Origin of the sequence: Rhizobium sp. GCM10022189 (assembly GCF_042656325.1) — a bacterium.
In the GTDB taxonomy this organism is placed as follows: domain Bacteria; phylum Pseudomonadota; class Alphaproteobacteria; order Rhizobiales; family Rhizobiaceae; genus Rhizobium.
In genome coordinates this window covers 440776-497852 of record NZ_JBHSOR010000049.1, presented here as the reverse complement: position 1 = coordinate 497852, position 57077 = coordinate 440776, and the positions used below count along the sequence as shown (strand labels likewise).

The following is a 57077-nucleotide window of genomic DNA, read 5'->3' as shown; positions in this document are numbered from 1 at the left end:
ACATGCTCGATTTCGCCATCAAGGGCGATGCCTGGTTCTCCCTCGATACGCCCGCCGGCCGCGTCCTGACCAAGGACGGCCGTTTCACCATGCGCGAGACCGGCGAGCTTGTCTCCATCCGCGGCTATCCGGTTCTCGATGCGGGCGGCGCGCCGATCGTGCTCGACACCTCCGCCGGCGAACCGTCGGTCGGCACGGACGGCATCATCTATCAGAACGACCGCCAGGTCGGCTCGCTCGGCCTCTTCGAAGCCGATATCAGCAAGGGTTATCTGCGCTACGAAAACAGCGGCATCATGCCGACCGACCAGCCGCGCGCCGTCGTCGACCGCTTCGATATCGGCGTCGAGCAGGGCTATCTCGAAAATTCCAACGTCAACGCGATGCACGAGATGACGCAGCTGATCGAGGTAAACCGCGCCTTCGACAGCGTCTCCTCGCTGATGCGCGACAGCGAGGATTCGTTCAAGGAAGCGGTTCAGACGCTGGGCGGCAGCCGCTAGGCAAGGGTGTGAACCATGAACGCCACCCTGCTGGCCGAGGATGCGCTTTCACCGAAGCTGACGCATCTCGGCGACCTTGCGAAACGATACACTTCCCCGGAATATTCGGTCACGCACGGTGGCCGCGTGCACACGATCGCTGCCGGTCACTACACCGTGCGCGGCCTTTCCCGGCATGTGCGCCTCGGCGAATTCGTGGCGCACAAATCCGCGACCGGTGTCCATCTCGGCGAAGTCGTCAGGGTGGAACCGGATCTCGTCTATGTCTGCCCGATCGAACCGGGCGAGCCGATCGGCATCCATGATATCGTGATCCGCAAGGGAGCCTTCCGCATCTCGCCGTCGGACAGCTGGTGCGGCCGCACCATCAATTCCCTCTGCGAGCCGATCGACGGGCTAGGCCCGATCGCCGAAGGCCAGGACCGCCGGTCGATTTCGACCACCGCGCCGCCTTCGATGACACGCCAGCGCGTCGAAAACGGGTTCAAGACCGGCGTGCGCGCGATCGATATTTTCTCCCCGCTTTGCCTCGGCCAGCGTCTCGGCATTTTCGCCGGCTCCGGCGTCGGCAAGTCGACGCTGCTGTCGATGCTCGCCCGTGCCGACGCCTTCGACAAGGTGGTCATCGCGCTGGTCGGAGAACGCGGCCGCGAAGTGCGCGAATTCATCGAAGATACGCTCGGCAGCAATATGAGGAAGGCGATTGCCGTCGTTGCCACCAGCGACGAGAGCCCGATGCTGCGCAAGATGGCGCCGCTGACGGCGGTGACGATCGCCGAGCATTTCCGCGACAAGGGCGAAAACGTTCTCTTCATCGTCGACAGCGTCACGCGTTTCGCGCATGCGATTCGCGAAGTGGCGACCGCTTCCGGCGAGCCGCCGATCGCCCGCGGCTATCCGGCCTCCGTCTTCACCGAGCTGCCGCGTCTTCTGGAACGCGCCGGTCCCGGTCCGGAAGGCGCCGGCACCATCACCGCGATCATCTCCATCCTCGTCGATGGCGACAATCACAACGACCCGATCGCCGACTCCACGCGCGGCATTCTGGACGGTCACATCGTCCTGCAGCGCAGCCTGGCGGAGGAGGGGCGCTACCCGCCGATCGATCCGCTTGCATCCATTTCGCGTCTTGCCCGCAAGGCCTGGACCCCGGACCAGGAGAAGCTGGTTTCCCGCCTCAAGGTGCTCATCCACCGCTTCGAGGAAACCCGCGACCTGCGCTTGATCGGCGGCTATCGCCCAGGCGCCGATCCCGATCTCGACATGGCGGTCAAGCAGGTGCCGATCATCTATGACGTCCTGAAACAGTCTCCGGGAGACCGCGAATCGCTCGATGCCTTCGCCGATCTTGCCGGCGCTCTCAAGGCCGCCGCCGGCGTACCCACTCCGAGTGCGCCTATTCAAAGGAGGGCCTGAGCATGGCCGATTTCGAAGACGAACGGATTGCCGCGCTGAAAGAGCGCGACAAGGGCGTGCTGCTCGACCGCGCACTGACCTTTTTGGGGCTGGCGCTTGCCGGCGCTTCCGCCTTCTTCCCCTGGTATGTCTTCTTCAACGAGGACAAGTTCGGCATCAACGTCGCCGACAGCAATACCTCGCGCGAATTGCCGGACTGGCCGGCGCGCAACGTCTTCAGCGTTTCGCCGCTCGCCATGGTCAACAAGAACGACGAGGCCAAGAAAGTCCCGCCGATCGACAACATGACGACGGCAACCGTGTCCGAGCTCGGCAAGGAACGCAACGGCGACGCCTCGATGGAGGATCAGCCTTTCCCCGGCAAGGGCTCTTTCCGTCTGCTGCACGTGGCCAACGGCCGGGCGCTCATCGAGGATCCTTCGGGCATGTACGTCGTGCGCGTCGGCTCGATCCTGCCTGACGAAAGCCGTCTTGCCACTTTGGAACAGCGCGACGGCAAGTGGGTGATCGTCACGTCCAAGGGTGAGGTCTACCAGAACAACTAGTTCAGGCGAAACGACGAATCGCTGCGAGGTCCAGCCGGAAAACCGGCCGGGCGGCGGTTGGTCAGTGTGTGTAAGTAACCCCTGAGAATTGGCTGTAAAGCCAGCGTTTACCGTAAGTCCCACGCAAGATTACCGCCCTAGGTTCGGCCTAGTAAAAACGGAGAGTTCTCATGCAACCGATTCAACTGTTCGACTTGGCTTCAAAGCAGGCGGAATGGCTGACGATCCGTCAGGAGGTTGTTGCCGGCAACATCGCGAATGCAAACACGCCGAAGTTTCGTGCCAAGGACGTGACGCCTTTTCAGGCGGTGCTCGACCAGTCGGACGTGACCATGACGCGCACCAATCCGATGCATCTGAGCGGCAACGATTTCAGCACGAGCGGCAGCATCGACGTGAAGGATGCCGCGCTCGATCAGGAAATCGGCGTCCAGGAATCCGGCAACACCGTCGGTGTGGCCGAAGAACTCTCCAAGGCCGGCGAGATCAAGCGTCAGTACGACCTGAATACCTCGCTGGTCAGTTCCTTTCATCGAATGATGTTGATGACCGTAAGGAAGTAGACGCATGGATCCGCTTTCAGCAGCAATGAAAATCGCAGGTTCCGGGCTCGAATCGCAGTCGACACGTCTGCGCATCGTCTCGGAAAACATCGCCAACGCCCGTTCGACCGGCGACACGCCCGGTGCCGATCCCTATCGCCGCAAGACCATCACTTTCGGCCAGCAGCTTGATCGCGCCAGCGGCGTCGAGACCGTCAGCGTCAAGAAGATCGGTGTCGATGAAGGCGATTTCATCAAGGAATACGATCCGAGCAATCCTGCTGCGGACGACAAGGGCATCGTCAAGCTGCCGAACGTCAACATCCTGATCGAGATGGCCGACATGCGCGAAGCCAACCGCTCGTATGACGCCAATCTGCAGACGATCAGGCAGACCCGCGACCTCATTTCCTCGACGATCGATCTTCTCAAGAGCTCACAATAATGATCAGCAGCGTACAGAACGTCAGCAATCTTTCGATGACCCGCGCGCTCGGCGCCATCGACAGCGAAAATTCCGTCTCCTCCTCGACCGCGACCTCTTCGGCCGCATCGGGAGTATCGAACGGCCTGAGCTTCGCGTCCGTCATGGGCAACATGGCGACCGAGGCCGTCAACAGCCTGAAGGGCGCCGAAAACATGTCCTTCGCCGGCATCAAGGGCACGGCTTCCACGCGCGAAGTCGTCGATTCCATGCTGCAGGCCGAGCAGACGCTTCAGACTGCAATTGCCATTCGCGACAAGGTCGTCTCGGCCTTCCTCGAAGTCACAAAGATGCAGATGTAACTGATTTGAGGACGAACACATGAGAGCGCTCGCCATTGCAGCAACGGGCATGGATGCCCAGCAGACCAATCTGGAAGTCATCGCGAACAATATCGCCAACATCAATACGACGGGCTTCAAGCGTGCCCGTGCCGAGTTCACCGACCTTCTCTACCAGACCGAACGCGCCAAGGGCGTCGCCAACCGCGCCAACCAGGCCATCGTGCCGGAAGGCGCCAATATCGGTCTCGGTGTTCAGACTTCGGCAGTGCGAAACCTGCACCTGCAGGGCGAACTGACCCAGACCGGCAACGATCTCGACATCGCCATCGTCGGCAAGGGCTTTTTCCAGATCCAGTCGACCGACGGCACGACGCTCTACAGCCGCGCCGGCGCGCTCAACAAGAATGACCAGGGCCAGCTCGTCACCATCGACGGCTACGAGGTCATCCCCGGCATCACCATCCCGCAGGGCGCCACCGAACTCACGGTCAGCCGCTCCGGCGAAGTGACCGCCAAGCTGCCCGGCCAGACCGATCCGACCACGCTCGGCCAGATCACGCTTGCGGACTTCGTCAACGAAGCCGGCCTGAAGCCGATCGGCGACAACCTCTTCCAGGAAACGCCGGCATCCGGCGAGGCCGTCGTCGGCAATCCCGACGAGGATAACATGGGCTACCTCAAGCAGGGCTACCTGGAATCCTCCAACGTCGATCCGGTGAAGGAAATCACCGAGCTGATATCGGCCCAGCGCGCCTATGAAATGAACTCGAAGGTGATCACGACCGCTGATGAAATGGCATCCATCGTCAGCAAGAACCTGAAGTAAGAGGGAAGGGCCGAACATGATGTTTCGCCGGGCAGGATACATCCAGGGATGGGTGGCTGCGGCCACGATCGCAATTGCCGGCATGGTCGTGCCGGCAGCAGCGGATGCCGGCATGGGTTATGCCGTCGTCCCGACGACGATCATCTACCCCGGCGACACGATTACGAGCGCCCAGCTTCAGGAAGTCGAAGTCACCAACCCCAACCTGTCGGGAGATTACGCAAAGTCGGTCTCCCAGGTCGAGGGGCTGGTTTCCAAGCGCACGCTTCTGCCGGGCCGGACGATTTCGGTCTCGGCCCTGCGCGAACCCTATACGGTCACGCGCGGCTCCAACATCCGCCTGGTCTTCCAGCTCGGCCAGATGACCATCTCCGCGGCCGGCACGCCTCTCGAAGACGGCGCGACCGGCCAGTTGATCCGTGCACGCAATATGGATTCCGGCGTCATCGTCAGCGGCACCGTGCTCGCCGACGGTACGGTCCATGTGAGGGCAAAATGAAGTTCTTCTTTCGCATTCTGAGCCTGCTTGCGGTTCTGGCGATGAGCCTTGCCGATGTCGCGCCCGCCTGGGCGCTGACGTCCCGCATCAAGGATATCGCCTCGCTGCAGGCCGGCCGAGACAACCAGCTCATCGGTTACGGCCTCATCGTCGGTCTGCAGGGCACCGGTGACGGTTTCCGTGCGTCTCCGTTTACCGAGCAGTCCATGCGCGCCATGCTGCAGAACCTCGGTATTTCCACGCAGGGCGGCCAGTCGAATGCCAAGAATACGGCGGCCGTCATGGTCACCGCCAATCTGCCGCCCTTCGCAAGCCCCGGCAGCCGCATCGACGTGACGGTCAGCTCGCTCGGCGATGCGACCTCGCTGCGCGGCGGCACGCTGGTCATGACCTCCCTGTCGGGGGCCGACGGCCAGATCTACGCCGTCGCCCAGGGCGCGGTCATCGTCTCCGGCTTCCAGGCCCAGGGGGCGGCCGCAACCGTGACCGAGGGTGTGACGACCGCCGGCCGCGTGCCGGGTGGCGCCATCATCGAGCGCGAATTGCCGTCCCGCTTCAAGGATTCGGTCAATCTCGTCCTGCAGCTGCGCAACCCCGATTTCTCCACCGCGATCCGCATTGCCGATATCGTCAACGGCTACGCCAAGGCCCGCTTCGGCGGCCCGGTCGCGGAGGCCAAGGATTCGCAGGAAGTCGTCATCGAAAAGCCGCGCGAGGCCGATCTGACGCGCCTGATGGCCGATCTCGAAAATCTCGTCGTCGAGACCGATACGCCGGCCAAGGTCGTCATCAACGAACGCACCGGTACGATCGTCATCGGTTCGGATGTGCGCGTCTCGCCCGTCGCCGTCAGCTACGGTACACTGACCGTGCAGGTGACGGAAACGCCGCAGATCATTCAGCCCGAGCCCTTCTCGCGCGGTGAGACCGCCGTTCAGCCGCAGACGGATATCCAGGCGCAGAAGACGGGTGGACGGGTCGCGATCATCGACGGTCCCGACCTTCGCACCCTCGTTGCCGGTCTCAACAATATCGGCGTCAAACCGGATGGCATCATCGCCATTCTCCAGGGCATCAAGTCGGCAGGCGCCCTGCAAGCGGAGCTTGTGCTGCAATGATCAAGATCAAGAACCGGAACCCGATCGCTAAACTGCTGCGCCGGCTGGCTCTGCCGGCGGCAGGCCTCGTGCTGCTCTCCATTCCCGGCGCCTTCGCCCAGGAAGTGGCGCCGCTCGGCGACATCACGCCGACGGACGAGGTCAAGCAGTTCTGCACCAACATCGCCGATCCGGCGCGCGACCAGCGTTATCTCCTGCAGAAGCAGGAGCTTGAAAAGCTGCGCGCCGATATCGACAGCCGCATCGCCGAAATGGACAAGCGCAAGACCGAATACCAGGACTGGCTGAAGCGGCGCGACGATTTCCTCAAGCAGGCCGAGGCCGGCCTGACGGATATCTACAAGAAGATGAAGCCGGACGCCGCCGCCCTGCAGCTGCAGGACGTCAAGCCCGAACTGGCCGCCGCCGTCATCATGCGGCTCGGCGCGCGCCAGTCCAGCCTCATCCTGAACGAGATGGATTCCACCCAGGCGGCCAAAATCGCCGGCATCATCGCAAGTGCATCTGATCCCAATACCTCGAAGGATCCTTCATGAATAAGCGTTTACCGGCTGTGATCGCCGCCGTCGCCCTGCTTGCAGGCTGCCAGTCCACGGCAGTCAACGAGATCGGCCGCGCGCCTTCCATGAGCCCGATCGGCAGCGGTCTCGCCTACGGCCAAACGCCGCAGATGGCGCTCTATCCGAAGCAGCCGCGCGCCGTCGCACAAGGCTATTCGCTGTGGAGCGATTCGCAGGCCGCCCTCTTCAAGGATGCGCGCGCCTTGAATGTCGGCGACATCCTGACGGTCGACATCCAGATCAACGACAAGGGATCTTTCGACAACGAGACCAACCGCAGCCGCACCAATTCGAGCGGCATGAACTGGGATATCAACGCCCAGATCTTCGGCTGGACGCCGCAGTCGAAGACGGACCTGACCTACGGTTCCGACACGAGCACGGACGGCAAGGGCAAGATCGAGCGCACCGACAAGCTGAACCTTCTGGTCGCCGCCGTCGTCACCGGCATTCTCGAAAACGGCAACCTCGTCATCAGCGGCTCGCAGGAAGTCCGCCTGAACCAGGAACTGCGCATCCTCAACGTCGCCGGCATCGTGCGTCCGCAGGACGTCAATTCCGACAACCAGATCTCCTACGACAAGATCGCCGAGGCCCGCATCTCCTATGGTGGCCGCGGCCGTCTGATGGAAGTGCAGCAGCCGCCGCGCGGCCAGCAGGCCGTCGATCTCTTCTCGCCGCTCTGAGGCTCGATCACAATGGCAGAAACCGAAACAGGCGAAGGCAAGAAAAAGAAGTCGGGCGGCATGGTGATGACGATCGCCGGCCTTGCCGTGCTGACGCTCCTCGGCGCCGGCGGCGGCTGGGCGGTCGGCAACATGGTCGCCCCCAACATCCGCAGCGCCGTCGAGGCCGAGCAGGCGAAAGAGGCCGAGGCCAAGAAGAAGGCCGAGGGTGGCCTGCCGAAAATCGCCACCGAAGCCAACAATATCGTGGTGCTCGACCCGGTCACGTCGAACCTCGCCTACCCCTCGGAAAACTGGATCCGACTCGAGGTGGCGCTGATGTTCAACGGGCCGCCGGATGTCAAGGTCGCCGAGGATATTCACCAGGATATCCTCGCTTATGTCAGGACCATTTCCCTTCAGCAGATCGAAGGGCCGCGCGGCTTTCAATATCTCAAGGATGACATCCAGGAACGTGTTGACCTTCGCTCTCAAGGGCGCGTATCGAAGGTCATGTTCAGGACCTTTGTCATCGAATGATTCGATTCATAGTTTGCCTTGCCGCCATGATGGCGGTGCCGGAACTGGCGGTGGCCCAGCAGCTGCCGACTGATCTGTTGAATATCCCGGTCGACGGCTCGGTCGCCGCCTGGATCATCAGGACATTCGGCCTTCTGACCGTGCTTTCGGTCGCGCCGGGCATCCTCATCATGGTGACGAGTTTTCCTCGCTTCATCATCGCCTTCTCGATCCTGCGTTCGGGCATGGGCCTGTCCTCGACCCCCTCGAACATGATCCTTCTCTCGCTCTCGCTGTTCATGACCTTCTACGTGATGTCGCCGACCTTCGACCGGGCCTGGCAGGACGGCGTCCAGCCGCTGCTCGCCAACCAGATCGATGAGGCCACGGCCGTCCAGCGCATTGCCGAGCCGTTCCGCACCTTCATGTCGGCCAATACGCGCGACAAGGATCTTGCTCTTTTCGCGGATCTGGCGCGCGAGCGCGGCCAGAACATCCAGACGACCGAGCCGATCGACTACCGCATCCTGCTTCCCGCCTTCATGATCTCGGAGATCCGGCGCGGTTTCGAAATCGGCTTCCTCATCGTCCTGCCCTTCCTCGTCATCGACCTGATCGTCGCGACGATCACCATGGCCATGGGTATGATGATGCTGCCGCCGACCTCGATCTCGCTGCCGTTCAAGATCCTCTTCTTCGTGCTGATCGATGGCTGGAACCTTCTCGTCGGCAGCCTCGTGCGCTCCTTTAGCTGACGGCCCCGACGCAGCTTTAATTTTCACATGAACAAAACCCGCCGGATCGCTCCGGCGGGTTTTGTGCTTTCGGATGCGGCTGGGGCCGACTTAGCCGTTCGAGCCGAAAGGCTCGGTGCGCGGCGGCAGGGCCGGGACGTCGATATGGTCGGGGCCGAGACCCTGCTTGGCGCGTTCGGCCATCAGTTCGTAGGCATGTTCCAGATGGTGGCAGAAGCGCTCGGCATCGAAGAGCGGCGCGATGTAGCGCTTTTCCCGCAGATGCTGCTTGTAGCCGGCGACGCGTTCCGGGTTGAGGGCCAGCTCGACGGCCAGGTCCTCGTAGGCCTGCAGGTCGTCTGCGACGAGTTCGGGCAGGTCGATTGCTCTCAGCAGGCTTTCGCTGACGCGGGAGGCGAAGTTGGTCCCCTTCATCGTCAGGACCGGCAGGCCGCCCCAGAGCTGTTCCGAGGTGGTGGTATGGCCGTTGACGGGGAAAGTATCGATGCCGAGGTCGGCCGCCTGCTGGCGGCTGATGTGCTGTTCGTAGGGCGCACGCGGGCAGAAGATGATGCGCTTCGGCGAAATGCCGCCGGCCTGGAAGCGTTCCAGCAGATTTTCCTTGTTGCGGGGCGTGTTGGCCATCAGCCAGAGCACGCTGTCGGGTGCGCGCTTGAGAATCCTGCACCAGCTGTCGACCACCTGCGAGGTGATCTTACGGTTGCCGTTGAAGGATGCGAAGATGAAGGCATTTTCCGGCAGGCCGAGCTGATCGCGCGTGACCGGCTGCGGCTGCGGGCGGTTGGCCGGGTCGTTCGGCTGATAGCTTTCCGGCATGCGCAGGAATTTCTCGTGGTAGAAAGGCTTGGCCACGTCAGGCAACACCGAATGGTCGCCGATGACATAGTCGAGATCGATATTGAGCGTGCTGCCGGGAAAGCCGAGCCACGCGACATGGATCGGCGCCAGCGGCTGGTTGAAGGCGGTGGAACGGCTCCCCGACGTATGCCCCTTGAGGTCGACCATGATGTCGATATTTTCGGCGCGAACCGTCTTCAGGATCGCTTCGTCCGACAGGCCGTAGACATTGACGATCTTGCCCCAGCGGCTGCGGTCGGTCCTGTTGTTTTCCAGGTATTCGGGCAGCGTGTGGTCGAAAAGCGTGATCTCGAAACGGTTGCGGTCGTGGAGTTCGAGCACGCGCTGCAGGAGCTTCATCGTCGCGTGACCGTCCCAGAAGTCCGAGGACATGTAGCCGATGCGGATCTTGTCGGACCACGTGTGCGGCAGGCTGCGCCGGTAGGCAACGGCGGCCGGATCGAACGGCCTCGTGCCGATCGTCGCATAGCGGTTATAGTCCTCGTTGCCGCACCAATGCAGGTGATAGAAGGGGTTGTCCTTCCTGAGGATGTCGATGTCGTTCTTGGCGAGCGCGGCGTCGATCGGCGCCTGGTGCTTGTTCGCCTCGGCGAACTCGTTGAATTCCCGCAGGCAGACGAGATAGAGGAAACGGAAGGCGAGGTTGCCCGGATACCGCCGGAAGAGGTTGCGGGCGAGCGTCTGGTTCGTCTCGTCCAGCAGGTCGTCGTTCAGCAGCAGTGCGGCAAGGCGCGCGTGCTCCGGGTTCTGGCTCTCCGACAGGACCTTCTTGAAGGGGCGCAGCAGGTCGCGCCGCTGGCGGCGCAGATAGATCGAGGAGATGATGAAGGCAAGTTCCGGATCTTCCTGCGCCTTGCCGAGATTGCGCATCGCGATCAGGAGCGCCTCGTCATCGTTGCCGGACTCAAGATGGATCTTGGCGGCGGTCTTCAGGAACTCGTACGCGCCCTGTCCGGCGCAATCGGCAGCAAGGCAATAGGCCTTGGCGGCATCCGTCTTGAAGCCGAGTTGCAACAGGTTCTTGGCCAGGAGAGCGTAGGTCTTGGCGTCCTTCTGGGTATCGATGAGCTGGTTGAGCGTCGCCAGGGACTGTGTGTAGCGGCCGGCCTGATAGTCCCGGGATGCCGCCGAGAACGAAACTTTGCTGTTCAAAACCTAACTCCGTAAGGAAATGTTCCGGCATGAAATGGTGATCGACGGGACACGCACTCGGCCCACCCGCAGGACACGGGTTGCCCGACGATACTATCCCGGCTTCTGCCACACTGGCACTCGAAGCTTGCTTGAAACCGGTGCGGCCGAATGCCCGTTTTCCGGGAGAAGTCGAAGCGCCGAAAACGAATTCAGCCAACATTAACCATGCAATCGAAGCGGCCCGGCGGGGAGCCGCGTTTTTAAGAAGTTGGCAAGTATTGGCTGCGAGATTGCCCTGGACATGACGGGTTTGGGCCAAAAGACAAGGGCACCGAGTGGCATGAAGCTGGTCCGTCATCGCCGGTATTTATAGTCCGGTATGTCCTCCTTTTTTGTATCTAGTTTTCTAGGGGACACACTTATGACGAGCATTAACACGAACACTTCCGCCCAGGCAGCTCTCCAGACGCTGCGCAACGTCAACCAGAACCTGACGAGCACGCAGAATCACGTTTCGTCCGGTTATCGCGTTGCCAAGGCTTCCGACAACGCTGCTTACTGGTCGATCGCAACCACCATGCGTTCGGACAACAAGGCCCTCTCGGCTGTTTCCGACGCTCTCGGCATGGGCGCCGCCAAGGTTGACACCGCTTACACCGCGATGGACAGCGCCATCGACGTCGTCGGCGAAATCAAGGCAAAGATCGTCGCCGCAACTGAAAACGGCGTCGACAAGAAGAAGGTCCAGGAAGAAATCGACCAGCTGCAGGACCAGCTCGTCAGCATCGCTCAGTCGGCTTCCTTCTCCGGTGAAAACTGGGTTGCTGGCGCCAACAACACGACGAAGAGCGTTGTTTCCTCCTTCGTTCGCGACGGTTCGAACGGCGTTTCGGTCAAGACCACCGACTACGTTCTGAACAACACCTCGAGCGGCAACGTTCTGTTCGGCATGCTGACGACCGGCGCCATCGAAACCTCCACGGGTATCCTCGGCTCGAGCGTTGGTACGATCGGCTCGGTTTACAGCCTCGACATCACCTCCTTCACGCAGGCTGACCTCGGCCTCGCTCTGAGCGCCGTTGAAGGCGCCCTGAAGGCGATGACGTCTGCCGGTGCAAAGCTGGGTTCGATCTCGACCCGCATCACGATGCAGGACGACTTCGTCAGCGCTCTCTCCGACTCGATCGACTCCGGTGTCGGCCGCCTCGTCGATGCCAACATGGAAGAAGAATCCTCCAAGCTCTCTGCTCTCCAGACGCAGCAGCAGCTCGCGATCCAGTCTCTGTCGATCGCCAACTCTTCTTCGCAGAACATCCTGTCGCTCTTCCGCTAATAGCGGCGCAGCCACATTTCCGAAAGTCTCGAGGCCGGGTAACTCCCGGCCTCGAATGTTTTAATATTCAGTTAACGGAAACCTTTCTAAGTATCAGATATTTTTACGAAATTTCGTTTCTGAATTTAGCTTTCCTTAACCATCTTGCTGTTTTCTAAGCCCATCGAAACGGCGAGTTAACCCTAACGAAGATGGTTAACAGGCATGATGCTGATCGCTGTGGGCCGGCCAAAATCCGGAATGTCCCTTCCTATCATCTGCCAAAAGGGGCAAGCAAACTATGACGAGCATCAACACCAATAACGCTGCAATGGCAGCTCTCCAGACGCTGCGCAACGTTAACCAGGGCCTCCAGAAGACCCAGGACCACGTTTCGTCCGGCTACCGCGTCGGCAAGGCTGCTGACAACGCTGCTTACTGGTCGATCGCAACCACCATGCGTTCGGACAACAAGGCCCTCTCGGCTGTTTCCGACGCTCTCGGCCTCGGCGCCGCCAAGGTTGACACCGCCTACACCGCCATGGACAGCGCCATCGACGTCGTCGGCGAAATCAAGGCAAAGATCGTTGCCGCAACTGAAAACGGCGTCGACAAGAAGAAGGTCCAGGAAGAAATCGACCAGCTGCAGGACCAGCTGATGAGCATCGCTCAGTCGGCTTCCTTCTCCGGCGAAAACTGGGTTGCTGGCGCCAACGCCGTAACCAAGAGCGTTGTTTCCTCCTTCGTTCGCGACGGTTCGAACGGCGTTTCGGTCAAGATGACCGACTACGTTCTGAACAACACCTCGAGCGGCAACGTTCTGTTCGGCATGCTGACGACCGGCGCCATCGAAACCTCCACGGGTATCCTCGGCTCGAGCGTTGGTACGATCGGCTCGGTTTACAGCCTCGACATCACCTCCTTCACGCAGGCTGACCTCGGCCTCGCTCTGACCGCTGTCGAAAACGCCCTGAAGGCGATGACGTCTGCCGGTGCAAAGCTGGGTTCGATCTCCACCCGCATCCAGATGCAGGACGACTTCGTCAGCGCCCTGTCCGACTCGATCGACTCCGGTATCGGCCGCCTCGTCGATGCCAACATGGAAGAAGAATCCTCCAAGCTCTCTGCGCTCCAGACGCAGCAGCAGCTCGGCATCCAGTCTCTGTCGATCGCCAATTCCTCTTCGCAGAACATCCTGTCGCTCTTCCGCGGCTGATAGGATCGCGAAACATAACCCGCCGGATAACCGGCGGGTCACATGGAAATCGAGCCGCGCTTCGATGGAGCGCGGCTTTTTTTGATTTCTGTTAACGATTGATTAACCATATTGCTGTTTTCTGCGTCTCAACGAGACGGCGAGTTAACCAAATTTAAGAACGGGTTAACAGGCATGAAGGCTGATCGTCGTTCCCGGGCGCTATTCCCGAATGTCCCTTTATTTTAACGTCTGCCAACAAGGGGCAATCATTTCATGACCAGCATTTTGACGAACGTCGCGGCTATGGCCGCCCTCCAGACCCTCCGCGGTATCAGCAACAGTCTCCAGGACACTCAGAACCGCGTATCTTCCGGTTATCGCGTTGAAAAGGCGGCAGACAACGCAGCCTATTGGTCCATCGCAACGACCATGCGCTCGGACAACAAGGCCCTTTCTGCAGTTTCCGACGCTCTCGGCCTCGGCGCCGCAAAGGTCGATACGGCCTACACGGCCATGGACAACGCCATCGACGTGGTCAGCGAAATCAAGTCGAAGATCGTTGCCGCGACGGAAAAGGGCGTCGACAAGACCAAGATCCAGGAAGAAATCAGCCAGCTCCAGGCTCAGCTCATGAGCATCTCCCAGTCGGCTTCCTTCTCCGGCGAAAACTGGGTTGCCGGCAATTCGACCAAGAGCGTCGTTTCCACCTTCGTCCGCGACGGCAACGGCAACGTTTCGGTCAAGACGACCGACTATGTCCTCAACGCGGCCTCCAACGGCAACGTCCTGTTCGGCATGACCACGGCAGGCACCATCGATTCGAGCAGCGGCATCATCGGCTCCTCCAACGGCACGATCGGTTCGATCTACACCATGAACATCACCACCTTCGGTCAGACGGAAATCGCTATGGCACTGACGGCAATCGAAGCGGGCCTGGAGGCAATGACGAAGGCAGCCTCTCAGCTCGGCTCCATCTCCAACCGCATCGAGCTGCAGGAAAACTTCGTCGCGGCCCTCGGCGACTCGATCGACTCGGGTGTCGGCCGTCTCGTCGATGCCGACATGGAAGAGGAATCGAGCAGGCTCACGGCGCTGCAGACACAGCAACAGCTGGCGATCCAGTCGCTCTCGATTGCAAACTCCAGCGCTCAGAACGTCCTCACGCTCTTCCGCAGCTAAGGCGGCGGCTGAAGCTGGACCAAACCTTGTGCCGCCAGTTCGCGGCATCCTGGAAACCGCGCCGAAAAGGCGCGGTTTTTCTTTTATTTCAATGGTTTGCAGAGCAGCCGCCTCACTCGTTTCGATCCCCGATTCCGCTCTTGCGAAACTGGTTGATATCGGGTTAACGTTGCCGCAAGTTGATTTGTTTTGCGACGCACCGGCGCGGGAACCCGCCCGGGAGGCATGAAGCCAGTTCAGTCGCTGCCGGCAAAACCGGCCTGATCCCTTCACCTTTCCGAGACCATGTCGATGACCGTCAAGATTACCAACGCGGCCGCGGTGAGTGCGCTTGCAGTGCTGCGCAGCATCAACAAAGAATCGTCCGACGTACAGCAGCAGATTTCCACGGCCAAGCGCGTGGCAACTGCGGCCGACGATGCGACCTACTGGTCGATCGCGAGCGTGATGCGCGCCGACAGCACCAACCTCGGCACCATTGGCGATGCGCTCGGCCTCGGTGCCGCCAAGGTCGACGCGACCTATACGGCGATGAATTCCGCCATCGATCTCCTCGGCGATCTCAGAGCCAAGCTGGTTGCCGCCCGTGAGCCCGGCGCCGACAAGGACAAGATCAACGCCGAAATCACCGAATACAAGAACCAGCTGCAGACGATGGTCGAAGGCACGGCCTTCGCCGGCGAAAACTGGCTCCTGAACGGCGAGCCTGCCGCCCCTCCGCAGTGGCAGATCATCGGCAGCTTCGTGCGCGCCCCGACAGGCGAATATCAGGCGCAGACGATCGACTTTCCGTCGTCCCAGACCATCCTGATCGACAGGAACAATGCCAGCGGCGGCCTGTTCACCAAGGATGTCAACGGCAATCCCGACGGCACGCCGGTCCGCAACTACTATCTGCTGAACGTAAATTCCGGAACGCCGGCGACCGGCACGGAAATCTCCATCAGCAAGTCCACCACCGACTCGCAGCTGATGGATATGCTGACGGCCACGGACGCCATGCTCAAGCAGCTCACGAATTCGGCAGCGGGGATCGGTGTCATGAAGGCTCGTATCGACGATCAGATCGACTATACCGCGGATCTGTCCGACGCCGTCGACAAGAGCGTCGGCGCCCTCGTCGATACCGATATGGACGAGGCTTCGACCCGCCAGAAGGCGATCGAAACGCAGAAGCAGATGGCCGTCGAGGCGATTTCCATCCTCAATACATCCGCCAGCAAGATTCTCATCCTGCTCGAATAAGGGGCGAGCGCGGGGGCGGCACCATTCATCCTCGCGCAAGTTTGGGTTTCTAGTTTCCGGCATGAAGGCAGTGTCCGAATCCATGCCGGCGACAGGCCCCGAGCCTCTCCCGAACCGGAACGGCACGCCGGCAAGGTCGATGGTCATTTTTCAAGCGGGAGCATGCCGCGTGCTTCCCGAATACTGGACGGTTTTTTATGAGCATTATGCTTTCCCGGTATTTGAAGGATTTCGGTGAGCCGAGTCCCTCGGCGCCGATCATCGATGTAGATGATTTCGCCGCCGAAACCGCCTCCGTATTTGCGGAGCTGCCGCAGGAGCCCGAAATCGACATCGAGGCGGAACGGCGCGAGGCCCATTCCGAAGGTTTCGCGGCCGCAACCCTGGAATTGACCGAAAAATACGAACGCGAAGCCGAGGCCGCCGCCGCCGCGCATGCCCGCGAGATCGAAGAGCTGAAGCTCCGTTACGAGATCGAGGCCGCCGCCGTGATCGCTTCGCGCATCCGCGACATAGCCGAAGAGATCGCCACGCTCGTCAGCGAGGCGACCGCCACGGCAATCGCGCCGATCATGACCGAAGCGCTGGCAAGGAAGGCGACCGAAAATCTTGCCGTCCTGCTGCGCGAGGCAATCCTCGACGGTGCCGCGGCCCCGATCGTCGTGCGCGGCCCGGCCAAGCTTTTCGATATCCTCAAGGGCGAACTCGGAGAACATGCCGCATTGGTGCGCCATCACGAGGCCGATGATGTCGATCTTGCTGCCGAGATTGGCGAAACCGTACTCGTGACCCGTATTTCCGCCTGGGCGGCTAGCTTGAAGAAAGTTTCCGAATGAGCGACGGCGAAAATCATCATCACGGCAAGAACGAGATCGTCATCGTCAAGAAACATGGCGGCGGGGATCACGATGGCGCCCATGGCGGCGCCTGGAAGATCGCCTATGCCGACTTCATGACGGCAATGATGGCCTTCTTCCTCGTCATGTGGCTGGTCAACGCCGCCAACGAGGAAACCAAGGCCTCGATCGCGACCTATTTCAACCCGATCAAGCTCTCGGATGAAAAGCCGACCGAGAAGGGCTTGAAGAAGCCCGTAGACCAGGCCGAGGGCGAGCAGAACCAGGAAAAGTCGAAGGAGAAGGAAGAGAATCCGAACGAGGGCAAGTCCGCCGCCGACGGCGACGACCAGACCTCGACCTCCGGCGACAAGACCAATTATTCGGAAGCCGATTTCTTCGAGAATCCCTATTCGGTTCTCGCCGAGATCGCCCAGGAAGTCGGCCAGCAGGCAAATGTCAGCGCCAAGGGTGACGGCGGCGCGGCCGATTCCGGCCCGGCGACCGGTGCGGATGGCGGCGAGGCCTATCGCGATCCTTTCGATCCGGATTTCTGGACCAAGCAGGTCGAAGTGACGACCGCCGGCAAACCGCAGCAGCCCTCGCCGCTCGATTCGAAGGCTGAACCGAACGAGCTTGCCAAGGCGGAAAATTCCAAGCCGGCCACGCTGCTGAGCAAGGATGCCAATAGCGCGGCCGTGGCAGCCTCGGCAGAGAAACAGGCCGACAAGAAGCAGGACAAGCAGGCGGACAAGACCAAGGACGCCGACAAGACCGAAGAGGCGAAGCAGGCCGAGGAACAGCAGCAGGCCAAGGAACTGCAGCAGGAAATCGCCCAGCAGATTTCCGGTGTTGCCGGCAAGCTGGCCGAAGGCCTGACGGTGACGGCGTCCGAAGGCGGCCTGCTGGTGAGCATTTCCGACCAGAACGACGACTCCATGTTCAACATCGGTTCCGCCGTGCCGCGTCCGGAAATGGTCCTCGCGATGCAGAAGATCGGCGAAATCCTGAAGGAGCGGGGCGGAGCTGTCGCCATTCGCGGCCATACCGACGGGCGGCAGTTCAAGGGCGGTCTCAACGAGAACTGGCGCCTTTCGATGGACCGTGCGCAAAGCGCTTATTACATGCTCGTGCGCGGCGGTCTCGACGAGAAGCGTATTTCCCAGGTTTCCGGCTTTGCCGACCGCCGCCTGAAGCTGCCCGACGACCCCTATAACGCGTCAAACCGCCGGATCGAGATTCTCGTACAGGCAGATCAAGGATAGTCGCATGGCGCTGAGGCAGCATCGCTATTTCAGATATGCGCTCTTCGGCCTGGCGTTGATGTCGCCTGCCGTCGGTCACGCCGCAGACTCAGACGATCTCGCGCCGTACAAGATGCTGCGCTCCCTGCAGTTCGTTCAGGATTCGGTCGTAACGGGCGATCATTCCGCCGGCGAGATGCAGCGCTTCATGCTCGGCAAGATCGACGAGCGCCTGCGCACCGTCGATCCGTCCGTCTATGACGATGACCGCAATGTCGATGCCGCGCTGATTTACGTGATGAGCGGCGGCAATCCGCAGACGCTGGAATATCTCGTTTCCCACGACGTCAACGGCTACTTCGACAATCGCGTCACCGATGTGCTGCGGAAATATCTGAGCGGCAAGGGCCTGCTGGTCTCCAAGACGCTGGAAGAAACCGCCAGGGAATATGATGGCAAGAAGATCGGCCCCTATCTGGCGCTGATCGGCGGCAATGTGCTGATTGCCACCAGGCCGCTTGATGCGCTTGCCCTCTACGACCGGGCGCGGCTCAATGCGCCCGGCACCATCGTCGAGGAGGCGGCGTTGCGTCGCTCGGTTGCCATCTGCGTCGAAACCGGAGAGGTCGACAAGGGGCTTGCCTATTCGCAGCGCTACGTCCGCCGCTTCCTGCATTCGCCCTATGCCAGCCAGTTCGCCGATCTCTTCGTGAAGCTGATCGTCAGCCACAATCACGATGTCAATCCGCAGGCGGTCGTCGATATCCTCTCCTTCATGGATGCCCCGCGCCAGCGCGAGGTCTATCTGCGCGTGGCGCGCGCTGCCGCCATCGCCGGAAAGCCCGACCTCGCCCGCATGGCTGCCCAGCGCGTACAGTCGCTGGGCGAGGGGACGGACAATCCGTTTGGGCCGCTTGCCGATTTCTATAACGGCATGGCGAACGTGCCGACCGACGATATTGACCAGGCCGCCAAATATATCGCCAATATCTCGGGCGCCTCGCTCTCGCCGCAGGACCAGGCGCTGCAGGCAGCCGCACGATCCGTTGCCGAGCAGATATTGCGGGCTCCCGATCCGGCAAGCCTGACGCAAGGCTCAACCCCTAATAATCCTAATCAAGAAATTACTTCTGAACAGGCCGCAGCCGCCACGGCTGCGCAACCGGAAGGGGCGCCGGGCGCTGCTCCGGAACCTGTTGTCGAAGGCGCGGCTTCCGCTGGCTCGGGAGGCCAGGATGCCGACCCTTCATTCACCTCTTTCGTGACGACCAATCGATCCAAGCTCGACGAAATCGACGGTCTCCTGGCCCAAGAAGGCAAGTAAGATGATGATGGATATCAGCGTCTCGGGCGGAACGCCCGGCACGGATGCGTCTGCGTCCGTAAGATCCGGCCGGGGGGCCGGCAAAGGCGAGGCTTCGGATCAGAACGGCGGCTTCTCGGATGTCCTCTCCAAGGCCGGCAGCAACGACCAGAATGCGGATACCGTCGATACGTCCGGGCAGCAGGCCGGCCGCGACAGCGCGGACACGGTGGCGCGCAACCTGCGCAGCCGCAATCCGAAACCGCTGATCGATCTCAACGATGCATCGCTCAAGGGGCAGGCGAACGTGCAGGCCGGAACAATCGCGAATGCCGGCAAGACGCCTGCGAAATCCATCAGGGATCAGGAAAAGGATGCGACGATCTTTGGGCTCGGCAAGCCGGACACGTCCGATCAGGCGGCCGAGACCGCGGCCCAGGTGATGACCGGCAAGACCGCCAAGCCTGCCAAGGGCAACGTGCTTCCCGCCGCTACCGACACCGATCCGGCTGCCGATGCGGAAGCGGGCGACGGCGACATTACCGATGTCCTCGGCCTTCTGAAGAAGGAGCCGGGTGATGCCGCAGCGGTCCTTCAGGCATCCGTGCACCACGCCACGGCGAAGGCCGATGACACGACGGCCGGAAAGAAGGACGCGAAAGCCGAAGGGACAAATGGCGTCAAGGCCGATGCGCATGTGTCGGACGCGCTCGCCGCCGTCGCCCCGCATCACGACGACACGCGCATTCCCGGAACGGAGAATGTCGAAAGCGTCGAAGGCAAGACCTTCAGGCTCAGCCGTGCCGATGGCCGCGGCCAGTCGATTGACATGCAGATCGGCACCGAACAGCCGGGTTCGGAAAAAGCGGGCAAGACGAGCGTTGAAAATGTCTCCGTTCTGGAATCCCGCCGTTATCTCGGCCTGGTGCAGAACCAGAATTCCGCGACCGTGACCGCGGCCCTGTCGGGCGACAGCGAATGGGCGCGCGCCATGCAGCCGAGCTCGGCCCTGTCGAATGCCGCCGAATGGACGAGCACCGGCAAGGTGGTCAATACGCTCAAGATCCAGATGAGCCCGATCGACCTCGGCTTGGTCACGGCGACGATGCGCCTTTCCGGCGAGACGCTGAACGTCGATCTCAAGGTCGAGACGGGCACTGCCTATCGCCAGCTCAAGGAAGACCACGGCAAGATCCTCGAAGCGCTGCGCAGCCAGGGCTACGCGGTCGACAACGTGACCATCAGCATGGCTCCGGTGGAGCGAGCCGATACCGGCAGCCAGGCCAACAGCCAGGGGCAGGCTTCCCAGCAGCAGTCGCTTGCCCAGCAGGGCCAGGGGCAGGGCGGCGAGGCGCGCGAGCGCCAGAACCAGACAGCACAGCAGACGGACGGAGGCTTCAATGGTGCGGGCAGGAACGGTGTTGAGAACGCTTCTGCTGTCGACGCTGGCGGCAACCGCTCTGGCGGCGTTTACCTCTAGCGCATCGGCCTCCACCGGCGCCTGCGAGCGCGAGATCCAGTCCGCTGCGGCCAAATACGGGATCCCGGAAGGCATCCTCTATTCCGTCGGCCTGACGGAAACCGGGCGCAAGGGATCGCTCTATCCCTATGCCATGAATGTCGAGGGGAAGGCGTTGTTCCCGCCTTCCGAGCAGGCGGCGCTGCGGCAATTCGACACCGCCAGCAGAGGCGGTGCGAAGCTCATCGACATCGGATGTATGCAGATCAACCACTATTTCCACGGCGAAAACTTCAGCTCCGTGGAGGAAATGTTCGATCCTCACCGCAACGTGGAATATGCTGCGAAGTTCCTTCGCAACCTGCACGACCGTCATGAAACATGGACGATGGCGGTAGCCAGATACCACGCAGGACCGAACAACAATCCGGCGCAGAAGCAATATGTCTGCCGCGTCATCGCAAATCTGGTCGCCACCGGCTACGGCAAGTGGACTCCCAATGCGAGCAATTTCTGCGGAAATTAATTCAATTAATAATTGAATTCACCAATTATGACCGAACTGTGTCAAAGTGTGGCAAGAATCCGGCACGATTCCTGCTTGCAAGGCGTAATTAAGCGGTTGTTAACTTTTCCACGAAACTTTTGTGTGCATAACGCCGGAGACCTACTATATGTAGATCAAATCGGTACCCAATTCTTAATCAATTATTAATTTCTGCCATTAACTTTCCCGAGTTGCCGCTGATTCGCGCGATTCGTACCCATAGATCATCGATGTGCCACACTGATTCGGAGGCGGACGAATGATCGTAGTGGTTGATGAGCGTGAGCTCGTGAAGGATGGTTATACTTCTCTCTTTGGCCGTGAGGGCATTCCCTCGACCGGCTTTGATCCCAATGAATTCGGCGAATGGGTGCAGACGGCGGCTGATTCGGATATCGCGGCCGTCGAGGCATTCCTGATCGGCCAGGGGCAGCGCGCCATGGAATTGCCGCGTGCGATCAGGGATCGCTCGATGGCGCCCGTGATCGCGGTCAGCGACCAGCCGTCGCTCGAAAACACGCTTGCCCTTTTCGATTGCGGCGTGGACGACGTTGTACGCAAACCGGTGCATCCGCGTGAGATTCTCGCACGCGCCGCAGCCATCCGTCGTCGCCTGAAGGCGATCGCGAACTACACCGACATCGGCGCCATCCGCGTCTTCTCGGACGGGCGCGATCCGGAAATCAACGGCGAAGTCTTCGCCCTGCCGCGCCGCGAGCGCCGCATCCTCGAATACCTGATCGCCAATCGCGGCCGTCGTGTCACCAAGACCCAGATCTTCAATGCGATCTACGGCATCTTCGACGAGGAAGTCGAAGAAAACGTCGTCGAAAGCCACATTTCCAAGCTGCGCAAGAAACTGCGCAAGAAGCTCGGTGTCGATCCGGTCGATTCCAAGCGCTTCCTTGGCTATTGCATTGATTGGAATTGATTTTTCGGCGCGGGTCGTGCCGCGCGGGAAAGCCGGAATATTTCGGCCGGCGACCCGGCATGACAGACAGCTTCACGCAAGGCCCGCCAAATACTGTTGCACTTAACAGGCAAAACGAGGTTTTCAGATGAGCATTTTCGGCAGCATGAAGACGGCAGTATCGGGGATGAACGCGCAGGCAAACCGCCTCAGCACCGTCTCCGACAACATCGCGAACGTGAACACCACCGGTTACAAGGCTGTTTCGACCGCGTTCTCGTCGCTGGTTCTGCCTTCCACGTCCGGCAACTACAGCTCGGGTGGCGTGACCACGACGGTTCGCCAGGCTGTCTCCGATCAGGGCGACATTTCCTACACGACCTCCGGCTACGACCTCGCGATTTCCGGTGACGGCTTCTTCATCGTTCAGGGCGCCGACGGCGTTCCGGTTCTGACGCGCGCCGGCGACTTCACCAAGGACGACAATGGCAACCTCGTCAACTCCGCAGGTTTCACGCTCATGGGTTATCCCTGGGGGGCTTCCGCCCCGGCGGTCGTCGTCAACGGCTTCGACGGTCTTGTTCCGATCAACGTTCTCGGCGACCAGAAGCTGGAAGCGATTGCGACGTCGAGCGGCACCTGGACCGGCAACCTCAAGCCCGGTGCGACGGTCGTTACCGACCCCGATACGTGGCCGAGCGCAAACGCTGCGGTAGACCCCACGACGACGAACACCCAGAAGTATTCGATGGTCACCTACGACAAGCTCGGCAGCAAGGTGATGTACGACATCTACTTCACCAAGGTGCCGGCGCCGACGCCGACCGTTCCGGGCCAGGAATATCAGTGGGAAATGGCTGTGTTCCGCAACGCGGACAAGGCCACGACGGGCACCAGCTCCTTCCCGTACAGCTCCGGCCCGGTCGCGACCAAGACGATCTTCTTTGACGACAAGGGCAAGATGACCTCGACGGCCAATTCGACGATCACCGATCCGGCGACGGGCCTTACCATCGACCTCAATCTGGACCTCTCCCAGGTCGGCGACAATTTTTCCGGCACGGGTAACGTCGACGGCCAGGGCGCAAATTCGCCGGTCGACATCACCATCGACGCAGACGGTATCGTCTACTCCAAGTATGACGACGGCAGCACCAAGCCGGTCTTCCAGATTCCGCTCGCCAACGTGCCGAGCCCCGACCTGCTGACGCTGATGACCGGCAACGTCTACTCTGCCAACGGCAGGTCGGGCGTCACCGTCACCGGCTTCCCGCAGACCAGCGGCTTCGGCAAGATCCAGGCCGGTGCTCTCGAAGGCTCGAATGTCGATCTCGCCGGCGAACTGACGGAAATGATCGAATCCCAGCGCAGTTACACCGCCAACTCCAAGGTGTTCCAGACGGGTTCCGATCTCATGGACGTCCTCGTCAACCTCAAGCGTTAATCAGGGTAACGGGTAAGCCATGTCGCTCACTTCGGCACTTAATACCGCGCAGAGCATATTCAACAATACGGGCGCGCAGAGCAGCATCGTATCGAACAATATCTCGAATGCCGGCAACAAGGACTATGTGCGCCGGCAGGCGATGCTCACCACCTCGCTGGGTGGCGCCCAGGTGGTCAAGATCAGCCGCGCGCAGGAAGATGCGCTGCTGAAACAGTATCTCAAGGCGTCCTCGAAGGACAGCGCACAGCAGACCCTGCTGGGCGGCCTTGAGGACCTGAAGTCGATCATGGGCGGCAATGACAACGAAACGTCGCCGGAAGTGGCTCTGCGCACCTTCCGCGACAAGCTCGGCACTTTCCGCGCCACCCCTGGCGATCTGATCGCTGCCCAGGGCGCGATCACGGCGGCGCAGGACGTCGTAACCTCGCTGAACAATGCCTCCAAGGCGGTGCAGGAGCAGCGCGCCGACGCCGACAAGCAGATCAAGAACCAGGTCGATTCGCTGAACAGCCTGCTCAAGCAGTTCGAAACGGCCAACAATGCCGTCAAGAAGGCGACGGCCGGCAACGAGGACCCGTCGAGCGCTCTCGACGAGCGCGAAAAGGTCCTCAAGCAGATCAACCAGATCGTTGGCGTGTCGACGGTGACGCGCGATAACAACGACATGGTGCTCTATACGGCCGATGGCACGACCCTGTTCGAGACGATCCCGCGCGCGGTGAGTTTCGAGCCGACGCAGTCCTATGCCGCGGGCACGGTCGGCAACAAGGTCTATATCGACGGCGTTGCCGTCAATACGGGTTCGGGCGCCTCGACCAACGCGCAGGGCAGCCTGGCCTCGCTCCTGCAGATCCGCGACGATATTGCGCCGAAGTTCCAGAGCCAGCTCGACGAGGTCGCCCGCGGTCTTGTCAATCTTTACCAGGAGGACGGCAATCCCGGCCTCTTCGTCTGGACAGACCCGACGACCGGAGTCGCAGGGGGGGTCCCGCCGGCCGGAACGCTGATCAACGGCATTGCGGGAACGATCGCGGTCAATGACCGTGTCGTCACCTCCAAGGGCGGCGATCCCATGCGGCTGCGTGACGGCAACATAAACGCCTCGAGTACGGCGGCGAACCCGGACGGTTCGAGCGGTTATACCGCAGAACTCGACCGCCTCTACACGGCGATGGATTCCGGCATCCCGTTCGACGCATCGACTGGCCTCGACTCGAACATCAGCATTCTGACCTTTGCCACCAATTCCATCGGCTGGCTCGAGCAGAACCGCAGCGATGCGACCACGGCAGCGGAAAACACCCAGGCTGCCGCGGCGCGAACCGATGAAGCTTATTCCAATGAAACCGGCGTCAACCTCGACGAGGAACTGACGCTTCTTCTCGATATAGAGCAGTCCTACAAGGCGGCGACCAAGATTTTGAACGCCGTCGACGAGATGTTGAAAGCATTGCTGGATATTGCGAGTTAAGCCATGAAAAGCTCATTTATTTCAAGTTCGGCCATCCAGAACGCCATGCGGCTGACGATCCGCCAGGCGCAGAACCAGATGACGAAGGCGACGATGGAGGCGACGACAGGCGTCTATGCCGACATTGGTGTGTCGCTTGGTGGTTACGCGGCCAAAAGCATTGATTTTACACGTGAAGTCGACCGGATCAAATCGATCAAGCTGAGCAACGCTCTCGTCGATGCCCGCATGGAATCGGCGCAGACCGGTCTCGACAAGATGAAGAAGGCCGGCGACAGTTTCCTGTCCAAGCTGACCGCGCTGCAGAGCAGTCATGATCCGGGCAGCGTCACGGTTGCCATCCAGTCGGCGACCAGTGCGCTCTCGACCATGATGGATACGTCGAATTCCATGGTGAACGGCGAATATCTCTTCGCCGGCATCAACACGGATATTCAGCCGCTGACGGATAAGACGGCTGCGACGACGACTGAAATTACCAACAGGCTGAACGCCTACGCGCTGACGCTCGGCAAGCCGGTGAACGAGATCACCGGCGACGAGATGAAGACCTTCATCGAAACCGAGGTCGAGCCGATGTTCAGCGAAGCGGCCTGGACCGATCCGACGACCGGCTGGTCCAAGGCATCCAGCCAGAACATGACGAGCCGTATCAGCAATTCGGAAGTTGTCGAATCCTCGACCAGCGCCAATTCCGAAGGCATGCGTTACTTCGCTCTCGCAACGGTCATGACCTCTGCGCTCTTCGGTCAGAACCTTAGCACGGATGCGATGAGCAAGGTCTCGTCCATGGCGATCACCTACACGACCCGCGCGACCACCGGGATCGTGACCCAGGCGAGCCAGCTCGGCCTGTCGCAGGAGCGCGTGGAGAAGGCGAATGACGCCCTCGACGCTCAGGCCAACATCATGCAGACCAAGCTCGTCGATATCCAGGGCGTCGATCCCTACGAGGCCTCGACGCTCGTCAAGACTTTGGAAACACAGCTCGAAACCGCTTACACGATCGTATCGAAGATCCAGCAGCTGAGCCTCGTGAACTACCTTTGATGATCAAAGGCGCGCAATATAAAGAAGGATGCATGAATGTATCAGTTCTCTTATGCCGAGGTCATGCAAGACTCGGTTGCCGACGCGAAAGAGCGGGAATGGCAGGTTCTCGAACGTTCGATCGAACTGCTTTCGGCGGCGCGCGACAAGGAGAAGTACAGCCGGGAGGCTATTGAAGCTCTCTTCTATACGCGAAGGGTGTGGATCAGCTTCATCGAGGATTTGAAACATCCCGACAACCAGTTGGAAGTCGAGCTCAGGGCCAACCTCATCTCGATCGCGATCTGGATATTGAAGGAATGCGACAGAATTAGAAAACGTCAGTCGAATAACTACCAGGGCATTATCGACGTTACCACCATCATCAGGGATGGACTTAAATGAAAAGTACACTTCGCATTTCTCTGAAAGCCGGGGAAAGAATCTTCATCAACGGCGCCGTCCTGCGTGTCGACCGCAAGGTCGCGCTGGAATTCCTGAATGATGTGACGTTCCTTCTCGAAAACCACGTGCTGCAGCCGGAAGGTGCGACGACGCCGCTGCGCCAGCTCTACTTCATCGCCCAGATGATCCTCATCAATCCCGAGGGCAAGGAACATTCCACCGCGATGTTCCGCAAGTCGATCACGATGCTGCTCACCTGCTTCAAGAACGAGGAAATCCTCGCCGAGCTGAAGCGGATCGACGCACTCGTCTCGACCGGCCGCGCCTTCGATGCGCTGAAGGCGATCCGGGCTCTCTATCCGATCGAAGACAGTATTCTCAACAATCACGAGCTGCCGCCGACCATGGTTGAGCAGATTCGCAGGGAGATCGCACCATGGCGGTAGACGGAACTCAGGCAGTCGGTGCCGGCAGCAGCACGTATGGCTCCTCCAGCGCCGCCCAGCAGAAGGCGACGCTGAACTACGACAACTTCCTGCAGCTGCTCGTCGCGCAGATGCAAAACCAGGATCCGACCGATCCGATGGATGCCAGCGAGCAGATGTCGCAGCTCGCGAGCTTCTCGCAGGTCGAGCAGACCATCCAGACGAACCAGAAGCTCGACACGCTGCTGACGAGCTCCAGCCTGACCCAGGCAAGCAGCTATATCGGCAAGTACATGGAAAGCGCCGACGGCAGTACCAAGGGTATCGTCGAATCCGTCAAGGTTTATTCGGACGGCCTCATTGCAACGCTCGACGATGGCGGTAAGATTCTGATCCAGCCGGGCATCTCGCTGGCCGATTCGGCCCCGACCAACGGTTCGGGCGACGATAGCGGTTCGGACGAAACCGGTGACGACAGCGGCACCGACGAAACGGATGGCGTCTGACATCATTGCCTTCGGATGATGCCGCAAAATATCAGTCCGGCTAAGCCGGGCTGTCTGCTTTCAAGGCGATATGAGGTTGCCTGACGATGAATGAAGCTGATGCACTCGACCTGTTCCAGGCTGCGATCTGGACTGTTCTCGTTGCCGCGGGTCCCGCCGTCATTGCGGCAATGGTCGTCGGTCTCGTGATCGCGCTCATCCAGGCGCTGACGCAGGTGCAGGAAGCCACGCTTACCTTCGTGCCCAAGATCGTTGCTGTTCTGGTCACGATCGGCATATCCGCCCCCTTCGTGGGCTCCCAGATTTCCATCTTCACCAATCTGGTCTTCTCGCGCATCCAGTCCGGTTTCTGAGCGGGAGCCTTTCCTGGTTGGGTCGAAGCATTCTTCGCGCAAGCTTCGCCATTTAACTGTCGATCCGAACTGGGCGGACTGTGATGTCCGCCTCCTCTCATGAAGAGACGGAATCGTTATGGCGCAACCACCTGCACTACCCCTTCCGAAAGTCGCTCCCAGCATGCGTGACATCGGCTTTGCCTTGGGCATCGTCGGTATCATCTGTATCCTCTTCCTGCCGATCCCGCCGTTCCTGATCGACATGGGCCTGGCATTCTCGATCGCCTTCTCGGTGCTGATCCTCATGGTCGCGCTGTGGATCCAGAAGCCGCTCGATTTCTCGTCCTTCCCGACCATCCTTCTGATCGCGACGATGACGCGACTGGCGCTGAACATCGCCACGACACGCGTCATCCTTTCGCATGGCAACGAGGGGCACGACGCGGCCGGCGGCGTGATTGCGGGCTTCGCAAGCCTCGTCATGTCCGGCGACTTCGTCATCGGTCTGATCGTCTTCCTGATCCTCATCACCATCAATTTCATCGTCATCACCAAGGGTGCGACGCGTATCGCGGAAGTCGGCGCGCGTTTCACCCTGGACGCCATCCCCGGCAAGCAGATGTCGATCGACGCCGACCTTTCGGCCGGCATCATCGACGAGAAGGAAGCCCAGCGCCGCCGCAAGGAGCTGGAGGAAGAAAGCTCCTTCTTCGGTGCGATGGACGGTGCCTCGAAATTCGTTCGCGGTGACGCGGTTGCCGGTCTTCTGATTACCGCCATCAACGTCTTCGGCGGCATCATCATCGGTTATTTCCGTCACGGCATGCCGATCGGCGAAGCGGCCGATGTTTTCGTCAAGCTGTCGGTCGGCGACGGCCTCGTCTCGCAGATGCCGGCCCTCATCGTCTCGCTCGCCGCCGGCCTTCTCGTCTCCCGCGGCGGCACCGTCGGTTCCACCGATCAGGCGGTCGTCAACCAGCTCAGCGGTTATCCGCGCGCGCTCTCCGTTTCGGCCGTGCTGATGTTCGTGCTCGGCCTGATGCCGGGCCTGCCGACGCTGCCCTTCGTCTTCCTCGGCAGCCTTCTCGCCTTCGGCGCCTGGTTCATCCCGCGCCAGATCGAGGCTGAAAACAAGATCCGCCGCGAGGCGGAGGAAAAGAAGGTCGTCCAGAACAAGGAACTCGAGAAGGACTCGGTCAAATCGGTTCTGCGCACGTCGGAAATCGAGCTTGCGCTTGGCAAGATGGTCTCGACCCGCCTGCTCGGCGCCCATCAGGAACTCGCCTTCCGCGTCGGCAAGATGCGCAAGAAGTTTGCCACCCAGTACGGTTTCGTCGTGCCGGAAATCAAGGTGACGGACGATATCGGCATTCCCGAAAAGTCCTACCAGATCCGCATCCACGGCACGACCGTCGCCTCGAACCTGCTGCGTGTCGGCGAAGTTCTCGTCGTCACCGGCGCCGGCCGCAAGCCGAGCATTCCGGGCGACGAAATCCGCGAGCCCGCTTTCGGCATGCCGGCGGTTTCGATCCTCGAAAACTTCGCCGACGACCTCAAGCGCGAAGGCTTCCAGCCGATCGACAACGTCTCCGTCGTGCTGACCCATATGAGCGAGGTCATCAGGAACAACCTGCCGCAGCTTCTCTCCTATAAGGACGTGAAGATCCTGATCGATCGTCTCGATCCCGAATACAAGAAGCTTGCCGACGAAATCTGCTCGTCGCACATGTCCTATTCGGGCCTGCAGGCGGTGCTGAAACTGCTTCTCGCCGAGCGCGTCTCGATCCGCAACCTGCACCTCATCCTGGAAGCGGTCGCCGAACTCGCCCCGCATGTCCGCAAGACGGAACAGATCGTCGAGCATGTGCGCATCCGCATGGCCCAGCAGCTTTGCGGCGACCTTGCCGACAACGGCGTGCTGCGCGTGCTGCGGCTTGGCAGCAAATGGGATCTGGCCTTCCATCAGGCCCTCAAGCGCGATGCCAAGGGCGAAGTCGTCGAATTCGACATCGATCCGCGCACGCTCGAAGAGTTCAGCGAACAGGCGACGAAAGTTATCCGTGAATTCATGGACAGGGGCCTGCCTTTCGCCCTTGTCACCTCACCGGAAACGCGCTCCTATGTCCGCATGATCATCGAGCGACTCTTCGCAACGCTTCCCGTTCTCTCGCATGTGGAACTGGCCAAGGGCATCGAAATCAAGATTCTGGGCTCGATTTCATGATTTCAGACCCCCAAGGGACAGTTCTGGCGCTGTTTCTGGTTTTCTGCCGGATCGGCGGCTGCGTGCTGACCCTTCCGGGTTTTTCCTCCGCCCGCGTGCCGGAGCAATTGCGCGTCTTCATCGCAGGCGCGCTTTCGCTTGCCGTGCTGCCGGTGCTCTGGGATACGGTCTACCCGTCCGTTCACACCAGTTCTGGCACCTATATCGGCCTGATTTTCAGCGAATCGCTGATCGGCGTCATGTACGGCATGCTGGCCCGCCTCTATACGCTCGGCCTGCAGTTTGCGGCCTCGATCGTGTCGATGATGGTCGGCTATACGCAGCCGAGCACGACCGATATCGTCGAAGATTCGGCCGAAATCAGCCTGACCGCCTTCATCACGATGACCGGCCTGATGGTCCTCTTCATCATGGACTTCCATCACATCGTCTTCCGCGCGCTGATCGATTCCTACACGACCATGCCTTTCGGCGGCTTGCTGCAGTTGCGCGCCACGCTCATCACCTTCACCGATACGCTGGAGCAGACGACCTACATCATGCTGCGGCTTTCGAGCCCCTATCTGATCTACGGGCTGATCTTCAACATTTCGATCGGCTTCATCAACAAGCTCGCGCCGCAGATACCGGTCTACTTCATCTCCACGCCCTATCTGCTGATGGGCGGCCTCTTCCTGCTCTATTTCTCGATCGCTGCGCTGATCAGCCAGTTCGGCCAGTCATTTGCCGGCATATTCGTGGGAAGGTGAGGGGCGATGATCGAGAAGAAACGGTCCGACAAGCTCAAGCGCCTGGTCGCGGTACAGCGTCATCTTGAGAAGATGGCGGAGTACGACCTGGCGGAAACCGCCCGCCAGCGCGCGGAAGTCAATGCGGCCATGGATGTCGCCATTCTTGCGCTCGGCTCGCTGGACCCGGTCCATCGCGCCTTTTCGCAGAGCTATGCCGACCGATTCGGCAGGCTGACCATCAAGGACCAGCAGCTGACGGGCATGCAGCAGGTGCACGAAATGCGCCTGACGCGTGAGCGCGCCAAGGGCGACCGGCTGGAAGAAAGCATGCTCGAAGCCCTTCAGGCCGAGCGTCGCGAGGCGGATGACAACGCCGTCTATGACGTCATCGATCAGCAGTTCGCAACGCCAGCCTCCAGCAAGCTTCAAAAATAATAATCGCCACGATCTTACATTAGAGGATTGTAACGTGGCTATTTCACCCCCCAGCGATCTGGTGATGGACGTCGTCAAGGCGGCCGACCCCATGGAGGTTCAGGCTGCCCAGGAAAAGCTGAAGGCCAACCGGGCGGCCTTTGCCGCAACCAGCCTGGCCGAAAACGGCAACGGCTTTTCGTCGGCGGTCGATATTCTCGACCATCTCAAGCAGAAGAGCGGCGTGCACAATATCCAGAACCGCGAGAAGCCTGAGGAAGTGCCGGAAACCTACCGGAAGTTCGAGGCCATGGTTCTGCAGAATTTCGTGAAATCCATGCTGCCGAGCGATGCCGAAAACGTCTTCGGCAAGGGCGCGACCGGTGACATCTGGAAGGGCATGATGGCCGAGCAGCTCGGCAACGTCATGGCCAAGGGCGACGGCATCGGCATTGCCAAGCAGATGTATTCCGAACAGCTGCGCCGCCAGGAAGGCAAGATCGTCAACGCCTCCACTGATGAAGACGACCGTAAGACCGCACTCAGCATGATCGACGAATTTCAGCGCAAGACCTTCGGCACCCCGACTGCCGACAATAAGTCCGCAACACGCGACGCATAATCGAGGATAAGATGGAAATAGTTTCGAACGAATACAGGATCAAATCCGTTCTCGGACGCCTCGAAATGATAATCGACAATGAGAACAACCGGATCGGCAGCGATCCGCAGTTCGATCTCAAGGTCTCGAACGCGCATAAGAGCCGGTGCCTGTACGAACTCTCGATGCTCTTCCGCGATACCGACCCGGCCGAACTCGCCGCTTCGCATCTCGACCAGCTTCACGGTCTGAAGAAGAAGCTCACGCTGAACGCGCGTCGCGTCGAAGCGCATCTGGAGGCGGTTCGCGCCGTTGCCGATCTTCTGAAGAACGCCGTGCAGGATGCCGATGCCGACGGCACCTATTCCCAGGAACAGTTTGTCGCGCGGGATGCCTGATGATCAAGCTCGTCCTCACAGGTGTCTGGGTCTGCGCGGTTACGCTGGCATCGGTTTATTTCTCGGTGAACATGGCGACCGCGCCGGCGCCGGTTGTGGCCGATACCAAGCAGAGCGCGCTTGAGCTGGTGAAGGGCGAGACGATCACCGTGCCTGTCATCGGCAATGGTGCGGTCAACGGCTATTTCCTCGGCCGCATCTCTTTCATGATGCACAAGGATTTGATCGAGGGGCTCAACCTGCCGCTCACGGAGATGACGACGGACGAACTTTTCAGCCTGCTCGTCGGCAACAAGATGGTCGATGTCACCAATATCAAGGCCTTCGATCCCGCCGCTTTCCGCGAGGAAATCAAGAAGGGCATGAACGAGCGTCTCGGCGGCGACTATGTCGCCGAAGTCATGCTGGAGCAGCTCGACTATCTCTCCAAGGAAGACGTGAAGGAAACCTCGGGCGGCAAGCCGGCGAAAGTCGGCGCGCCGGTCAAGATTGTCGAGACCGCGCCTGCGAGCGAAACGCCCGCTCCGTCCTCCGGACACTGACGGCTTCCGACCACCCGGTTAAAGAACGGTGCCGAAAGGCGCCGTTTTTGCGTTCTCGCCTTGGTTAATGAACCGCTTAGGTGCGCATGAAAATCCAAGCTTCTTTCCTAAGGGTTGTTTGAAGCCGAGCTGATACAAACACGGCACTGGCTTGGGAGGACGTCGCCGCAGGGGTGGCGGAGGCCGCTCGGGCTGGACGCTGCCGGTCCTGCGGGACCCCGGCTGCGGAAAGATGGGTTCGTTTTCCGGGATGTCGGGCGCATGACGCACCTTCGGCAGGAGGTTGGAATGAATTTGATTGCAAACTTCGCGGTGCTTGCATCGCGGCGGACGATCTTCGATCTGCCGGTCTGCGATCTCGGCTGGGATGATGCGCTGGTCTTCATCAACGAACTGGCTTCCATTCCCGTCGGGCAGACCGTGGTTTGCTTCGTCAACGCCCACAACATGCTGACGGCGCTGCGCGACGACGAATATTATCAGTTGATGTCACACAACCTCGTGCTGCCTGACGGCATCGGCCTCAATATCGCATCGCAGGTCACGCATGGTTCGCCGTTTCCTGCCAACCTGAACGGCACCGATTTCGTGCCGGCCCTCCTGACCTTCATGGAGACACCGCGCCGTATCGGCCTGATCGGCGGCGCGCGGCCGGTCGTCGAGAAGGCGGCTGAGAACTTTTCCAGGCACGCGCCCTGGCATGAATTTGTCGTCATCTCCGACGGCTTCTTCGACAAGGCCAATCCCGAACCCGTGATCGCCGAGGTGGAGCGCCAGAAACTCGATATCCTGATTGTCGGCATGGGCACGCCGCTGCAGGAAAAATGGGTTCACCAGAATATCCGCGCCGATCATGCAAGGCTCGTGCTGACGGTCGGCGCGCTCTTCGATTTCGTTTCGGGCGCCGTCCCCCGCGCGCCGAAAACGGTGCGCATGATGCGTCTGGAATGGGCCTATCGTCTGGTGCAGGAACCGGCGCGCCTGTGGCGGCGCTATATTATCGGTATTCCGGTCTTCCTTTTCCGGGTTCTCCAGTATCGTTTCAGCCGGCGTGCGCGCATTCTCGGTCAGCCGGATGAACGGATACACGCCTCGGGCGAACAGAAGAGAATCGAGCAGATCAAGAAAGCCGGCTGATTACGGATTTTTGCAGGCTCCGGTTAACCATTTCTTTGCCATGTATATTTAGAGTAGCTTAATCATCCGCGTCGCCGCGGTTGAGCGAACTCGGCCATCATGCGCGTGAGATGTGACGCCAATGCACGATTCCAGGGCGAAGAACAGTTTTCATGATCGCGCAACCGCTTCTCCCCGCGGCCAGCGGCAAAGGCATGCCGAAAACAGCTTCCCCCCGCCGGAGATCCGTCCTTCCGAAGCCGAACTTCTGCGCGCCATAGGCCGGCTGCTCGACGAACAGCGTGCGAAGGCACGGCAGACCGAACCGCTGGTGGACCGGATCGAAACCATCCTTGGTTCGCGTCTTCAGGCTGCAAACGATATCGCCTCCGCGCCTGAACCGGCTCGTCCCGTGCCGGCACCAAGGCCGCAATTGGCTGAGGTCCACCACGTCGCTTCCGTCGAGAAAGCGTCCGTTGCGACGGTTCCGCGCAAAGGACGGCGCCCGAACTGGGTCGGAAGCGCTGCTGTCGTGGCGGCCCTCTCGTCCGGCGGCGCTGTCGTCCCCATTCTCATGCCGGTCTCGCCGGCGCTCTATACGGCAGAAACGACGCTTGTCGTGGATGCAGGCGCGGGCAATCGGGCCGTGCTCGTCGGAGATACGGCCAAAAGGCTCTCTTCGGCACCGGTCATCGCCTCTGCGGTTGCGTCCCTGAAGCTCGACCGCGATCCGGAATTTGCCGGCAACAACGCCAATGCGCTTGGCGTGGCCTTCGATCTTCTCTCCGGCAGCGGTGCGGCCGCCGATCCGGCATCGCGGGCGGAGGCGGCGCTGAAGTCTGCCGTGGCGGTTGTTCCCGACGATCGGGCGGGCACGATCCGCCTGATGGTGACGACTGGCGACGGCAACAAATCGACGCGCATCGCCACACGCCTGTCGGACGCCGTGACCGGCGGCGGCGCCACCGGCAAGGCGGCCGAGACGGCCGCTGCCCTGAAGAGGGAAAATGACCAGGCCCAGGCAGACCTTGCGGCCTTCAGCCAGAAGAACGGCGAGGGCAACGTCAAGGTCGCGACCCAGTTGCAGCACCAGATCGCCGGGCTCGATGCCGACCTGAAGACAGCCGATGAGAATATCCTGGCCGCCAAGGCCCAGGCCGACAAGCTGAAAGCCGCCAAGCTCGCGGACGTGCTGGAAGGCTCGCTCCTTCCGGATATGATCTCGCCCGCCCTGCAGGATCTGCGCGACCGATATGCCATCGCCAAGACGGCTTTGGCCCAGCTTTCCGCCGATCTCGGGCCGCGTCATCCGCGCCTGCTCCAGCAGCAATCCGAGGTCGACGGTCTGAAAGACAGCATCGGCAAGGAACTGGCGCGCCTTGCCCAGAACGCGAATGCGGCGGCCAAGGCTGCCGTTGACGCACGCAGGCAACTCAGCGACCGCCGCAACGCACTGATCGCCCAGAGCCGCGATACCGGCGTCGATCTCGCCAGGCTGACCGAACTGCGGGAGAAGGCGTCTGCCGCCCGCTCGCGCCTGGAAGAGGAGGTTTCCACGACAGGTGCGATCGGCGATGGCAGGGTCACGGTCGCGAGGCCCGCTCTACTTCTGCCGGCTTCCGGCGACAACAATCTCGGTTTCAACGCCCTGCTTGGCGGCCTTGCCGGTTTGGCGCTGGGCCTCGGCCTTGCTTTCCTGCCGCGCCTCTTCCGCCGGCAGCCCGAACGGGCGCAGGTCCCGGCTCCCTTCCGTGCGCCTGAGCCCGAACACGCGCAGGCCACGGCGTTGGCGAGGGCTCCGCAGCCGGCGCCGGTCCCGCAGGCGGCCGGCGAACTCGATGCGCTGCGCTCGCAGATCGCCAGCCTGCGCGACCGCTTTCACGCCTACAAGGCCTCGCAGTAAACGAGCGCCGGGCCACAGATTGCTCTTGCATTTGCCGTTTTTAGACGTGATAGGGCGTTATCGGGAAATCATGCCCGCTGCGGGCGAATAGACTGTCGCGAAATTGGGCGGAGAAGACGCGTGACGACTGTAATCGATGGCAAGCAGGTTGCCGCTTCGGTAATCGAAACCGTGAAATCGGCAAATGCCGCGCTCGAAGCCGCCAAGGGCATCCGCACGGGTCTTGCGGTCATCATCGTCGGCGACGATCCGGCAAGCCACACCTATGTCGGTTCCAAGAGCCGCATGGCCAAGGAGTGCGGCTTCAAGTCCGTCCAGCACACGCTGCCCGCCGAAACGAAGCAGGAGGAGTTGGCCGCACTCGTGGCCTCGCTCAATGCGGACGCTTCGATCCACGGTATTCTCGTGCAGCTGCCGCTGCCGAAACATCTCGACAGCGAACCGATCATCCAGTCGATCCTGCCGGAAAAGGATGTCGATGGCCTGAGCGTCGTCAATGCCGGCAAGCTTGCGACCGGCGATTTGAAGACGGGTCTCGTTTCCTGCACGCCGGCCGGCGCCATGGTGTTCGTCCGCCGTACCCATGGCGAGGACCTTTCGGGCCTCAATGCCGTCGTCATCGGCCGCTCCAACCTGTTCGGCAAGCCGATGGCGCAGCTGCTGCTGAATGCCAATGCGACCGTGACGATCGCGCATTCGCGCACGAAGAACCTTTCGGAAATCTGCCGCAACGCCGATATCCTCGTGGCTGCCGTCGGCCGCCCGGAAATGCTCCGGGCGGACTGGGTCAAGCCCGGCGCCACCGTCATCGACGTCGGCATCAATCGCATCGCGGCTCCCGAACGGGGCGAGGGCAAGACCCGGCTCGTCGGCGACGTCGCCTTTGCGGAAGTCTCCCCGGTTGCCGCCGTCATCACCCCGGTTCCGGGCGGCGTCGGCCCGATGACGATCGCCATGCTGATGGCCAATACGGTGATTGCCGCTCATCGTTCGGCGGGGCTGACCGCGCCGGCATTCTGATCAGGCTCTTTCGCTCAACCCTGCGGGGCAGGGCCTGTCGAGGCCCTGACGATCAGCTCGGTCTTCCAGAGTTCCTGCTCCGGGAAGGGGCCTGCCTGTTTGACCGTGCCGATCAGCCGCTGCGCGATGCGCACGCCGGCGGCGCGCAGCGACGAGCGCGTGGTCGTCAGCGGCACCGAGAAATTCTCCGGCTTCAGCAGCGGCAGCACGTCGTCATGGGCGATCAGCGAGATATCCTCGCCGAGTTTCAGCCCGGCCTGATTGACGGCCCGGATCGCGCCAAGCGCAAGCACCGTGCTGGAGCAGAGGATGGCGGTCGGCCGCTCGTCAAGCTGCAGGAAGCGCTCCATGGCGATCAGCCCCTCTTCGTCCGACATGACGGTATGGCTCGTGCAGTCCTCTTTCAGCTCCAGCCCGCGTTCGCTAAGGGCAGCAACGAGGCCGTTCCTGCGGCGAATGGCGAAGTCGAGATGCGCCGGCCCGTTCATCAGCGCAAAGCGCGTATGGCCGAGCTGCAGCAGCAGCCGCGCCGCATCGTAAAAGGCGGCCTCGTTGTCGATGTCGAGATAGGGATAATCCGGCTCGGAACCGAAGGAGCGGCCGTGCACGACGAAGGGCATGGAAAGCGATTTCAGCATGGCGAGCCGCGGGTCGTGGCCGCGCATATAGGCGACGAAGAGCGCGTCCACATTGCCGCTGATCGCCAGGCGCCGCAGTGCCGCCACCTCATCGTCCGGGTCGGCCGGCATGATGACGAAGTGGAAGTCGTGGCGCACGGCTTCCTCGCCGAGCCCGGTCAGGAACTCGCCAAAATGCACGTCCGACTGATGGCCGGGTGCCGTCGGCATGACGAGGCCGATCGAGCCGGCCTTGCCGGTCGCAAGACGCTGGGCGGCCTTGTTCGGCCGATATCCGGTTTCCTTGACTGCCCGGAGCACGCGTTCCCGGGTCGCCTCGTTGACCTCGGGATAGCCGTTGAGCGCGCGGCTCACGGTCGTCTGCGAAAGCCCCAGCAATTCCGATAGCTGTTTGAGATTCACCTGCTATGCTTCCTCCCGGCCTGCCCTGTGGCCGTCAAATAATGGCCGCCACCTCCCAATGGCTCCCAAAGCGCTTTCAAATATGTAGCATCTGCTGCGCTTGACTCAAGGAAAATCGCTCCATATTCCCCATTAAGCCTTGCTGCAAAGCGATATAGTGGCGGCATTCCCGCCGTTTTCGCAAAATGGCTTGACTTCATTCCAGCGAAAGTGAATGAGTTGCTTTGTCAAAGCGCTTTGAAATTTCCTTTGAATGAAATTCTGCGCTATCGGATTGTGATGGGAGGTTGATCACATGAAAAAGTCATTCCTGATGGGCGTTGCACTTGCGGCGCTTTTTGCCGGCGCTGCGTCGGCCGCGGATCTGAAATTCCCTCCGGGCCAGGACGCCAAGTTCAACTGGAAGAGCTATGACGACTTCAAGGCTGCGCATGCCAACCTGAAGGGGCAGCCGCTGACGATCTTCGGCCCTTGGCGCGGCGAAGACGAAGCCTTCTTCCAGAGCATTCTCGCCTATTTCGTCGAAGCCACCGGCATCGACGCCAAATATTCCTCCTCGGAAAATTACGAGCAGCAGATCGTCATCGACACGCAGGCCGGCTCGCCGCCGAACATCGCGGTCCTGCCGCAGCCGGGCCTGCTCGCCGATCTCGCCAGCAAGGGCTACCTGACGCCGCTCGGCGACGACACATCGAAATGGGTCAAGGACAATTACGGCGCCGGCGACAGCTGGGTCGGCTACGGCACCTACAAGGGCAAGGACGGCAAGGACGCCTTCTTCGCCTTCCCGTACAAGGCCGACGTCAAGTCGCTCGTCTGGTACGTGCCTGAGAATTTCGAGGAAGCGGGCTACAAGGTCCCGACGACCATGGAAGAGCTGCACGCCCTGACCGACCAGATCGTCAAGGACGGCGGGGTTCCCTGGTGCATCGGTCTGGGTTCCGGCGGCGCGACCGGCTGGCCGGCGACCGACTGGGTCGAAGACATCATGCTGCGCACGCAGAAGCCTGACGTCTACGACAAGTGGACCACCAACGAAGTGAAGTTCACCGATCCGGCCGTCGTGGCCGCGATCGACGAATTCGGCAAGTTCGCCAAGAACGAAAAATACGTCGACGGCGGCGTTGCGGCTGTCGCTTCGACCGACTTCCGCGACAGCCCGAAGGGCCTCTTCGCCGTTCCGCCGAAGTGCTACCTGCATCACCAGGCTTCGTTCATCCCGTCCTTCTTCCCGGAAGGCACGAAGCTCGGCACCGATGCCGACTTCTTCTATATGCCGACCTATGCCTCGCATGCCGACCTCGGCAAGCCGGTTCTCGGTGCGGGCACGCTCGTCTCCATCGCCAAGGATTCTCCGACGGCCCGCGCTTTCATCGACTTCCTCAAGACGCCGATCGCGCATGAAGTCTGGATGGCGCAGTCGAGCTTCCTGACGCCGTACAAGGGCGTCAATGTCGATGCCTATGCCAACGATCAGATGAAGAAGGAAGGCGAGATCCTGACCTCGGCCACCACCTTCCGCTTCGACGGTTCGGACCTGATGCCCGGCAAGATCGGCGCCGGCGCCTTCTGGACCGGCATGGTCGATTTCGTCGGCGGCAAATCCGCTCAGGATGCCGCAGCCGAAATCCAGAGCGCCTGGGACGGCATCAAGTAACTCCTTTGAATCCATGCCGCCGGGCAGCCGGCGGCATCACCGGAATGAGCGGCCGGGTTCCGGAGGGGGAGCCCGGTCGTGCCGGATCCCGCGCCCAGACACACGAGATGTATTGACGGCATCCGGCCTTAACCCTTCAGAATAAGACAGGGAAGCAGGGGAGGGACGAAATGCTGTCGCAGATTGTGTCCGCTTTGGGCGTCGTGGTCGTCGCCGTTTTCGCGTGTTCGGCCTATTTCTTTTTCTCGAACAAGATCCTCGATCTCGCCCTGCCGGTGCGGGACGGCGATATCCGCCAGGCCTCGCGCAATCTGAACCGGCGCGCGATGATCCGCCCCTGGCTTTTCCTCGGCCCGGCACTCTTCCTGCTGGTCGTCTACCTCGTCTATCCCGTCGTCGCGACCTTCATCCTGTCCTTCTACGACCGGTCGGGCAATCAGTTCGTCGGTACGACCAACTATCTGTGGGCCTTGAACGACCGCGAATTCCGCCAGTCGATCTTCAACAACATCCTGTGGCTTGCCGTCGTGCCTGCCGCCTGCACCTTTTTCGGCCTCGTCATCGCCGTCATGACCGACCGCATCTGGTGGGGCAATATCGCCAAGAGCATCGTCTTCATGCCGATGGCGATCTCCTTCGTCGGCGCCTCCGTCATCTGGAAATTCATCTATGAATATCGCGGCGGCAACGATGTGCAGATCGGCCTTCTCAACGCCATCGTGCAGACTTTTGGCGGCACGCCCGAAGTGTGGATCTCCATTCCCTTCTGGAACAATTTCTTCCTGATGGTGATCCTGGTCTGGATCCAGACCGGTTTCGCCATGGTCATCCTCTCGGCCGCGTTGCGCGGCATCCCGGAGGAGACGATCGAGGCTGCCGTCATCGACGGCGCCAACGGCTGGCAGATCTTCTGGCGCATCATGGTGCCGCAGATCTGGGGCACGATCGCCGTCGTCTGGACGACGATCACCATCCTCGTCCTCAAAGTCTTCGATATCGTGCTGACCATGACCAACGGTCAGTGGCAGACCATGGTTCTGGCGAACCTGATGTTCGACTGGATGTTCCGCGGCGGCGGCGATTCCGGCAGATCGGCCGTCATCGCCATCATCATCATGCTGGCCGTCACACCGATCATGGTGTGGAACGTGCGCCGTGCCAATGCCGAAATGAAGGGACGCTGAGATGACGACAGCCTCACGCTATTTCAAGATCGGCCCCGCCCGTCTCTTCGTCCATTTCTGCGTTCTCGTCATCGTCGTCATCTGGCTGGTGCCGACGCTCGGCATCTTCGTCAGCGCGCTGCGCGACAGGGACCAGATCACCGTTTCCGGCTGGTGGACCGCCTTTGCCGGCTCCACGCAGACGGTTGCCGTGCGCCTCGGCACGCCCGACCAGCAGAAACAGGAGGGCGATGTCTACGTCATAACGGGCAACGTCCTGGCGGATCAGCCCGGCCGCTCGGTCAAGGCTTTTGGCGTGCGCGTGCAGCAGCCTTCGGCCTTCGGGGCCGGCGAGACCGCCGATCTCGGCGACGGCGAGAGCCTCGTCATCAACAGCGACGGCAGCTATCGCTACATGAAGAACGCCGCCTTCGCGCCGGACGAGCGTCCCCGCCGCATCTATGTTGCCGCCTCCGCGCCACCCGAATTCACCATGCGGAACTACCAGACCGTTCTGGCCAGCGAGGGCATCGGCCAGTCCTTCATCAACTCTCTGACGGTGACGATTCCGGCGACGATCATTCCGATCCTGATTGCCGCTTTCGCCGCCTATGCGCTGAGCTGGATGGAGTTTCCCGGCCGCGCGCTGCTGATTGCGCTCGTCGTCGGCCTCATCGTCGTGCCGCTGCAGATGTCGCTCATCCCGCTGCTCAGGCTCTATAACGAGATCGGTACCGCGATCGGACAGCCGTCGAAGACCTATCCCGGCATCTGGCTGGCCCATACCGCCTTCGGCATGCCGCTCGCCATCTATCTGCTGCGGGCCTATATTGCCGGCCTGCCCAAGGAGATCATCGAATCCGCCCGCGTCGACGGCGCCAGCGACTTCGAGATCTTCACCCGCATCGTATTGCCTCTGTCCTTCCCCGCGCTCGCATCCTTCGCGATCTTCCAGTTCCTGTGGGTGTGGAACGACCTGCTTGTGGCCATGGTCTTCCTCGGCACCGACAAGGACCACCTCGTGCTGACCGGGGCGCTGAACGCGCTGCTCGGCTCGCGCGGCGGCAACTGGGAAATCCTGACGGCGTCCGCCTTCGTCACCATCATCGTTCCGCTGCTCGTCTTCTTCGGGCTGCAGCGTTATCTGGTGCGCGGCCTGCTGGCGGGGTCGGTCAAGGGAGGCTGATCCATCCCAAGACATGATTTTTAGACAGGATATCCCATGACTGTGGCTTCCCAATCCATTCTGACCGCCGACAAGGACTGGTGGCGCGGCGCGGTGATCTATCAGATCTACCCGCGCTCCTACCAGGATTCCAACGGCGACGGCATCGGCGACCTGAAGGGCATCACCGCCCGCCTGCCGCATGTGGCAAGCCTCGGCGCCGACGCGATCTGGATATCGCCCTTCTTCACCTCGCCGATGCGCGATTTCGGCTATGACGTTTCCGACTATGAAAATGTCGATTCCATTTTCGGCACGCTGATCGACTTCGACACGCTGATATCGGAAGCCCATCGCCTCGGCATCCGCGTGATGATCGACCTCGTCATCTCGCATTCCTCCGACCAGCATCCGTGGTTCGTCGAAAGCCGTTCCAGCAGGACCAACGCCAAGGCCGACTGGTACGTCTGGGCCGATGCCAAGCCCGATGGCACGCCGCCGAACAACTGGTTGTCGATCTTCGGCGGGTCCGCCTGGGCGTGGGATCCGACGCGCATGCAATATTACATGCACAACTTCCTGACCTCGCAGCCGGACATGAACCTGCACAATCCCGAGGTTCAGGACCGCCTGCTCGATGTCGTCCGGTTCTGGCTGAAGCGCGGCGTCGACGGCTTCCGCCTCGATACGATCAACTTCTACTTCCACGACAAGCAGCTGCGCGACAATCCGGCGCTTGCCCCGGAACGCCGCAACGCATCGACCGCGCCGGCCGTGAACCCCTATAATTTCCAGGAGCATCTCTACGACAAGAACCGCCCGGAAAACCTCGAATTCCTGAAGCGTTTCCGTGCGGTGCTGGAAGAGTTTCCGGCGATTGCCGCCGTCGGCGAAGTCGGCGACAGCCAGCGCGGCCTCGAAATCGTCGGCGAATATACGTCCGGCAACGACAAGATGCACATGTGCTACGCCTTCGAATTCCTGGCGCCCGATCCGCTTTCGCCGGAACGTGTCGAGGAAGTCATGAAGGATTTCGGCGCGGCCGCGCCCGATGGCTGGGCCTGCTGGGCCTTTTCCAACCATGACGTCATGCGCCATGTCAGCCGCTGGGGCTCGCTCGTCGCCGATCACGATGCTTTCGCCAAGCTCTATGCTTCGCTGCTCCTGACGCTGCGCGGTTCGGTCTGCCTCTATCAGGGCGAGGAACTTGCGCTCACCGAAGCCGATCTCGCCTATCAGGATCTGCAGGATCCCTACGGCATCCAGTTCTGGCCGGAATTCAAGGGCCGTGACGGCTGCCGCACGCCGATGGTCTGGGACAGCCAGGTCGCGCAGGGCGGCTTCTCGACGGTCAAGCCCTGGCTTCCGGTTCCGGTCGAGCACATCCTGCGCGCCGTCAGCGTGCAGCAGGGCGACGAAAATTCCGTGCTCGAGCACTACCGCCGTTTCATCGCTTTCCGCAGGCAGCATCCGGCTTTCGCCAAGGGCGAGATCGAGTTCGAGGAACCGCAGGGCGACGCGCTGCTTTTCACGCGCGAATACGGCAACGAAACGCTGCTCTGCATCTTCAACATGGGGCCGGCGGAAACCAGCGTGACCTTGCCGGCGGGCGAATGGCAGGCCCTGACGGGGCACGGCTTTACCAGCAACAATTACGGCGACAGGATCGATATTCCGGCCTGGGGGGCGTATTTCGCCCGCCTCGCTTAAGGATCAGGAGGGGAGAGGAAAATGACTGGACTGACGCTTAAGGATATCCGCAAATCCTATGGCTCCGTGGATGTGCTCCACGGCATCGATCTGGAAATCAACCAGGGCGAATTCATCGTTTTCGTCGGCCCCTCCGGCTGCGGCAAATCCACGCTTCTGCGCATGATCGCCGGCCTGGAAAACATCACCGGCGGCGAGATGTATATCGACGGCATGCTGGTCAACGACGTGCCGCCGTCGAAGCGCGGCATCGCCATGGTCTTCCAGTCCTATGCGCTCTATCCGCATATGACCGTCTTCGACAACATGGCCTTCGGCATGAAGATTGCCGGCGAGAGCAAGCAGGAGATCGACCGCCGCGTGCGGGCTGCGGCCGAAAGCCTGCAGCTGACCAAATATCTCGACCGCCTGCCCAAAGCGCTCTCGGGCGGCCAGCGCCAGCGCGTGGCGATCGGCCGCGCCATCTGCCGCAACCCCAAGGTCTTTCTCTTCGACGAGCCGCTGTCGAACCTCGACGCGGCACTGCGCGTCGCGACCCGTATCGAGATTGCCCGCCTCAACGAGCAGATGGCCGATACGACGATGATCTATGTCACGCACGACCAGGTCGAGGCGATGACATTGGCGGACCGGATCGTCGTCCTCTCGGCCGGCAATATCGAGCAGGTGGGGGCGCCGCTGGAGCTTTACGAGCGCCCGGCAAACCTGTTCGTTGCCAAGTTCATCGGCTCGCCGGCCATGAACATCATCCCGGCAACGATCACCGAAGCCGGCCAGGCGACCACGGTGACGCTGACGGGCGGCAAGTCGGTGACGCTCGATATCGCCACGGCAGCATCGGAAAAGGGCAAGCAGGCAAGCTTCGGTGTTCGCCCGGAAGACCTTCGGGTCGCCGAGCCCAGCGAGAACTATCTTTTCGAGGGCGAAGTCTCGATCGTCGAAGCGCTCGGCGAAGTGACGCTGCTCTATATCGAAGGTCTGGTTCAGGGCGAACCGATCATCGTCAAGCTGCCCGGAATCTACGACGTGAAGCGCGGCCAGAAGATGCATTTCGCCGCCGACAGGCAGAAGCTGCACCTCTTCGATGCCGCGGGTCACACCTACAGAAAATAACCATCCATTTTTGGTGGAATCCTTCCTCCCGAGCCTGTGGACGGGAAGGATTCTCACTTTCTGTTAAACATGCGGTGCTAGCCTTTTTCCCATCAAGACTGAGGGGAATATGGCCATGGCCGCATCGAATCCAACACCGCCAAAACCGCACTTCCTGGCCAGGGAGGAGTCTTTCATGTACGACCGCGAATCGCGGTTCAAGATGGAAGACACGATGAACGCCGCGCGCATCGAATATACGGAAAAGGGCGTCATGCACGCCGCTTCGCGCCGCTGCGATATCGTTCGCATTTCGATGAGCAGCGCCATCCTGGCGATCCTCACGCAGTACACGCTCCCCAAGCAGTTTTATCTGGATATCCCGGATGCCCGCATCACCAAGGTCGGCTGCCTCCTGATGAAGACCTTCACCAACAACACGATCGAGGTTCGCTTCCTGCGGCTGCTGACGCAGAAGGAGTTGAACAAGATCTTCGTCTATTCCACTCATCCGGCTCACAAGGACTACGTCCTCGATATCCGCGCATAATAGTCTCGCTGGATACGGAAAACCCGCGGTTTCTTGAACTGCCCCCGAAGTTGGACCTCCAACTTCGGGGGCAGTTTATTTGGCCGCGGGCCTTTTCGTTTGTACCGGTGGCGCTCTGCTCAGTGATGGGCGTGGAACAGCACGCTTGCGCCCTGGTCCGACGGGCCGACCGCATGGCGGAACGGCGCGAAGAGTTCGCGGCCCATGCCGAATTCATTCTCCGAGAGATCGATGGTGACCGGCTCGCGCTCGGCCATGTCGGCGGCATCGACCAGAACCTCCAGCGTGCCTCTGATCGCGTCGAGACGGATCATGTCGCCATCCCTGATCCGGGCGATCGGGCCGCCGTCGACCGCCTCGGGCGTGACGTGGATCGCCGCCGGAACCTTGCCGGAGGCGCCCGACATGCGCCCGTCCGTCAGCAACGCCACGCGGAAACCCCGGTCCTGTAGCACCCCGAGCGCCGGCGTCAGCTTGTGCAGTTCCGGCATGCCGTTGGCCTTGGGTCCCTGGAAGCGCACGACGGCGACGAAATCGCGGTTGAGTTTGCCCTCCTTGAAGGCCTCCTGCAGTTCCTGCTGGCTGTGGAAGACGATCGCCGGCGCCTCGATGATATGGCGCTCGGCCTTGACGGCGGAAATCTTGATGACCGCCTTGCCGAGATTGCCGCGCAGCATCTTCAGGCCGCCATTGGCCTGGAAGGGCGTCTCGATGCTGGCAAGCACCTTCGGGTCGTGGCTCTTTTCCGGGGAGGGCTGGCGCACGACCGCGCCGTTTTCGCCGAGTTGCGCATCGACCGTATAGGCTTCGAGACCCTGGCCGAAGACGGTGCGCACATCGTCGTGCACGAGACCCTGCTTCAGCAGTTGCTTGATGAGGAAGCCCATGCCGCCGGCCGCCTGGAAATGGTTCACGTCGGCAAGCCCGTTCGGGTAGACGCGGGCAAGCAGCGGCACCAGCTCCGAAAGCTCGGCAATATCCTGCCAGGTGAGCACGATGCCGCCGGCGCGCGCCATCGCGACGAGATGCATCGTGTGGTTCGTCGAGCCGCCGGTCGCATGCAGGCCGACGACGCCGTTGACGATCGAGCGCTCGTCGATCATTTCGCCGGCCGGCGTGAATTCGTTGCCGAGCGCGGTGATGGCGAGCGCCCGCTTCGTTGCCTCGCGCGTCAGCGCTTCGCGCAGCGGCGTGCCGGGATTGACGAAGGAGGAGCCGGGCATATGGAAGCCCATGATCTCCATCAGCATCTGGTTGGAATTGGCCGTGCCGTAGAAGGTGCAGGTGCCGGGGCCGTGATAGGACTTGGATTCGGCCTCCAGCAGCTCGGCGCGGCCGACCTTGCCTTCCGCAAAGAGCTGGCGCACCCGCGACTTCTCGTCGTTCGGCAGGCCAGACGTCATCGGCCCGGCCGGGATGAAGATTGCCGGCAGGTGCCCGAAGGAAAGCGCTGCAATGACGAGGCCTGGCACGATCTTGTCGCAGACGCCGAGGAAGAGGGCGGCATCGAACATGTTGTGCGACAGGCCGACACCGGCTGCCATGGCGATCAGGTCGCGCGAGAAGAGCGAAAGCTCCATGCCCGGCTGGCCCTGGGTCACGCCGTCGCACATGGCCGGCACGCCGCCCGCGACCTGGGCGATACCGCCGGCCTGTGCGGCCGCTTCGCGGATGATCGCCGGATAGGTCTCGAACGGCTGGTGGGCCGAGAGCATGTCGTTATAGGCGGTGATGATGCCGAGATTGGGCACGCGGTCTCCTGCAAGTGCATCCTTCTCGGCGGGGGAACAGACCGCGAAGCCGTGGGCAAGGTTGGCGCAGCCGAGAACCGAACGGTTGACGCCTTGGGAGGCGGCAGCGCGCAGGCGCTCCAGATAGCGCTCGCGGGTCGGCTTCGAGCGTTCGACAATGCGATTCGTGATCGCAGCAATGCGTGCGTGAGCGGACATGGAAAATCCCTGCCTTGTTCTGGTTCGTCTGTATCTGTTCGCCGGCTCCGGCGGCTTCAAAGAATGTCGCGCAAAAATGCGAAGCGGTTTTGCGGTAACGACATGCTCTAAGCCTCAATCAGGGAGCCCAGTAGATCTCGACCGGGGAAGTGGCCCGGCGCAGAATGGCGCGGATCGGCATCTCTGCCTCGTCACCGTTGCCTTCTGCCTTGGCGAGAACGTCTTTTTTGCCTTCGCCCTCAATGTGGAGAATGAGCAGTTTGGCATCCTGGAGCGCGGAGAAAGTGAAGGTCAGGCGCGGCTCGCCGGCCCCTTCCGCATCCATTGTGATGATGCCGCGCGGCGTCTGCGGGTTGAGCGCAACGCTCAGTTTGTTGCCGCCCGGGAAAAACGAGGCCGTGTGCCCGTCGCCGCCCATGCCGAGAATGACGACATCGAAGGGGATGCCGATCTCGGCGCTCTTTGCCGTCGCAAGCTTTGCAGCCTCCTCGACGGAGGTTGCCGGCTGGTAAAGCGGCACGAAACGCGCCGCCTTGGCTCTGTTCTGGAGAAGATTGGCATCGACCAGCAGATGGTTCGAGCGCGGATTGTCGGCCGGCACGAAACGTTCGTCGACCAGCGTGATCGTCACCTTGGCCCAGTCGATATCGCGCGTCGAAAGCGTCTGGAAGAAGGCTTTCGGCGTGGAGCCGCCGGAAACGGCGATGCTGGCCGCGCCGCGGGCTGTGATGGCGGCCGAAAGGGCGCCGGAAACCTTGTCGGCAAGGCTGGCGGCAAGTTCGGCGGCGTTGGCGAAGGAATGCAGTGTCGATGCCATATCTTCGGACCTTGGACTAGATGTCGTCGTGCCAGGTGCGGCCGTCGCGTTCGATCAGCGCGATGGCCTGGCTCGGACCCCAGGTGCCGGCCGTGTAGCCCTGCACCTGCTGGCCGGTGGATTCCCAACCCTTGAGGATCGGATCGACCCACTGCCATGCGGCTTCGACTTCGTCGCGGCGCATGAACAGCGTCTGGTTGGAGCGGATGACGTCCATCAGCAGGCGCTCGTAGGCGTCGGGGTTGCGGACGTTGAAGGCCTGGGCGAAGCTCATGTCGAGCGAAACGTTGCGCAGGCGCATGCCGCCCGGACCCGGATCCTTGATCATCAGCGACTGCTTGACGCCTTCGTCCGGCTGCAGGCGGATGATCAGCTGGTTCTGGCTGATGCGGCCGGCGGCCTGGTCGAAGACCGAGTGCGGGATCGACTTGAAGGTGATGACGATTTCCGAAACGCGGCCGGCGAGGCGCTTGCCGGTGCGGATGTAGAAGGGAACGCCCGCCCAGCGCCAGTTGTTGATCTCGGCCTTGATGGCGACGAAGGTTTCCGTGTTGGAAACGCCGCCTTCCAGCTCCTCCAGATAACCCTTGACCGGGCCGTTGCCGGAAGCGCCGGCGCGGTACTGGCCGCGAACGGTCGCCTGCTCGACATTGGAAACGTTGATCGGCTTCAGGGCGCGCAGAACCTTGAGCTTTTCGTCGCGGACGGCTTCCGAATCCATCGAGGAGGGAACTTCCATGGCGGTCAGGCAGAGAAGCTGCAGGATGTGGTTCTGCACCATGTCGCGCAGCGCGCCGGCCGTGTCGTAATAACCGGCGCGGCCTTCGAGGCCGACGGATTCGGCAACGGTGATCTGCACGTGGTCGATATAGTTGGCGTTCCACAGCGGCTCGTAGAGCGCGTTGGCAAAGCGCAGCGCCATCAGGTTCTGCACCGTTTCCTTGCCGAGATAGTGGTCGATGCGGAAGATCTGTTCTTCCTTGAAGACGCGGCCGATATTGTCGTTGAGCTGCAGGGCCGAGGCGAGGTCGCGGCCGATCGGCTTTTCGACGACGATGCGGGTCGACTTGGTGATCAGCTTGTGGTCGTGGATCTTCTGCGCGATGTCGCCGAAAATGCCCGGCGCAACCGCAAGGTAGAAGGCGCGCACGCGCTCCTTGCCCTCGTCGAGCAGCTTCTTCAGATGGTCCCAGCCGGTATCCGTGCGCGCGTCGACCGAAACGTAGAAGAGGCGGGCGCAGAACTTCTCGACTTCCGCATCGTTGTACTCGCCCTTCTTCAGGTGCTCCTTGAGCGCGTCCTTGGCGAACTTGCGGTATTCCTCATGCGAAAGCGGACTGCGCGAAGCACCGATGACGCGGGTCGGTTCCGAGAACTGGCCCTCGATCTGGCGATGGTACAGCGCGGGCAGAAGCTTGCGCTCGGCAAGGTCGCCGCTGCCGCCGAAGACGACATAATCAAAAGGCTCAACGGGAATGATCTGGCTGCTCATGAGCTTATCTCTCAATCAGGCTTGGTTGGCGGCCGTTTTAATCTAATCGATTTAAAAAAGCCAGTGTGCGGTGCAATGAATCTGTCGGTCATCGGTTTTAAAGCGAATTGCCGCGAGAGGAAATCCGCAATCGAACTAAAACTTGTCGCGGAGGGCAAACCACGACAAGGCGAGGAAAAGCAGTGGCGCCCGCATGCGCGCGCCGCCCGGAAAGGCGGGAATATCGAGCGCCTTGAAGAGATCGAGATCGGCCGATTTTCCCAGCACCATTTCTGCGTAAAGCTTGCCACAGTAATTTGACAGCATCACGCCGTGGCCGGAATAACCGCCGATCGAGGTGACGCCCGGCATGACTTCCCGCACGAACGGCTGGCGCGGCATGGTGATGCCGACCGAGCCGCCCCAGGCATGGGTAATCTCGATATCCTTCAGGCTGGGATAGATTTCGGCGATCTGCCGGCGGATATGCTGCGAAATGTCGCGCGGATTGTCGGCCGTGTAGGCCTCGCGCCCGCCGAAGAGCAGCCGCCCGTCCTTCGATTTGCGGAAATAGCGCACCACGAAACGCGAATCCGCCACCGCTTCGCCGCCCGGTATCACATCGGGGAAGCGGTCGAGCGGCACGGTGGCGCCGATGAAGGAGCGGATCGGCATGACATGGCTTGCCGTGACCGGCTCCAGATTGCCGATATGGGCGTTGCAGGCAATCAGCGCCTGGCTGGCGGTGATCGTGCCGCGTTCGGTCTCGATGATGACCTTGCCGCCGCGCTCCGCGATCGATGTCGCCCTGGTCATTTCGAAAATATCGGCCCCCGCATTGGCGGCCACCCGGCCGAGGCCGACCAGCAGCTTCAGCGGATGGATATGGCCGGTGCCGACGTCGCGAACGCCGCAATGGAAGCGTCTGGAGCCGAGCCGCTCCTGCGTCTCCTCGCGGTCCATGAAGCGCAGATGCGGATAGTCGTAGCGGAAGGCCGCGATCTCCGCATTCTCGTAATAATAGCGCTTGTAGCTCTCCTTGTGGGCGACGTTGAGCTGGCCGGGCACGTAATCCATGTCGATCTGGTGCTCTGTCGCAAAATCGAGAAGGTGCTTCTTGGCATCCTCGGCAAGATCGAAGAGCGCCTTGGAGCGCTCGTAGCCGATCTTCTCTTCCAGCTCTTCCGGCCACCAGCGCTGACCGGTGCCGAGCTGCCCGCCATTGCGTCCGGAGGCGCCGTCGCCGAGCCTGGCCGCCTCGATGAGCGTCACTGAAACGCCGGCCCTGGCGAGATGATAGGCGGCCTGCAGGCCCGTGTAACCGCCGCCGATGACCGCGACGTCGCACTGCCTGGAGCCGTCGAGCGCCGGATAGTCCGGGCGCTCGCCGACGGTCGCCTGGTACCAGGACAGGCCGGGCGCGATGGGGCTTTGCCAAATCTCCTCGGTCATGGCGGCCCCTTATACGTTCAGAAGGAGGAATTCCCGCTCCCAGGGGCTGATCACCTGCATGAAGGTTTCGAATTCACCCCGCTTCACGCCGGCATAGAGGCCGATGAATTCCTTGCCGAAGACCTCCTCGAAGGCCGGCTCGTCTTCCAGCAGCGCCACGGCTTCCAGAAGGCCGCGCGGCAGGTCGATCGAGCCTTCGTTGGCCGCATCCTCCGTCGGCGCCGTCGGCTCGATCTCCTTCATGATGCCGAGCAGGCCGGAGGCGAGCGAGGCGGCAAGCGCCAGATAGGGATTGGCATCCGAACTCGGCAGGCGGTTTTCCACGCGCCGTGCCTGCGGATCGGAGACCGGCACGCGGAAGGCCGTCGTGCGGTTGTCGTAGCCCCAGGCATTGTTGACCGGGCAGGACATGTCCGGCTGCAGGCGCCGGTAGGAATTCACATAGGGCGCCAGCATGGCAAGCGCGCTCGGCACGTATTTCTGCATGCCGCCGATGAAATGGAAGAATTCCTTCGAGGCCGAACCGTCATTGCTGGAAAAGACGTTTTTGCCCGTCTCGATATCGACGACGGACTGGTGGATATGCATCGCCGAACCCGGCTGGCCCTGCATCGGCTTGGCCATGAAGGTGGCGTAGATATTGTGCTTCAGCGCCGCCTCGCGGATGGTGCGCTTGAACAGGAAGACCTGGTCTGCAAGCTCGATCGGATTGCCGTGGCGCAGGTTGATCTCGAGCTGCGCCGGTCCTTCCTCGTGGATCAGCGTATCGATCTCGAGGCCCTGTTTTTCCGAGAAGTGATAGATGTCGTCGATCAGCTCGTCGAACTCGTTGATGCCGGCGATCGAATAACCCTGGCCGCCGAGGATCGAGCGGCCCGAACGGCCCTTCGGCGGATGCAGCGGATAATCCGGGTCGTCGTTCATGGCCACGAGATAGAACTCGATTTCCGGCGCCACGATCGGTTTCCAGCCGCGCTGCGCATAGAGGCTGAGGATACGCTTCAGCACGTTGCGCGGCGTATAGGGCACTTCCTGCCCTTCGGAATTGACGATGTCGCAGATGACCTGCGCGGTCGGGTCGGTCTCCCAAGGCACGACGGAGAGCGTGGAAAGATCCGGCACCAGCTTCAGGTCGCTGTCGCGCGGCTCGTAGCGGAAGCTCTCGGTTTCTTCAGGATATTCGCCCGATATCGTGTGGCGGTAAATCGCCGAAGGCAGGGCGAGCGACGTGTTGGAGGTGAACTTGGAGGTCGGCATCATCTTGCCGCGCGGCACCCCGGCAAGATCGGGGGTGATGCATTCGATGTCTTCGATCCCGCGTGCCCTCAGCCACTGTGCCGCTTCCTTCCAGTCTGCAACACCACGCGAGGATCCGGGATCAGGGGGGATTTTCGGCGAGGCAGGCACGTTTCTGGCAGGCTTCAGCGTCGTCTTTTTTGGGGACATGACACACCGGTTTGCGTTGATCGTAACGCCATCATAACCGGAGTTTGGCAATTGGCGAGGGGGTGGAAGGCGTTGACATCGGCCCTCCGATGGAAAAAGAAGGCGCGGATTTCAGTAGGGAAAACGGATTTTGCAGCGCAAGAGCGATGTGATCGTCATCGGGGCGGGTGCCGCGGGCATGATGTGCGCGATCCGCGCCGGTCAGCGCGGCCGTTCCGTCACCGTGCTCGACCATGCCCGCGCGCCGGGCGAGAAGATCCGCATCTCCGGCGGCGGCCGCTGCAATTTCACCAATATCAATGCCGGCCCGAAGAACTTCCTTTCCGCCAACCCGCATTTCTGCAAGTCGGCGCTTGCCCGCTTCACCCCGGCGGATTTCATCGCCATGGTCGATCGCCACGGGATCGCCTGGCATGAAAAGACGCTCGGCCAGCTTTTCTGCGACAACAGCGCCAAGGACATCATCTACATGCTTCTCGACGAGATGCGCGCGGCCGGTGCCGCCTGGCATCTCGGCGTCGAGATATCGGGCGTCGAAAAGACCGACGGCGGCTTCCGGGTCTCGACGTCGGAAGGCCTTTTCGAAGCCTCCTCGCTCGTCATCGCATCGGGCGGAAAATCCATTCCCAAAATGGGCGCGACCGGCTTTGCCTATCGCATTGCCGAGCAGTTCTGTCTTGCGCTGACCGAAACGCGCCCCGCCCTTGTGCCGCTCACCCTCGACCCGGTCCTGCTTGAAAGCATCGCTGCCCTGTCGGGCATTTCCGCCCCCGCCGAGATCCGCCACGGCAAGACCGCGTTCCGCGAAGCGCTGCTCTTCACCCACCGGGGCTTGAGCGGCCCCGCCATCCTGCAGATTTCCTCCTACTGGCGCGAAGGCGACGCGATCACCGTCGATATCGAACCGGAGATCGACCTCGCCGCGCATCTGAAGAGGGCGAAACAGGCAAACGGGCGCCAGTCGGCGCAGACCGCGCTCGGCGAAATCCTGCCGAAACGGCTGGCGCAATATATTGTCGAGCGTGAGGGCGTCAGCGGCAACATGGCCGACCTTTCCGACAAGCTTCTGGGCCGGCTTGCCGAGGCGGCACAGAACTGGTCGCTTCGCCCGTCCGGTTCGGAAGGCTATCGCACGGCCGAAGTCACGCTCGGCGGCATCGACACGACCGCGCTCGATTCGCGCAGCATGCAGGCCAAGGCCGTCCCCGGCCTCTATTTCATCGGTGAATGCGTCGATGTGACCGGCTGGCTCGGCGGCTATAACTTCCAGTGGGCCTGGGCGTCGGGCTTTGCCGCTGGTGAGGCATTGTAAACGCTAATATTGGTAGACGTGAAACCTTTTGGCGGATTCAAGACTTCTTAAGATTGGCTGCGCCATCCTGTCTCAATGGCAGGTTGGCAAAGTCGTTCCTAAATTAAGCTTTACCGGCAAGCCGTTTTGATGGATTGTTGCGTATAGACAAGAAGTGAGGTTTCGCAATGAACAGAAACACTCGACGCGCCCGCGCCATTGCAATTGCCCAGGCAAAGCCTGATACGAAGCTCGTAACCCTGCGTTATCTGATGCTCGCCGCTGGTGCAACCGCCGCCAGCATTGCTGTTCTTCTTTCCCACTTCATCTGATTTTTCCGCAGCTTGAAATGGAAGTTTTCGGTCTCGCGACCGACCTATCGCGATGCCATTGCGCGCAATTTGCAACTATTGTGCGATCAAGGCTAACGCCGCCTCACCGCTTATCCGAAAATTAATATCTAATCTGACACATTGTAGACGAATATTTGGGTGTTTCCGGCCTCGCCGGAAATGAGCAGGCAATGATTGCCGCCCGTTCCTGGGTTTCCCAACTGTCAGTAGATCAGCTCGATATGCACCCGGCTGGCGCCAGAAGGCTGCCGGCGGGAGGAGTGGTGTATGAAAGGCACGGCGCGCCATGTTCATTGACAAGATTCTTTCTCGTTTCAAGATTCAGACCAAGGTTCTGATTTTTGTACTGCCATTCGTCATCACCATTTCCGCCGTCGGCCTGACCGGCCTCTATGCCTCCGGTCTGCTGCAGGGCCGCATGGAGATTTCCAACAGCGTTCTCCAGTCGCTGAGTGGCTTCAAGGATCTCTACGCCTCGATGGACGACTTCCTGCAGACCACCAACGAGCAGGCGCGCGACAAGCTCTATGCGGACATCAAGGCGCAGGGACAGACGCTGGACGCCACCATGGCGCAGATCGGCGACAATTCCGGCCATGACAACCTGCAATCGGCAATCGAGGGAACGAACGGCATTTCCGACACCGTCGGCAAGCTCTGGACCCTGCACGAGCAGGAAGTGGCGCTGCGCAAGCAGATCGACGACGCCCAGAAGGTCATGATCACCAACCGCTTCAACGTCAGCTATGACGCCAAGCAGCTGGAAGAAAACATCCGCACCGACGAGGGCAATGCGACGGCGACGCTGCGCGCCGCCGACCGTCTGCTGAAGGGCGGCGACACGCTGGCAAACGCCATGAACGATTTCGGCAAGGCGCAGACGCCGGCCGACAAGCTGAAAGCCGTGACCGATGCGCTTCCCGGCATCATCAAGGCCCAGCGCATGATCGAAATCTCCGTGCCGCAGAACCAGAAGAGCATGACCCAGTCGATGGCACAGACCGTCAACGACCTGAAGGCTCAGGCGGCGGCACCCGATGCCGGCACGGATGAGGGCGTTGCCAATCTCGGCCGTCTCGTCTCCCGCTTCCGCCAGATGTCGACCTATACGCAGCTCACCGCCACGCAGATGATGCGCGAGGCAACGACGACCTTCGTCGAGCTCGACAGCCGCATCGCCCAGACCAACTCGGTTCTGGAGGATACGCGTCGCCTCGAAAGCTCCATCTACTCGCTGCAGCTCGTGCTCGCCGATTTCAACGCCAGGCCGAACAAGGAAAACCGCGTTCGCCTGAACCAGGAAATCGCCACGCTTAACACCATGCTTAACACTCTGCAGGCAAGCGCCAAGGGCATGAACTTCGCCAGCGATATCGTCGATGCGATCACGCCCGCTCTCACCTCGATGGACAAGGGCGCGCAGAGCCTCGTCGATGTGATCGATCAGCGCACGGCCGATTACGTTGCCGCACGCCAGCAGCTCGACGGCGTCTGGGGCCAGCTCACCAGCTTTGCCGAAGAGCAGAAGCAGACTGCCGGCACGGAACGCGATCAGGCCAACAGCATTTCCGTCGGCACGACCGCGCTCGGCATCCTGGTCTCCATCGTCGGCGGCATTGCGCTGGTGCTGACGCTGCAGCGGCCGATCGCCCAGATCACCGCCGCCATGCGCCGCATCGCCGAAGGTGCGCTCGACACCAGCATCTCCGGTGAGAAGCGGCATGACGAAATCGGCGACATGGCCCGTGCGCTCGGCATCTTCAAGGAAAATGCCATCTCCAAGATCCGCATCGAGGAGCAGAGCGACGAAGAGCGCCAGGCCGCCGAACACGAGCGCCAGCGCAACGATGCCGAAAAGCGCGAGATGGACCGCCAGATCGAATTTGCCGTCAACCAGCTCGCCGCCGGTCTGGAGCGCATGTCGCAGGGCGACATCTCGACGACGATCGATACGCCCTTCATCGGCCGCCTCGAGCAGCTGCGTCAGGATTTCAACGGTTCGATGATGCGCCTGCAGGCGACGATGAGCCAGATCCGCGACAACGTGCAGATGATCCAGGGCAACGGCAACCAGATGGCCCAGTCCGCCGAGGACCTCTCCAAGCGTACCGAGCAGCAGGCCGCGTCGCTGGAAGAAACCGCCGCAGCCGTCGATCAGATCACCGTCACGGTCCGCTCGTCCGCCGAGCGTGCCAAGGATGCCGACCAGATCGTCCGCCAGGCCAAGCGCAGCGCCGACGATTCCGCCGTCGTCGTCAACAACGCGATCGACGCCATGGGCCGGATCGAGGAAGCTTCGCGCCAGATCGAGCAGATCATCGGCGTCATCGACGAGATCGCCTTCCAGACCAACCTGCTGGCACTCAACGCCGGCATCGAGGCGGCGCGTGCCGGTGAAGCCGGCAAGGGCTTCGCGGTCGTTGCCATGGAAGTCCGTGAGCTTGCCCAGCGCTCCGCCGCTGCCGCGCAGGAGATCAAGGGCCTCATCAACAAATCCACCAACGAGGTCAATTCCGGCTCGCAGTTCGTACAGGAAACCGGCACGGTTCTCGCCAAGATCAGCGCCCAGATCGTCACGATCAGCCAGCATGTCGAAATGATCGCCCGTGCCAGCCACGACCAGTCGAGCGCGCTGCAGGAAGTCAACTCCACCGTCAACCAGATGGACCAGATGACCCAGCAGAACGCCGCGATGGTGGAAGAAACCACGGCCGCGAGCCGCGAGCTGGCAAACGAGGCGGATGCGCTGCTGCACCTCGTGCGGCAGTTCAAGATCGATGGCGACAGCGACATGCAGGTCTATCGCGCTGCCTGACCCGAACATCATCTTCATCGAAGCAGTGAAATGGCCCCGCGTTCGGGGCCATTTTTTATGGCGACATAAATCACGCAATGATTGCAGAAAAATTGCAATGATTGAAAATTCTGTGCCGCGTTCGCAGCGACGTGCCGCAAAAGGGCATGTCTTGTGGCGCCTGCAGGCATGGAATGCCCGGCTGGCAAAGGCGTTAAGAGAAAATTTTCCTTAACGTTTTTCCGTTAACCTAGCTTTGGTTGTATTCGCCGGAGGTTTTGATGCCGCGTTTCTTTTCGACATCCATCGTGCGCCAGATCGTTGCGATCACGCTGCTTCTGCTTGCCGTCAGCACCGCTGCGATTGTCGGCGTGACCTATTACAATCTCGGCAGTTACGTCATGGATAGCGCGGTCTCCGACGCCAAGGACGCGAGCCGCTCGATGGCGGTGCTCTATGGCGCAAGCGATGCCGGTGTCCGCATCGATGTGAAGGACAACGTGCTGTCCGGCGTCACCGAGGACAAGATCCCCAGCTTTGCCGATTATTCGCTGGTTGACCGCACGGCGCAGTCGATCGCCGGCGTCGCCACCATATTCGAAAAGCAGGGCGCCGA

56 protein-coding genes (2 of these 56 only partly in view) are annotated in these 57077 nt (G+C 61.3%); 49 read left to right on the top strand and 7 right to left on the bottom strand.

Features of this window, described 5'->3' with window-relative positions; genetic code table 11:
* The 13 genes from flgF to fliP all read left to right on the top strand — a co-directional run.
* Positions 1 to 503, top strand: the 3' portion of a protein-coding gene (gene flgF, locus ACFPWW_RS23510) for a flagellar basal-body rod protein FlgF (RefSeq protein ID WP_112566774.1). It extends 232 nt beyond the left edge of the window; only the last 503 of its 735 coding nucleotides appear in the window; the start codon falls outside the window, past its left edge; it ends in the stop codon at positions 501 to 503.
* Between the two features lie 15 nt (positions 504 to 518).
* Positions 519 to 1919, top strand: a complete 1401-nt coding sequence (fliI, locus tag ACFPWW_RS23505; RefSeq protein ID WP_113413088.1) for a flagellar protein export ATPase FliI — start codon at positions 519 to 521, stop codon at positions 1917 to 1919.
* 2 nt (positions 1920 to 1921) lie between these two features.
* Positions 1922 to 2464: a flagellar protein gene (locus ACFPWW_RS23500; RefSeq protein WP_112566768.1), complete on the top strand. Its 543-nt coding sequence runs from the start codon at positions 1922 to 1924 to the stop codon at positions 2462 to 2464.
* A 170-nt stretch (positions 2465 to 2634) separates the two neighbouring features.
* Entirely contained in the window at positions 2635 to 3027 is a 393-nt protein-coding gene (gene flgB / locus ACFPWW_RS23495; RefSeq protein ID WP_112566765.1) for a flagellar basal body rod protein FlgB, read from the top strand.
* Between the two features lie 4 nt (positions 3028 to 3031).
* On the top strand, positions 3032 to 3451 hold the full coding sequence (flgC, locus tag ACFPWW_RS23490; RefSeq protein ID WP_112566762.1) for a flagellar basal body rod protein FlgC: 420 nt from the start codon (positions 3032 to 3034) through the stop codon (positions 3449 to 3451).
* The gene (locus tag ACFPWW_RS23485) at positions 3451 to 3792 is read left to right on the top strand and encodes a flagellar hook-basal body complex protein FliE (protein WP_112566759.1); all 342 of its coding nucleotides are present in this window, start codon (positions 3451 to 3453) and stop codon (positions 3790 to 3792) included. The genes flgC and ACFPWW_RS23485 overlap by 1 nt, the downstream gene beginning before the upstream one ends.
* Before the next feature lie 19 nt (positions 3793 to 3811).
* Positions 3812 to 4600: a flagellar basal-body rod protein FlgG gene (gene flgG / locus ACFPWW_RS23480; protein ID WP_112566756.1), complete on the top strand. Its 789-nt coding sequence runs from the start codon at positions 3812 to 3814 to the stop codon at positions 4598 to 4600.
* Between the two features lie 16 nt (positions 4601 to 4616).
* Positions 4617 to 5099, top strand: a complete 483-nt coding sequence (gene flgA, locus ACFPWW_RS23475; protein ID WP_112704973.1) for a flagellar basal body P-ring formation chaperone FlgA — start codon at positions 4617 to 4619, stop codon at positions 5097 to 5099.
* Entirely contained in the window at positions 5096 to 6217 is a 1122-nt protein-coding gene (locus tag ACFPWW_RS23470) for a flagellar basal body P-ring protein FlgI (protein ID WP_112704972.1), read from the top strand. The genes flgA and ACFPWW_RS23470 overlap by 4 nt, the downstream gene beginning before the upstream one ends.
* The gene (locus tag ACFPWW_RS23465; protein ID WP_377313394.1) at positions 6214 to 6753 is read left to right on the top strand and encodes a MotE family protein; all 540 of its coding nucleotides are present in this window, start codon (positions 6214 to 6216) and stop codon (positions 6751 to 6753) included. Before ACFPWW_RS23470 ends, ACFPWW_RS23465 begins: the two co-directional genes overlap by 4 nt.
* Positions 6750 to 7463 (top strand): flagellar basal body L-ring protein FlgH, encoded by a 714-nt coding sequence (gene flgH, locus ACFPWW_RS23460; RefSeq protein WP_112566744.1) that lies wholly within the window; start codon positions 6750 to 6752, stop codon positions 7461 to 7463. Before ACFPWW_RS23465 ends, flgH begins: the two co-directional genes overlap by 4 nt.
* A gap of 12 nt (positions 7464 to 7475) precedes the next feature.
* Positions 7476 to 7982 carry a flagellar basal body-associated FliL family protein gene (locus ACFPWW_RS23455; protein WP_112566741.1) on the top strand — a complete coding sequence of 169 codons (507 nt, stop codon included), beginning with the start codon at positions 7476 to 7478 and terminating at the stop codon, positions 7980 to 7982.
* On the top strand, positions 7979 to 8716 hold the full coding sequence (gene fliP / locus ACFPWW_RS23450; RefSeq protein ID WP_112754767.1) for a flagellar type III secretion system pore protein FliP: 738 nt from the start codon (positions 7979 to 7981) through the stop codon (positions 8714 to 8716). Before ACFPWW_RS23455 ends, fliP begins: the two co-directional genes overlap by 4 nt.
* A 90-nt stretch (positions 8717 to 8806) precedes the next feature.
* Here fliP and ACFPWW_RS23445 read toward each other — a convergent pair whose 3' ends face one another.
* Positions 8807 to 10726: a glycosyl transferase gene (locus ACFPWW_RS23445; protein WP_113413090.1), complete on the bottom strand. Its 1920-nt coding sequence runs from the start codon at positions 10724 to 10726 to the stop codon at positions 8807 to 8809.
* A gap of 403 nt (positions 10727 to 11129) precedes the next feature.
* Here ACFPWW_RS23445 and ACFPWW_RS23440 point away from each other — a divergent pair, with 403 nt between their 5' ends.
* The 26 genes from ACFPWW_RS23440 (at position 11130) to folD (ending at position 36511) form a co-directional block, all read left to right on the top strand.
* Positions 11130 to 12041 (top strand): flagellin, encoded by a 912-nt coding sequence (locus tag ACFPWW_RS23440; RefSeq protein WP_377313391.1) that lies wholly within the window; start codon positions 11130 to 11132, stop codon positions 12039 to 12041.
* Between the two features lie 280 nt (positions 12042 to 12321).
* A complete protein-coding gene (locus tag ACFPWW_RS23435) occupies positions 12322 to 13236 on the top strand; it encodes a flagellin (RefSeq protein WP_112570786.1) in 915 nt (304 codons plus the stop codon).
* A 255-nt stretch (positions 13237 to 13491) separates the two neighbouring features.
* A complete protein-coding gene (locus tag ACFPWW_RS23430) occupies positions 13492 to 14400 on the top strand; it encodes a flagellin (protein WP_112570788.1) in 909 nt (302 codons plus the stop codon).
* Positions 14401 to 14691: 291 nt separating this feature from the next.
* Positions 14692 to 15645: a flagellin gene (locus ACFPWW_RS23425; protein ID WP_112571045.1), complete on the top strand. Its 954-nt coding sequence runs from the start codon at positions 14692 to 14694 to the stop codon at positions 15643 to 15645.
* Between the two features lie 197 nt (positions 15646 to 15842).
* The gene (locus tag ACFPWW_RS23420) at positions 15843 to 16481 is read left to right on the top strand and encodes a hypothetical protein (protein ID WP_377313388.1); all 639 of its coding nucleotides are present in this window, start codon (positions 15843 to 15845) and stop codon (positions 16479 to 16481) included.
* Positions 16478 to 17746: a MotB family protein gene (locus ACFPWW_RS23415; RefSeq protein ID WP_113413091.1), complete on the top strand. Its 1269-nt coding sequence runs from the start codon at positions 16478 to 16480 to the stop codon at positions 17744 to 17746. The genes ACFPWW_RS23420 and ACFPWW_RS23415 overlap by 4 nt, the downstream gene beginning before the upstream one ends.
* Before the next feature lie 4 nt (positions 17747 to 17750).
* A complete protein-coding gene (motC, locus tag ACFPWW_RS23410; RefSeq protein ID WP_112705587.1) occupies positions 17751 to 19049 on the top strand; it encodes a chemotaxis protein MotC in 1299 nt (432 codons plus the stop codon).
* 4 nt (positions 19050 to 19053) lie between these two features.
* Entirely contained in the window at positions 19054 to 20508 is a 1455-nt protein-coding gene (locus ACFPWW_RS23405) for a flagellar hook-length control protein FliK (RefSeq protein ID WP_377313835.1), read from the top strand.
* Entirely contained in the window at positions 20450 to 21013 is a 564-nt protein-coding gene (locus tag ACFPWW_RS23400) for a lytic transglycosylase domain-containing protein (RefSeq protein ID WP_112705588.1), read from the top strand. The genes ACFPWW_RS23405 and ACFPWW_RS23400 overlap by 59 nt, the downstream gene beginning before the upstream one ends.
* A gap of 280 nt (positions 21014 to 21293) precedes the next feature.
* On the top strand, positions 21294 to 21965 hold the full coding sequence (gene rem / locus ACFPWW_RS23395) for a transcriptional activator Rem (protein ID WP_112570798.1): 672 nt from the start codon (positions 21294 to 21296) through the stop codon (positions 21963 to 21965).
* A 127-nt stretch (positions 21966 to 22092) separates the two neighbouring features.
* A complete protein-coding gene (locus tag ACFPWW_RS23390) occupies positions 22093 to 23388 on the top strand; it encodes a flagellar hook protein FlgE (RefSeq protein WP_377313386.1) in 1296 nt (431 codons plus the stop codon).
* A 19-nt stretch (positions 23389 to 23407) separates the two neighbouring features.
* On the top strand, positions 23408 to 24862 hold the full coding sequence (gene flgK / locus ACFPWW_RS23385) for a flagellar hook-associated protein FlgK (RefSeq protein ID WP_112755009.1): 1455 nt from the start codon (positions 23408 to 23410) through the stop codon (positions 24860 to 24862).
* A 3-nt stretch (positions 24863 to 24865) separates the two neighbouring features.
* Positions 24866 to 25912 carry a flagellar hook-associated family protein gene (locus ACFPWW_RS23380; protein ID WP_112570804.1) on the top strand — a complete coding sequence of 349 codons (1047 nt, stop codon included), beginning with the start codon at positions 24866 to 24868 and terminating at the stop codon, positions 25910 to 25912.
* A gap of 36 nt (positions 25913 to 25948) precedes the next feature.
* A complete protein-coding gene (gene flaF, locus ACFPWW_RS23375) occupies positions 25949 to 26296 on the top strand; it encodes a flagellar biosynthesis regulator FlaF (protein ID WP_112570806.1) in 348 nt (115 codons plus the stop codon).
* A complete protein-coding gene (gene flbT / locus ACFPWW_RS23370) occupies positions 26293 to 26742 on the top strand; it encodes a flagellar biosynthesis repressor FlbT (RefSeq protein WP_112570808.1) in 450 nt (149 codons plus the stop codon). Before flaF ends, flbT begins: the two co-directional genes overlap by 4 nt.
* Positions 26733 to 27227 carry a flagellar hook assembly protein FlgD gene (gene flgD / locus ACFPWW_RS23365; RefSeq protein ID WP_112570810.1) on the top strand — a complete coding sequence of 165 codons (495 nt, stop codon included), beginning with the start codon at positions 26733 to 26735 and terminating at the stop codon, positions 27225 to 27227. Before flbT ends, flgD begins: the two co-directional genes overlap by 10 nt.
* Positions 27228 to 27313: 86 nt before the next feature.
* Positions 27314 to 27580, top strand: coding sequence for a flagellar biosynthesis protein FliQ (fliQ, locus tag ACFPWW_RS23360; protein WP_112570812.1), 267 nt, complete (start codon positions 27314 to 27316; stop codon positions 27578 to 27580).
* A 118-nt stretch (positions 27581 to 27698) separates the two neighbouring features.
* On the top strand, positions 27699 to 29786 hold the full coding sequence (gene flhA / locus ACFPWW_RS23355) for a flagellar biosynthesis protein FlhA (RefSeq protein WP_112570815.1): 2088 nt from the start codon (positions 27699 to 27701) through the stop codon (positions 29784 to 29786).
* Positions 29783 to 30535, top strand: coding sequence for a flagellar biosynthetic protein FliR (gene fliR, locus ACFPWW_RS23350; protein WP_112570817.1), 753 nt, complete (start codon positions 29783 to 29785; stop codon positions 30533 to 30535). The genes flhA and fliR overlap by 4 nt, the downstream gene beginning before the upstream one ends.
* A gap of 6 nt (positions 30536 to 30541) precedes the next feature.
* Positions 30542 to 30952, top strand: a complete 411-nt coding sequence (locus ACFPWW_RS23345; protein WP_112570819.1) for a hypothetical protein — start codon at positions 30542 to 30544, stop codon at positions 30950 to 30952.
* A 34-nt stretch (positions 30953 to 30986) separates the two neighbouring features.
* Positions 30987 to 31553, top strand: coding sequence for a rod-binding protein (locus tag ACFPWW_RS23340; protein ID WP_112570821.1), 567 nt, complete (start codon positions 30987 to 30989; stop codon positions 31551 to 31553).
* An 11-nt stretch (positions 31554 to 31564) separates the two neighbouring features.
* Positions 31565 to 31930, top strand: a complete 366-nt coding sequence (locus ACFPWW_RS23335) for a hypothetical protein (protein ID WP_112570823.1) — start codon at positions 31565 to 31567, stop codon at positions 31928 to 31930.
* Entirely contained in the window at positions 31930 to 32472 is a 543-nt protein-coding gene (locus ACFPWW_RS23330) for a hypothetical protein (protein WP_377313382.1), read from the top strand. Before ACFPWW_RS23335 ends, ACFPWW_RS23330 begins: the two co-directional genes overlap by 1 nt.
* A gap of 288 nt (positions 32473 to 32760) precedes the next feature.
* On the top strand, positions 32761 to 33609 hold the full coding sequence (locus ACFPWW_RS23325; protein ID WP_112570827.1) for a WecB/TagA/CpsF family glycosyltransferase: 849 nt from the start codon (positions 32761 to 32763) through the stop codon (positions 33607 to 33609).
* Between the two features lie 121 nt (positions 33610 to 33730).
* Complete coding sequence (locus ACFPWW_RS23320; RefSeq protein ID WP_377313380.1) at positions 33731 to 35491, top strand: succinoglycan biosynthesis protein exop; 1761 nt, start codon at positions 33731 to 33733, stop codon at positions 35489 to 35491.
* A gap of 120 nt (positions 35492 to 35611) precedes the next feature.
* The gene (gene folD / locus ACFPWW_RS23315) at positions 35612 to 36511 is read left to right on the top strand and encodes a bifunctional methylenetetrahydrofolate dehydrogenase/methenyltetrahydrofolate cyclohydrolase FolD (RefSeq protein WP_377313378.1); all 900 of its coding nucleotides are present in this window, start codon (positions 35612 to 35614) and stop codon (positions 36509 to 36511) included.
* Positions 36512 to 36525: 14 nt separating this feature from the next.
* On the opposite strand, the gene ACFPWW_RS23310 is transcribed toward folD, so the two are convergent.
* Complete coding sequence (locus tag ACFPWW_RS23310) at positions 36526 to 37551, bottom strand: LacI family DNA-binding transcriptional regulator (protein ID WP_113500772.1); 1026 nt, start codon at positions 37549 to 37551, stop codon at positions 36526 to 36528.
* 295 nt (positions 37552 to 37846) lie between these two features.
* Between ACFPWW_RS23310 and ACFPWW_RS23305 the strand changes: the two genes are divergently transcribed.
* The 6 genes from ACFPWW_RS23305 to ACFPWW_RS23280 all read left to right on the top strand — a co-directional run bounded on the left by ACFPWW_RS23305 (position 37847) and on the right by ACFPWW_RS23280 (position 44888).
* Entirely contained in the window at positions 37847 to 39208 is a 1362-nt protein-coding gene (locus ACFPWW_RS23305) for an ABC transporter substrate-binding protein (protein WP_377313376.1), read from the top strand.
* Between the two features lie 170 nt (positions 39209 to 39378).
* Positions 39379 to 40392: a carbohydrate ABC transporter permease gene (locus ACFPWW_RS23300; RefSeq protein WP_112570837.1), complete on the top strand. Its 1014-nt coding sequence runs from the start codon at positions 39379 to 39381 to the stop codon at positions 40390 to 40392.
* Between the two features lies 1 nt (position 40393).
* Positions 40394 to 41557 carry a carbohydrate ABC transporter permease gene (locus ACFPWW_RS23295; protein WP_112754999.1) on the top strand — a complete coding sequence of 388 codons (1164 nt, stop codon included), beginning with the start codon at positions 40394 to 40396 and terminating at the stop codon, positions 41555 to 41557.
* Positions 41558 to 41593: 36 nt separating this feature from the next.
* A complete protein-coding gene (locus ACFPWW_RS23290) occupies positions 41594 to 43246 on the top strand; it encodes an alpha-glucosidase (protein ID WP_112570841.1) in 1653 nt (550 codons plus the stop codon).
* Positions 43247 to 43267: 21 nt separating this feature from the next.
* Positions 43268 to 44359: an ABC transporter ATP-binding protein gene (locus tag ACFPWW_RS23285; protein ID WP_112570843.1), complete on the top strand. Its 1092-nt coding sequence runs from the start codon at positions 43268 to 43270 to the stop codon at positions 44357 to 44359.
* 115 nt (positions 44360 to 44474) lie between these two features.
* A complete protein-coding gene (locus ACFPWW_RS23280; RefSeq protein WP_377313373.1) occupies positions 44475 to 44888 on the top strand; it encodes a hypothetical protein in 414 nt (137 codons plus the stop codon).
* 119 nt (positions 44889 to 45007) lie between these two features.
* Here the strand turns inward: ACFPWW_RS23280 and edd are convergent, their stop codons facing one another.
* From edd to ACFPWW_RS23255, 5 genes are all read right to left on the bottom strand, one after another.
* Positions 45008 to 46837, bottom strand: coding sequence for a phosphogluconate dehydratase (edd, locus tag ACFPWW_RS23275; protein ID WP_112570847.1), 1830 nt, complete (start codon positions 46835 to 46837; stop codon positions 45008 to 45010).
* Positions 46838 to 46955: 118 nt separating this feature from the next.
* Positions 46956 to 47654 carry a 6-phosphogluconolactonase gene (gene pgl, locus ACFPWW_RS23270; protein WP_377313371.1) on the bottom strand — a complete coding sequence of 233 codons (699 nt, stop codon included), beginning with the start codon at positions 47652 to 47654 and terminating at the stop codon, positions 46956 to 46958.
* Positions 47655 to 47670: 16 nt separating this feature from the next.
* On the bottom strand, positions 47671 to 49146 hold the full coding sequence (gene zwf / locus ACFPWW_RS23265) for a glucose-6-phosphate dehydrogenase (RefSeq protein WP_377313369.1): 1476 nt from the start codon (positions 49144 to 49146) through the stop codon (positions 47671 to 47673).
* Between the two features lie 135 nt (positions 49147 to 49281).
* Positions 49282 to 50577 carry an NAD(P)/FAD-dependent oxidoreductase gene (locus ACFPWW_RS23260; protein ID WP_377313367.1) on the bottom strand — a complete coding sequence of 432 codons (1296 nt, stop codon included), beginning with the start codon at positions 50575 to 50577 and terminating at the stop codon, positions 49282 to 49284.
* A 9-nt stretch (positions 50578 to 50586) separates the two neighbouring features.
* Positions 50587 to 52023, bottom strand: coding sequence for a glutamine synthetase family protein (locus ACFPWW_RS23255; RefSeq protein ID WP_112570855.1), 1437 nt, complete (start codon positions 52021 to 52023; stop codon positions 50587 to 50589).
* Positions 52024 to 52153: 130 nt separating this feature from the next.
* On the opposite strand from ACFPWW_RS23255, the gene ACFPWW_RS23250 reads away from it, so the two are divergent.
* The 4 genes from ACFPWW_RS23250 to ACFPWW_RS23235 all read left to right on the top strand — a co-directional run.
* A complete protein-coding gene (locus ACFPWW_RS23250) occupies positions 52154 to 53335 on the top strand; it encodes an NAD(P)/FAD-dependent oxidoreductase (RefSeq protein ID WP_377313365.1) in 1182 nt (393 codons plus the stop codon).
* A 167-nt stretch (positions 53336 to 53502) separates the two neighbouring features.
* On the top strand, positions 53503 to 53646 hold the full coding sequence (locus ACFPWW_RS23245) for a hypothetical protein (protein ID WP_007819333.1): 144 nt from the start codon (positions 53503 to 53505) through the stop codon (positions 53644 to 53646).
* A 307-nt stretch (positions 53647 to 53953) separates the two neighbouring features.
* Positions 53954 to 56482, top strand: a complete 2529-nt coding sequence (locus ACFPWW_RS23240) for a methyl-accepting chemotaxis protein (protein ID WP_112705599.1) — start codon at positions 53954 to 53956, stop codon at positions 56480 to 56482.
* Positions 56483 to 56742: 260 nt separating this feature from the next.
* Positions 56743 to 57077: the 5' end (the start) of a methyl-accepting chemotaxis protein gene (locus ACFPWW_RS23235; protein WP_112705600.1), read on the top strand. It continues 1510 nt past the right edge of the window; 335 of the gene's 1845 nt are visible here — the first part of the coding sequence; it begins with the start codon at positions 56743 to 56745; its stop codon lies off the right edge, out of view.

Bases quoted from the DNA above. Each gene is read 5' to 3' on its own strand.
- fliI (WP_113413088.1), top strand. From the start codon at position 519: ATGAACGCCACCCTGCTGGCCGAGGATGCGCTTTCACCGAAGCTGACG.
- ACFPWW_RS23500 (WP_112566768.1), top strand. From the start codon at position 1,922: ATGGCCGATTTCGAAGACGAACGGATTGCCGCGCTGAAAGAGCGCGAC.
- flgB (WP_112566765.1), top strand. From the start codon at position 2,635: ATGCAACCGATTCAACTGTTCGACTTGGCTTCAAAGCAGGCGGAATGG.
- flgC (WP_112566762.1), top strand. From the start codon at position 3,032: ATGGATCCGCTTTCAGCAGCAATGAAAATCGCAGGTTCCGGGCTCGAA.
- ACFPWW_RS23485 (WP_112566759.1), top strand. From the start codon at position 3,451: ATGATCAGCAGCGTACAGAACGTCAGCAATCTTTCGATGACCCGCGCG.
- flgG (WP_112566756.1), top strand. From the start codon at position 3,812: ATGAGAGCGCTCGCCATTGCAGCAACGGGCATGGATGCCCAGCAGACC.
- flgA (WP_112704973.1), top strand. From the start codon at position 4,617: ATGATGTTTCGCCGGGCAGGATACATCCAGGGATGGGTGGCTGCGGCC.
- ACFPWW_RS23470 (WP_112704972.1), top strand. From the start codon at position 5,096: ATGAAGTTCTTCTTTCGCATTCTGAGCCTGCTTGCGGTTCTGGCGATG.
- ACFPWW_RS23465 (WP_377313394.1), top strand. From the start codon at position 6,214: ATGATCAAGATCAAGAACCGGAACCCGATCGCTAAACTGCTGCGCCGG.
- flgH (WP_112566744.1), top strand. From the start codon at position 6,750: ATGAATAAGCGTTTACCGGCTGTGATCGCCGCCGTCGCCCTGCTTGCA.
- ACFPWW_RS23455 (WP_112566741.1), top strand. From the start codon at position 7,476: ATGGCAGAAACCGAAACAGGCGAAGGCAAGAAAAAGAAGTCGGGCGGC.
- fliP (WP_112754767.1), top strand. From the start codon at position 7,979: ATGATTCGATTCATAGTTTGCCTTGCCGCCATGATGGCGGTGCCGGAA.
- ACFPWW_RS23440 (WP_377313391.1), top strand. From the start codon at position 11,130: ATGACGAGCATTAACACGAACACTTCCGCCCAGGCAGCTCTCCAGACG.
- ACFPWW_RS23435 (WP_112570786.1), top strand. From the start codon at position 12,322: ATGACGAGCATCAACACCAATAACGCTGCAATGGCAGCTCTCCAGACG.
- ACFPWW_RS23430 (WP_112570788.1), top strand. From the start codon at position 13,492: ATGACCAGCATTTTGACGAACGTCGCGGCTATGGCCGCCCTCCAGACC.
- ACFPWW_RS23425 (WP_112571045.1), top strand. From the start codon at position 14,692: ATGACCGTCAAGATTACCAACGCGGCCGCGGTGAGTGCGCTTGCAGTG.
- ACFPWW_RS23420 (WP_377313388.1), top strand. From the start codon at position 15,843: ATGAGCATTATGCTTTCCCGGTATTTGAAGGATTTCGGTGAGCCGAGT.
- ACFPWW_RS23415 (WP_113413091.1), top strand. From the start codon at position 16,478: ATGAGCGACGGCGAAAATCATCATCACGGCAAGAACGAGATCGTCATC.
- motC (WP_112705587.1), top strand. From the start codon at position 17,751: ATGGCGCTGAGGCAGCATCGCTATTTCAGATATGCGCTCTTCGGCCTG.
- ACFPWW_RS23405 (WP_377313835.1), top strand. From the start codon at position 19,054: ATGATGGATATCAGCGTCTCGGGCGGAACGCCCGGCACGGATGCGTCT.
- rem (WP_112570798.1), top strand. From the start codon at position 21,294: ATGATCGTAGTGGTTGATGAGCGTGAGCTCGTGAAGGATGGTTATACT.
- ACFPWW_RS23390 (WP_377313386.1), top strand. From the start codon at position 22,093: ATGAGCATTTTCGGCAGCATGAAGACGGCAGTATCGGGGATGAACGCG.
- flgK (WP_112755009.1), top strand. From the start codon at position 23,408: ATGTCGCTCACTTCGGCACTTAATACCGCGCAGAGCATATTCAACAAT.
- ACFPWW_RS23380 (WP_112570804.1), top strand. From the start codon at position 24,866: ATGAAAAGCTCATTTATTTCAAGTTCGGCCATCCAGAACGCCATGCGG.
- flaF (WP_112570806.1), top strand. From the start codon at position 25,949: ATGTATCAGTTCTCTTATGCCGAGGTCATGCAAGACTCGGTTGCCGAC.
- flbT (WP_112570808.1), top strand. From the start codon at position 26,293: ATGAAAAGTACACTTCGCATTTCTCTGAAAGCCGGGGAAAGAATCTTC.
- flgD (WP_112570810.1), top strand. From the start codon at position 26,733: ATGGCGGTAGACGGAACTCAGGCAGTCGGTGCCGGCAGCAGCACGTAT.
- fliQ (WP_112570812.1), top strand. From the start codon at position 27,314: ATGAATGAAGCTGATGCACTCGACCTGTTCCAGGCTGCGATCTGGACT.
- flhA (WP_112570815.1), top strand. From the start codon at position 27,699: ATGGCGCAACCACCTGCACTACCCCTTCCGAAAGTCGCTCCCAGCATG.
- fliR (WP_112570817.1), top strand. From the start codon at position 29,783: ATGATTTCAGACCCCCAAGGGACAGTTCTGGCGCTGTTTCTGGTTTTC.
- ACFPWW_RS23345 (WP_112570819.1), top strand. From the start codon at position 30,542: ATGATCGAGAAGAAACGGTCCGACAAGCTCAAGCGCCTGGTCGCGGTA.
- ACFPWW_RS23335 (WP_112570823.1), top strand. From the start codon at position 31,565: ATGGAAATAGTTTCGAACGAATACAGGATCAAATCCGTTCTCGGACGC.
- ACFPWW_RS23330 (WP_377313382.1), top strand. From the start codon at position 31,930: ATGATCAAGCTCGTCCTCACAGGTGTCTGGGTCTGCGCGGTTACGCTG.
- ACFPWW_RS23325 (WP_112570827.1), top strand. From the start codon at position 32,761: ATGAATTTGATTGCAAACTTCGCGGTGCTTGCATCGCGGCGGACGATC.
- ACFPWW_RS23320 (WP_377313380.1), top strand. From the start codon at position 33,731: ATGCACGATTCCAGGGCGAAGAACAGTTTTCATGATCGCGCAACCGCT.
- ACFPWW_RS23305 (WP_377313376.1), top strand. From the start codon at position 37,847: ATGAAAAAGTCATTCCTGATGGGCGTTGCACTTGCGGCGCTTTTTGCC.
- ACFPWW_RS23300 (WP_112570837.1), top strand. From the start codon at position 39,379: ATGCTGTCGCAGATTGTGTCCGCTTTGGGCGTCGTGGTCGTCGCCGTT.
- ACFPWW_RS23295 (WP_112754999.1), top strand. From the start codon at position 40,394: ATGACGACAGCCTCACGCTATTTCAAGATCGGCCCCGCCCGTCTCTTC.
- ACFPWW_RS23290 (WP_112570841.1), top strand. From the start codon at position 41,594: ATGACTGTGGCTTCCCAATCCATTCTGACCGCCGACAAGGACTGGTGG.
- ACFPWW_RS23285 (WP_112570843.1), top strand. From the start codon at position 43,268: ATGACTGGACTGACGCTTAAGGATATCCGCAAATCCTATGGCTCCGTG.
- ACFPWW_RS23280 (WP_377313373.1), top strand. From the start codon at position 44,475: ATGGCCGCATCGAATCCAACACCGCCAAAACCGCACTTCCTGGCCAGG.
- edd (WP_112570847.1), bottom strand. From the start codon at position 46,837: ATGTCCGCTCACGCACGCATTGCTGCGATCACGAATCGCATTGTCGAA.
- pgl (WP_377313371.1), bottom strand. From the start codon at position 47,654: ATGGCATCGACACTGCATTCCTTCGCCAACGCCGCCGAACTTGCCGCC.
- zwf (WP_377313369.1), bottom strand. From the start codon at position 49,146: ATGAGCAGCCAGATCATTCCCGTTGAGCCTTTTGATTATGTCGTCTTC.
- ACFPWW_RS23260 (WP_377313367.1), bottom strand. From the start codon at position 50,577: ATGACCGAGGAGATTTGGCAAAGCCCCATCGCGCCCGGCCTGTCCTGG.
- ACFPWW_RS23255 (WP_112570855.1), bottom strand. From the start codon at position 52,023: ATGTCCCCAAAAAAGACGACGCTGAAGCCTGCCAGAAACGTGCCTGCC.
- ACFPWW_RS23245 (WP_007819333.1), top strand. From the start codon at position 53,503: ATGAACAGAAACACTCGACGCGCCCGCGCCATTGCAATTGCCCAGGCA.
- ACFPWW_RS23240 (WP_112705599.1), top strand. From the start codon at position 53,954: ATGTTCATTGACAAGATTCTTTCTCGTTTCAAGATTCAGACCAAGGTT.